This window comes from Klebsiella sp. 7-CIP_Kleb. (genome assembly GCF_050378655.1).
In the GTDB taxonomy this organism is placed as follows: Bacteria; Pseudomonadota; Gammaproteobacteria; order Enterobacterales; family Enterobacteriaceae; genus Klebsiella; species Klebsiella quasipneumoniae.
Genome location: NZ_JBNRLJ010000006.1, coordinates 1 through 55,860, shown reverse-complemented (window position 1 = coordinate 55,860; position 55,860 = coordinate 1). Strand labels below are relative to the sequence as shown.

The 55,860-nt window shown below is 57.7% G+C and carries 55 protein-coding genes and 1 pseudogene (1 of these 56 only partly in view); 35 read left to right on the top strand and 21 right to left on the bottom strand.

Going from position 1 to position 55,860, the window contains the following annotated elements; genetic code table 11:
* The 4 genes from feoB to greB all read right to left on the bottom strand — a co-directional run.
* Positions 1-1,359, bottom strand: the 5' portion of a protein-coding gene (gene feoB, locus ACQUTI_RS19270) for a Fe(2+) transporter permease subunit FeoB (RefSeq protein ID WP_023319253.1). Its footprint begins 960 nt before the window's first position; only the first 1,359 of its 2,319 coding nucleotides appear in the window; the start codon lies at positions 1,357-1,359; the stop codon falls past the left edge of the window.
* A gap of 28 nt (positions 1,360-1,387) precedes the next feature.
* Positions 1,388-1,615 carry a ferrous iron transporter A gene (gene feoA / locus ACQUTI_RS19265; protein WP_004202154.1) on the bottom strand — a complete coding sequence of 76 codons (228 nt, stop codon included), beginning with the start codon at positions 1,613-1,615 and terminating at the stop codon, positions 1,388-1,390.
* A 412-nt stretch (positions 1,616-2,027) separates the two neighbouring features.
* Positions 2,028-4,358 (bottom strand): Tex family protein, encoded by a 2,331-nt coding sequence (locus ACQUTI_RS19260; RefSeq protein WP_043522596.1) that lies wholly within the window; start codon positions 4,356-4,358, stop codon positions 2,028-2,030.
* Between the two features lie 100 nt (positions 4,359-4,458).
* A complete protein-coding gene (gene greB, locus ACQUTI_RS19255; protein WP_002920503.1) occupies positions 4,459-4,932 on the bottom strand; it encodes a transcription elongation factor GreB in 474 nt (157 codons plus the stop codon).
* Between the two features lie 227 nt (positions 4,933-5,159).
* Here greB and ompR point away from each other — a divergent pair, with 227 nt between their 5' ends.
* Both ompR and envZ read left to right on the top strand, forming a co-directional pair.
* Entirely contained in the window at positions 5,160-5,879 is a 720-nt protein-coding gene (gene ompR / locus ACQUTI_RS19250; protein WP_001157751.1) for a two-component system response regulator OmpR, read from the top strand.
* Positions 5,876-7,231, top strand: a complete 1,356-nt coding sequence (gene envZ / locus ACQUTI_RS19245) for a two-component system sensor histidine kinase EnvZ (RefSeq protein ID WP_004202158.1) — start codon at positions 5,876-5,878, stop codon at positions 7,229-7,231. The genes ompR and envZ overlap by 4 nt, the downstream gene beginning before the upstream one ends.
* A 77-nt stretch (positions 7,232-7,308) precedes the next feature.
* Here envZ and pckA read toward each other — a convergent pair whose 3' ends face one another.
* The 5 genes from pckA to ACQUTI_RS19220 all read right to left on the bottom strand — a co-directional run bounded on the left by pckA (position 7,309) and on the right by ACQUTI_RS19220 (position 13,465).
* Positions 7,309-8,931: a phosphoenolpyruvate carboxykinase (ATP) gene (gene pckA, locus ACQUTI_RS19240; protein WP_004202159.1), complete on the bottom strand. Its 1,623-nt coding sequence runs from the start codon at positions 8,929-8,931 to the stop codon at positions 7,309-7,311.
* 359 nt (positions 8,932-9,290) lie between these two features.
* Positions 9,291-10,175, bottom strand: a complete 885-nt coding sequence (gene hslO / locus ACQUTI_RS19235) for an Hsp33 family molecular chaperone HslO (protein ID WP_017899960.1) — start codon at positions 10,173-10,175, stop codon at positions 9,291-9,293.
* A gap of 18 nt (positions 10,176-10,193) precedes the next feature.
* Positions 10,194-10,595, bottom strand: a complete 402-nt coding sequence (hslR, locus tag ACQUTI_RS19230; RefSeq protein ID WP_017899959.1) for a ribosome-associated heat shock protein Hsp15 — start codon at positions 10,593-10,595, stop codon at positions 10,194-10,196.
* The gene (gene yrfG / locus ACQUTI_RS19225; RefSeq protein ID WP_004202162.1) at positions 10,592-11,275 is read right to left on the bottom strand and encodes a GMP/IMP nucleotidase; all 684 of its coding nucleotides are present in this window, start codon (positions 11,273-11,275) and stop codon (positions 10,592-10,594) included. The genes hslR and yrfG overlap by 4 nt, the downstream gene beginning before the upstream one ends.
* Positions 11,276-11,335: 60 nt before the next feature.
* On the bottom strand, positions 11,336-13,465 hold the full coding sequence (locus ACQUTI_RS19220) for an intracellular growth attenuator family protein (RefSeq protein ID WP_122542162.1): 2,130 nt from the start codon (positions 13,463-13,465) through the stop codon (positions 11,336-11,338).
* Between the two features lie 320 nt (positions 13,466-13,785).
* Here ACQUTI_RS19220 and nudE point away from each other — a divergent pair, with 320 nt between their 5' ends.
* On the top strand, positions 13,786-14,346 hold the full coding sequence (gene nudE / locus ACQUTI_RS19215) for an ADP compounds hydrolase NudE (RefSeq protein WP_004202164.1): 561 nt from the start codon (positions 13,786-13,788) through the stop codon (positions 14,344-14,346).
* 53 nt (positions 14,347-14,399) lie between these two features.
* On the opposite strand, the gene mrcA is transcribed toward nudE, so the two are convergent.
* Positions 14,400-16,958, bottom strand: a complete 2,559-nt coding sequence (gene mrcA / locus ACQUTI_RS19210) for a peptidoglycan glycosyltransferase/peptidoglycan DD-transpeptidase MrcA (RefSeq protein ID WP_023319249.1) — start codon at positions 16,956-16,958, stop codon at positions 14,400-14,402.
* A gap of 118 nt (positions 16,959-17,076) precedes the next feature.
* Here mrcA and ACQUTI_RS19205 point away from each other — a divergent pair.
* The 12 genes and pseudogenes from ACQUTI_RS19205 (at position 17,077) to trpS (ending at position 27,031) form a co-directional block, all read left to right on the top strand.
* Positions 17,077-17,878: pseudogene (locus ACQUTI_RS19205) on the top strand (pilus assembly protein).
* Positions 17,862-18,395 (top strand): PilN domain-containing protein, encoded by a 534-nt coding sequence (locus ACQUTI_RS19200; RefSeq protein WP_049004049.1) that lies wholly within the window; start codon positions 17,862-17,864, stop codon positions 18,393-18,395. Before ACQUTI_RS19205 ends, ACQUTI_RS19200 begins: the two are co-directional and overlap by 17 nt.
* Entirely contained in the window at positions 18,385-18,813 is a 429-nt protein-coding gene (locus ACQUTI_RS19195) for a hypothetical protein (protein ID WP_049116364.1), read from the top strand. Before ACQUTI_RS19200 ends, ACQUTI_RS19195 begins: the two co-directional genes overlap by 11 nt.
* Positions 18,803-19,180 (top strand): HofP DNA utilization family protein, encoded by a 378-nt coding sequence (locus ACQUTI_RS19190; RefSeq protein ID WP_186602613.1) that lies wholly within the window; start codon positions 18,803-18,805, stop codon positions 19,178-19,180. Before ACQUTI_RS19195 ends, ACQUTI_RS19190 begins: the two co-directional genes overlap by 11 nt.
* A complete protein-coding gene (gene hofQ / locus ACQUTI_RS19185) occupies positions 19,119-20,357 on the top strand; it encodes a DNA uptake porin HofQ (RefSeq protein WP_048325904.1) in 1,239 nt (412 codons plus the stop codon). Before ACQUTI_RS19190 ends, hofQ begins: the two co-directional genes overlap by 62 nt.
* Before the next feature lie 270 nt (positions 20,358-20,627).
* The gene (aroK, locus tag ACQUTI_RS19180) at positions 20,628-21,149 is read left to right on the top strand and encodes a shikimate kinase AroK (protein WP_002920267.1); all 522 of its coding nucleotides are present in this window, start codon (positions 20,628-20,630) and stop codon (positions 21,147-21,149) included.
* A gap of 55 nt (positions 21,150-21,204) precedes the next feature.
* On the top strand, positions 21,205-22,299 hold the full coding sequence (gene aroB, locus ACQUTI_RS19175; protein WP_428923341.1) for a 3-dehydroquinate synthase: 1,095 nt from the start codon (positions 21,205-21,207) through the stop codon (positions 22,297-22,299).
* Positions 22,300-22,383: 84 nt separating this feature from the next.
* Positions 22,384-23,679, top strand: coding sequence for a cell division protein DamX (gene damX / locus ACQUTI_RS19170; RefSeq protein WP_004202177.1), 1,296 nt, complete (start codon positions 22,384-22,386; stop codon positions 23,677-23,679).
* A gap of 78 nt (positions 23,680-23,757) precedes the next feature.
* Positions 23,758-24,585 carry an adenine-specific DNA-methyltransferase gene (gene dam / locus ACQUTI_RS19165; protein WP_004202178.1) on the top strand — a complete coding sequence of 276 codons (828 nt, stop codon included), beginning with the start codon at positions 23,758-23,760 and terminating at the stop codon, positions 24,583-24,585.
* 17 nt (positions 24,586-24,602) lie between these two features.
* Positions 24,603-25,280: a ribulose-phosphate 3-epimerase gene (gene rpe / locus ACQUTI_RS19160; RefSeq protein WP_004202179.1), complete on the top strand. Its 678-nt coding sequence runs from the start codon at positions 24,603-24,605 to the stop codon at positions 25,278-25,280.
* Positions 25,273-26,034 (top strand): phosphoglycolate phosphatase, encoded by a 762-nt coding sequence (gene gph / locus ACQUTI_RS19155; RefSeq protein ID WP_004202180.1) that lies wholly within the window; start codon positions 25,273-25,275, stop codon positions 26,032-26,034. The genes rpe and gph overlap by 8 nt, the downstream gene beginning before the upstream one ends.
* Positions 26,027-27,031 (top strand): tryptophan--tRNA ligase, encoded by a 1,005-nt coding sequence (gene trpS, locus ACQUTI_RS19150; RefSeq protein ID WP_002920253.1) that lies wholly within the window; start codon positions 26,027-26,029, stop codon positions 27,029-27,031. The genes gph and trpS overlap by 8 nt, the downstream gene beginning before the upstream one ends.
* Before the next feature lie 74 nt (positions 27,032-27,105).
* Here the strand turns inward: trpS and cysG are convergent, their stop codons facing one another.
* The 3 genes from cysG to nirB all read right to left on the bottom strand — a co-directional run bounded on the left by cysG (position 27,106) and on the right by nirB (position 31,499).
* Positions 27,106-28,479 (bottom strand): siroheme synthase CysG, encoded by a 1,374-nt coding sequence (gene cysG / locus ACQUTI_RS19145; protein WP_004202185.1) that lies wholly within the window; start codon positions 28,477-28,479, stop codon positions 27,106-27,108.
* 153 nt (positions 28,480-28,632) lie between these two features.
* Positions 28,633-28,959, bottom strand: coding sequence for a nitrite reductase small subunit NirD (nirD, locus tag ACQUTI_RS19140; RefSeq protein ID WP_004202186.1), 327 nt, complete (start codon positions 28,957-28,959; stop codon positions 28,633-28,635).
* Positions 28,956-31,499 (bottom strand): nitrite reductase large subunit NirB, encoded by a 2,544-nt coding sequence (nirB, locus tag ACQUTI_RS19135; protein WP_017899950.1) that lies wholly within the window; start codon positions 31,497-31,499, stop codon positions 28,956-28,958. The genes nirD and nirB overlap by 4 nt, the downstream gene beginning before the upstream one ends.
* 238 nt (positions 31,500-31,737) lie before the next feature.
* Between nirB and ACQUTI_RS19130 the strand changes: the two genes are divergently transcribed.
* Entirely contained in the window at positions 31,738-33,060 is a 1,323-nt protein-coding gene (locus ACQUTI_RS19130) for a cytosine deaminase (protein WP_240709000.1), read from the top strand.
* Here ACQUTI_RS19130 and tsgA read toward each other — a convergent pair.
* Positions 33,057-34,244 carry an MFS transporter TsgA gene (tsgA, locus tag ACQUTI_RS19125; protein ID WP_004202192.1) on the bottom strand — a complete coding sequence of 396 codons (1,188 nt, stop codon included), beginning with the start codon at positions 34,242-34,244 and terminating at the stop codon, positions 33,057-33,059. The two genes, ACQUTI_RS19130 and tsgA, sit on opposite strands and share 4 nt — an antisense overlap.
* Positions 34,245-34,520: 276 nt before the next feature.
* Between tsgA and ppiA the strand changes: the two genes are divergently transcribed.
* The 5 genes from ppiA (at position 34,521) to argD (ending at position 37,859) form a co-directional block, all read left to right on the top strand.
* A complete protein-coding gene (gene ppiA, locus ACQUTI_RS19120; RefSeq protein WP_002920238.1) occupies positions 34,521-35,090 on the top strand; it encodes a peptidylprolyl isomerase A in 570 nt (189 codons plus the stop codon).
* A gap of 104 nt (positions 35,091-35,194) precedes the next feature.
* Entirely contained in the window at positions 35,195-35,362 is a 168-nt protein-coding gene (locus tag ACQUTI_RS19115; protein WP_004202194.1) for a YhfG family protein, read from the top strand.
* The gene (locus tag ACQUTI_RS19110) at positions 35,352-35,954 is read left to right on the top strand and encodes a putative adenosine monophosphate-protein transferase Fic (RefSeq protein WP_043522618.1); all 603 of its coding nucleotides are present in this window, start codon (positions 35,352-35,354) and stop codon (positions 35,952-35,954) included. Before ACQUTI_RS19115 ends, ACQUTI_RS19110 begins: the two co-directional genes overlap by 11 nt.
* A 31-nt stretch (positions 35,955-35,985) precedes the next feature.
* Complete coding sequence (gene pabA / locus ACQUTI_RS19105; RefSeq protein ID WP_065878821.1) at positions 35,986-36,549, top strand: aminodeoxychorismate synthase component 2; 564 nt, start codon at positions 35,986-35,988, stop codon at positions 36,547-36,549.
* Positions 36,550-36,638: 89 nt separating this feature from the next.
* Positions 36,639-37,859 carry a bifunctional acetylornithine/succinyldiaminopimelate transaminase gene (gene argD, locus ACQUTI_RS19100; protein ID WP_004202198.1) on the top strand — a complete coding sequence of 407 codons (1,221 nt, stop codon included), beginning with the start codon at positions 36,639-36,641 and terminating at the stop codon, positions 37,857-37,859.
* Here argD and ACQUTI_RS19095 read toward each other — a convergent pair.
* Together ACQUTI_RS19095 and crp are read right to left on the bottom strand one after the other, a co-directional pair.
* Positions 37,849-39,927, bottom strand: coding sequence for a YccS/YhfK family putative transporter (locus ACQUTI_RS19095; RefSeq protein ID WP_004202199.1), 2,079 nt, complete (start codon positions 39,925-39,927; stop codon positions 37,849-37,851). The two genes, argD and ACQUTI_RS19095, sit on opposite strands and share 11 nt — an antisense overlap.
* Positions 39,928-39,978: 51 nt before the next feature.
* Positions 39,979-40,611: a cAMP-activated global transcriptional regulator CRP gene (crp, locus tag ACQUTI_RS19090; RefSeq protein ID WP_000242758.1), complete on the bottom strand. Its 633-nt coding sequence runs from the start codon at positions 40,609-40,611 to the stop codon at positions 39,979-39,981.
* A 306-nt stretch (positions 40,612-40,917) separates the two neighbouring features.
* Here crp and ACQUTI_RS19085 point away from each other — a divergent pair, with 306 nt between their 5' ends.
* Positions 40,918-41,322 (top strand): OsmC family protein, encoded by a 405-nt coding sequence (locus ACQUTI_RS19085; RefSeq protein WP_004202200.1) that lies wholly within the window; start codon positions 40,918-40,920, stop codon positions 41,320-41,322.
* Positions 41,323-41,377: 55 nt separating this feature from the next.
* Here the strand turns inward: ACQUTI_RS19085 and ACQUTI_RS19080 are convergent, their stop codons facing one another.
* The 4 genes from ACQUTI_RS19080 to ACQUTI_RS19065 all read right to left on the bottom strand — a co-directional run bounded on the left by ACQUTI_RS19080 (position 41,378) and on the right by ACQUTI_RS19065 (position 45,628).
* Complete coding sequence (locus tag ACQUTI_RS19080) at positions 41,378-42,247, bottom strand: phosphoribulokinase (protein WP_004202201.1); 870 nt, start codon at positions 42,245-42,247, stop codon at positions 41,378-41,380.
* Positions 42,248-42,283: 36 nt separating this feature from the next.
* Positions 42,284-42,502, bottom strand: coding sequence for a YheU family protein (locus ACQUTI_RS19075; RefSeq protein ID WP_002920151.1), 219 nt, complete (start codon positions 42,500-42,502; stop codon positions 42,284-42,286).
* On the bottom strand, positions 42,499-43,497 hold the full coding sequence (locus ACQUTI_RS19070; protein ID WP_072140368.1) for a hydrolase: 999 nt from the start codon (positions 43,495-43,497) through the stop codon (positions 42,499-42,501). The genes ACQUTI_RS19075 and ACQUTI_RS19070 overlap by 4 nt, the downstream gene beginning before the upstream one ends.
* A 226-nt stretch (positions 43,498-43,723) precedes the next feature.
* Entirely contained in the window at positions 43,724-45,628 is a 1,905-nt protein-coding gene (locus tag ACQUTI_RS19065; RefSeq protein ID WP_017899944.1) for an ABC transporter ATP-binding protein, read from the bottom strand.
* 173 nt (positions 45,629-45,801) lie between these two features.
* Here ACQUTI_RS19065 and kefG point away from each other — a divergent pair, with 173 nt between their 5' ends.
* The 4 genes from kefG (at position 45,802) to slyD (ending at position 49,056) form a co-directional block, all read left to right on the top strand.
* Complete coding sequence (gene kefG, locus ACQUTI_RS19060; RefSeq protein ID WP_004202208.1) at positions 45,802-46,365, top strand: glutathione-regulated potassium-efflux system ancillary protein KefG; 564 nt, start codon at positions 45,802-45,804, stop codon at positions 46,363-46,365.
* Entirely contained in the window at positions 46,352-48,157 is a 1,806-nt protein-coding gene (gene kefB, locus ACQUTI_RS19055) for a glutathione-regulated potassium-efflux system protein KefB (protein ID WP_004202210.1), read from the top strand. Before kefG ends, kefB begins: the two co-directional genes overlap by 14 nt.
* An 11-nt stretch (positions 48,158-48,168) precedes the next feature.
* The gene (locus tag ACQUTI_RS19050) at positions 48,169-48,369 is read left to right on the top strand and encodes a YheV family putative zinc ribbon protein (RefSeq protein ID WP_002920143.1); all 201 of its coding nucleotides are present in this window, start codon (positions 48,169-48,171) and stop codon (positions 48,367-48,369) included.
* Between the two features lie 93 nt (positions 48,370-48,462).
* The gene (slyD, locus tag ACQUTI_RS19045; protein WP_004202213.1) at positions 48,463-49,056 is read left to right on the top strand and encodes a peptidylprolyl isomerase; all 594 of its coding nucleotides are present in this window, start codon (positions 48,463-48,465) and stop codon (positions 49,054-49,056) included.
* 57 nt (positions 49,057-49,113) lie between these two features.
* Here slyD and ACQUTI_RS19040 read toward each other — a convergent pair whose 3' ends face one another.
* Positions 49,114-49,332, bottom strand: coding sequence for a protein SlyX (locus ACQUTI_RS19040; protein WP_002920136.1), 219 nt, complete (start codon positions 49,330-49,332; stop codon positions 49,114-49,116).
* 222 nt (positions 49,333-49,554) lie between these two features.
* Here ACQUTI_RS19040 and fkpA point away from each other — a divergent pair, with 222 nt between their 5' ends.
* The 9 genes from fkpA to ACQUTI_RS18995 all read left to right on the top strand — a co-directional run.
* A complete protein-coding gene (fkpA, locus tag ACQUTI_RS19035; protein ID WP_004202215.1) occupies positions 49,555-50,385 on the top strand; it encodes an FKBP-type peptidyl-prolyl cis-trans isomerase in 831 nt (276 codons plus the stop codon).
* Positions 50,386-50,553: 168 nt separating this feature from the next.
* A complete protein-coding gene (locus ACQUTI_RS19030) occupies positions 50,554-51,276 on the top strand; it encodes a helix-turn-helix transcriptional regulator (protein ID WP_002920130.1) in 723 nt (240 codons plus the stop codon).
* Positions 51,276-51,662 carry a sulfurtransferase complex subunit TusD gene (gene tusD / locus ACQUTI_RS19025; RefSeq protein ID WP_004202218.1) on the top strand — a complete coding sequence of 129 codons (387 nt, stop codon included), beginning with the start codon at positions 51,276-51,278 and terminating at the stop codon, positions 51,660-51,662. The genes ACQUTI_RS19030 and tusD overlap by 1 nt, the downstream gene beginning before the upstream one ends.
* Positions 51,662-52,021 carry a sulfurtransferase complex subunit TusC gene (tusC, locus tag ACQUTI_RS19020; RefSeq protein ID WP_004202220.1) on the top strand — a complete coding sequence of 120 codons (360 nt, stop codon included), beginning with the start codon at positions 51,662-51,664 and terminating at the stop codon, positions 52,019-52,021. Before tusD ends, tusC begins: the two co-directional genes overlap by 1 nt.
* Positions 52,022-52,028: 7 nt before the next feature.
* Positions 52,029-52,316 carry a sulfurtransferase complex subunit TusB gene (tusB, locus tag ACQUTI_RS19015; RefSeq protein WP_004202221.1) on the top strand — a complete coding sequence of 96 codons (288 nt, stop codon included), beginning with the start codon at positions 52,029-52,031 and terminating at the stop codon, positions 52,314-52,316.
* A gap of 124 nt (positions 52,317-52,440) precedes the next feature.
* Positions 52,441-52,815, top strand: coding sequence for a 30S ribosomal protein S12 (gene rpsL, locus ACQUTI_RS19010; RefSeq protein ID WP_002920115.1), 375 nt, complete (start codon positions 52,441-52,443; stop codon positions 52,813-52,815).
* 96 nt (positions 52,816-52,911) lie between these two features.
* Positions 52,912-53,382 carry a 30S ribosomal protein S7 gene (gene rpsG / locus ACQUTI_RS19005; protein WP_002920113.1) on the top strand — a complete coding sequence of 157 codons (471 nt, stop codon included), beginning with the start codon at positions 52,912-52,914 and terminating at the stop codon, positions 53,380-53,382.
* Between the two features lie 96 nt (positions 53,383-53,478).
* Positions 53,479-55,593: an elongation factor G gene (gene fusA / locus ACQUTI_RS19000; protein ID WP_004202222.1), complete on the top strand. Its 2,115-nt coding sequence runs from the start codon at positions 53,479-53,481 to the stop codon at positions 55,591-55,593.
* Between the two features lie 69 nt (positions 55,594-55,662).
* A partial coding sequence (locus tag ACQUTI_RS18995) for a GTP-binding protein (RefSeq protein ID WP_032440645.1) occupies positions 55,663-55,860 on the top strand: 198 nt, incomplete at its 3' end.

Below are 55,860 nucleotides of genomic sequence, written 5' to 3'. Positions count from 1 at the left end.
CAGCGCGCCGTTCTGACCAAAGAACGCGGCCGCGAAAACGGCGAAGATCGCCAGCCGCGCGCCGCAGGACATAAACGGCGCCATCATAATGGTCATCAGACGTTCGCGCGGGGCGTCGAGGGTGCGGGCGCCCATCACCGACGGCACGTTACAGCCGAAACCGACAATCAACGGGACAAAGGATTTTCCCGGCAGGCCGAGGGCTTGCATCAGGCGGTCCATGACAAAGGCGGCGCGCGCCATGTAGCCGGAGTCCTCAAGGAAAGAGAGGAACAGATACATCATGCCGATCTGCGGCACCAGCGGCAGCACGGTGTTGATACCGCCGCCGATCCCCTGGGCGAGGAACACGGTCAGCCAGTCCGGGAAGTGCAGGGTGTAGCCCAGCCATTGAATACCGTGAATAAAGACCGCGACCGAGCCGGCGTCAAAAATCGGCTGCAGCGCGCCGCCGATGTTGATCGCCAGCAGGAACATCAGATACATGACAAAGAGAAAAATCGGCAACCCGAGGAAGCGGTTGAGGATCACCTTGTCCATCGCCGCGGTAAAGCGGCTTGGCTCGGCGGTCAGGGTGTTACTGACGGCGTCGCAAATGGCGGCGATGGTCTGATAGCGCGCGTCAGCGATATGCAGCGCCGGGTCGTCGATCTCGTCGCTAAGATTCGCCAGGGCGATATCCAGTTTATCGGCGGCGTCGCCGGCATAGGCCCGGCTGTAGATGTCGCCCTCCAGCATCTGCAGACCGAGCCAGCGCCGTTGCTTGACCGGGATCTGCGCTGACATCTGCTGCGCCAGCAGGTCAGCTTCGCGCAGCAGCGGCTGCGGATAATGGACCAGCTCAATATCGCTGTTCGCCTGATGACGGTCGAGGGCAATCTTCAGCGCTTCGATCCCGCGTCCGCGGGTCGAAACCAGCGGAATGACCGGGCAGCCGAGGCGCGCGGCGAGGGCATCGATATCGATACGCACCTGCTGCTTTTCGGCAATATCCAGCATGTTCAGCGCCACGACGCAGGGGATCCCCAGCTCAAGCAGCTGCAGCGTCAAATAGAGGTTTCGCTCGAGGTTGGAGGCGTCGACCACGTTAATCAGCATGTCGGCCTCGCCGCTGAGGATGTAGTGGCAGGCGATCTGCTCGTCCAGCGAGGTCTGCGAAGAGATGGTGGTCAGAGAGTAGGTCCCGGGGAGGTCAACCAGCGTGACCTGGTGGTCAGTGGTGGCGAACACGCCCTCTTTACGCTCAACGGTGACCCCGGCCCAGTTGCCCACGCGCTGGCGGGCGCCGGTCAGTTGATTAAATAAAGTGGTCTTGCCGGAATTAGGATTACCAATTAAACCAACGGTTAATTTTTTCATATTTCAGACTCTTGTGCCGGGCCAGCCGTTATTGTGCAACCGCTTCCAGTTCGATTAAGGCGAGATCTTTTTTGCGTAATACCAAACTGACGCGTCGGGTTTCAATATGAACAGGATCGCCGAGCGGCGCCACGCGCACCACATGAAAAGAGGATCCGGGCAGCATGCCGAGGGAGAGCAATTTCTGACGGTATGCTGGGCTAATATCGCGGGAGAATCCAATGATTTTCCACGCACTATCAGGTGTGAATTGCATAGGGCCTACTTGTCTATCGCTAACCGAAGATGAATTGACCGGGCGTCGGGATGTCACCGCGCCGGATACCATAGCCAACGAAAAAAGAAAAAATCATTCTGAAAGTGATGATAATGAGAATGGTTTTTATCATCAATACATATGATGCGATCAACGCTATTTTTAAAGCGGAAATCACTTTTTTATTGATGTGCCGCAAAATCTGTCTGTGATCGAAAATGCACGAAATATTATTTCAGCGATCTAATGTTTAATTAAGGTTTCTTAAGTTAACGAAATGAAAATATTAATTTCGCTGTCTTCAGGCGTGGAATAAAAACAGGTTATCAGAAACAACTGAACCTGTTTTGCGCGTGATGGCGATGGCCTGGTCATGAAAAGAAAACTGCCCCTGAAAAGGGGCAGGGTGGGATTAGCGTTTTTTACCCATCGCCGCCGCGAGGGCATCCATCATCGCGCTGTTGCCGGCAGGCTGCGCGTCGCGACCGCGAGGTTTGGCGGCTTTCGCGGCCGGGCGGTTGCCCTGCGGGCGATCCTGACCGCCGCCGCGGCGGGCGTTGCTGTCGCCCGGCTGCTCGTCGAGACGCATGGTCAGGGCGATACGCTTACGCGGCAGATCGACTTCCATGACCTTGACCTTCACGATGTCGCCCGCTTTCACCACGGTGTGCGGATCTTCAACAAACTTGTCAGAAAGCGACGAAATGTGGACCAGTCCGTCCTGATGGACGCCGATATCGACAAATGCGCCGAAGTTGGTGACGTTGGTGACGGCCCCTTCCAGAATCATCCCCGGCAGCAGATCGTTCATGGTCTCTACGCCGTCTGCGAACTTCGCTGTCTTAAACTCCGGACGCGGGTCGCGGCCCGGTTTTTCCAGCTCTTTGATGATGTCGGTCACGGTCGGTACGCCGAACTTCTCATCGGTGAAATCCACGGCCTTCAGGTGGCGCAGCGCACTGCTATTGCCCATCAGATCTTTCAGCGCCTGCTGGGTAGCGGCCAGAATGCGTTCGACCACCGGGTAGGCTTCCGGGTGAACGGTGGAGGCATCCAGCGGGTTGTCGCCGTGGTTGATACGCAGGAAGCCGGCGCACTGTTCAAAGGCTTTCGGCCCCAGGCGGCTGACCTTCAGCAGCTGCTGGCGGTTCTGGAACTGGCCGTTCTCGTCGCGCCAGGCGACGATGTTCTGCGCCATCATGCGGGTCAGGCCGGCCACGCGGGTCAGCAGCGGCACGGAGGCGGTGTTCAGGTCAACGCCAACGGCGTTCACGCAGTCTTCCACCACCGCGTCCAGCTTACGCGCCAGCTGGGTCTGGCTGACATCGTGCTGATACTGGCCGACGCCAATGGATTTCGGGTCGATTTTCACCAGCTCGGCCAGGGGATCCTGCAGACGGCGGGCAATGGAGACCGCGCCGCGCAGCGACACGTCGAGGTCAGGGAACTCCTGCGCCGCCAGCTCGGAGGCGGAGTAAACGGAAGCCCCGGCTTCGCTGACGATCACCTTCTGGGCGGTGACCTTCGGGAACTGTTTCTGCACGTCGAGGAAGAAACGCTCGGTTTCACGCGAGGCGGTGCCGTTGCCGATCGCCACCAGCTCGACGTTGTGCTTCTCGCACAGCGCCGCCACGACAACCGCCGCTTTAGCCGCCTGGCCGGTGTGGGGGTAGATGGTATCGGTGGCCACCAGTTTGCCGGTACCGTCAACCACGGCCACTTTCACCCCGGTGCGCAGGCCCGGGTCAAGGCCCATGGTAGCGCGCAGCCCGGCGGGCGCAGCCATCAGCAGGTCGTGCAGGTTGCGGGCGAAGACGTTAATAGCTTCGTCTTCGGCGCGCTCGCGCACGGTACCCATCAGCTCGGTTTCGAGATGCATCAGGACTTTGATCCGCCAGGTCCAACTGACGACGCCTTTACGCCAGCTGTCCGCCGGGGCGTTATTCAGGCGCAGGCCCAGATGGTCGATAATAATCTGCTCGCAGTGGCTCTCTTTCGGCGGCTCGTCAAACTGCGGGTCAGCGTTTAAAGAGAGCTGCAGGACGCCTTCGTTGCGACCGCGGAACATCGCCAGCGCGCGATGCGACGGCACGGTGGCGATCGGTTCATGGTGATCGAAGTAGTCGCGGAATTTGGCGCCTTCCTCTTCTTTGCCGCTGACGACGGTGGAGACCAGGTGGGCGTTTTTCCACAGATAGTCACGGACCTTCGCCAGCAGCGCGGCGTCTTCGGCAAAACGCTCCATCAGGATATAGCGCGCGCCATCCAGCGCCGCTTTGCTGTCGGCCACGCCTTTATCGGCATCAATATATTTTGCGGCTTCCGTTTCCGGATCGTGGGACGGTTCGTTCCACAGCAGGTCAGCCAGCGGCTCCAGCCCCGCTTCGATAGCGATTTGCCCGCGGGTGCGGCGCTTCGGTTTATACGGCAGGTAGAGATCTTCCAGTTCAGTTTTGCTGAGCGTGGTGTTGATGGCTTTTTCCAGCGCGTCGGTCAGTTTGCCCTGTTCAGCGATGGATTTGAGGATCGCCTGACGACGGTCTTCCAGTTCGCGCAGATAGCCGAGGCGGGTTTCCAGATTACGCAGCTGCGTGTCATCCAGACCGCCGGTGACTTCTTTACGATAACGTGCAATAAACGGCACGGTGTTCCCTTCATCAAGCAGGCGAACGGCAGCTTCTACCTGTTCGGCTCTGGCCTGAAGTTCACCCGCAATAATGCGGCAGAGCGAATCATTCATCATGGCTTTTAATTCATCTTTAGGGTCAAAAATCAGGGACTAGTTATACGGACTGACGGCTGAAAATGCCAGTCGCGCCGGGCGTCTCTCGGAAAGTTCTTGTCTATTTAACGTATTCGATCTCGTTGACATACCAGCTGGCTTCGCCCGCCGGCGTGTTGACGATGGCCAGATCGCCAACCTCTTTTTTTAACAGTGCGCGCGCCATCGGCGAGTCGATGGAGATATAGTCTTTGCGGCCAAAAATTTCATCGTAACCGACGATGCGAAAGCGCTTGATATCGCCTTCATCGTTTTCAATCTCTACCCAGGCGCCGAAGAAGACTTTGCCCTCCTGCTGTGGGGAGTAATCGACGATCTTTAACTGTTCCAGACATTTGGTCAGATAGCGGACCCGGCGATCGATCTCGCGCAGGCGCTTTTTGTTGTACTGGTAATCCGCGTTCTCGCTGCGGTCGCCGAGGCTGGCGGCCCAGGTCACCTTTTTGGTCACTTCCGGGCGCTCCTGGCGCCACAGGTAGTCCATCTCCTGCTTCAGTTTTTCATATCCCTCGCGGGTGATCAGCGGCGTTTTCATCGTGAGTTCAACCTTCTGACAGTCTGTCGTTGCGCACAATTTGTAGCGCGTAATAATACCGACAGGATAAATACTGTGTCTTATGATTAAATGTATACTTAACCTGCTGTTAAATATGCTTTGTAACAATTTAGCCTGGAATATATACCAGATTTAGCTGGTGAGCGCGCCGGGCTTTTTTGAGAATACGCACTGACTATTGCAGTGAACCTTTGGGAGTACAAACAATGCAAGAGAATTATAAGATTCTGGTTGTGGATGACGACATGCGCCTGCGTGCGCTGCTCGAACGTTATCTGACCGAGCAGGGCTTCCAGGTTCGTAGCGTGGCGAACGCCGAACAGATGGATCGTCTGTTAACCCGCGAATCCTTCCACCTGATGGTGCTGGATCTGATGCTGCCTGGGGAAGATGGTCTCTCGATTTGCCGCCGTCTGCGCAGCCAGAGCAACCCGATGCCGATCATTATGGTGACGGCGAAAGGCGAAGAGGTTGATCGTATCGTGGGCCTGGAGATCGGGGCCGACGACTACATTCCGAAGCCGTTCAACCCGCGTGAACTGCTGGCCCGCATCCGGGCGGTGCTGCGCCGTCAGGCGAACGAGCTGCCGGGCGCGCCGTCGCAGGAAGAGGCGGTTATCGCCTTTGGTAAATTCAAACTGAACCTGGGCACCCGCGAGATGTTCCGTGAAGACGAGCCGATGCCGTTGACCAGCGGCGAGTTTGCGGTCCTGAAGGCGCTGGTAAGCCATCCTCGTGAGCCGCTGTCGCGCGATAAGTTAATGAACCTCGCTCGCGGCCGCGAATACTCTGCGATGGAGCGTTCCATCGACGTACAGATCTCCCGCCTGCGCCGCATGGTGGAAGAGGACCCGGCGCATCCGCGCTATATCCAGACCGTCTGGGGTCTGGGCTACGTCTTCGTCCCGGACGGTTCTAAGGCATGAAACGCGTGCGCTTTTCGCCGCGCAGCTCCTTTGCTCGCACGCTGCTCCTGATCGTCACCTTGCTGTTCGTCAGCCTGGTGACGACCTATCTGGTAGTACTGAATTTCGCGATCCTGCCAAGTCTCCAGCAGTTTAATAAAGTATTGGCCTACGAAGTGCGTATGCTGATGACTGATAAGCTGCAGCTGGAGGATGGCACCCAGCTGGTGGTGCCCCCGGCGTTTCGCCGTGAAATTTATCGCGAGCTGGGGATTTCGCTCTATTCCAATGAAGCGGCGGAAGACGCAGGCCTGCGCTGGGCGCAGCATTATGAATTCTTGAGCCAGCAGATGGCTCATCAGCTTGGCGGCCCCACTGAGGTGCGGGTGGAGGTCAATAAAAGCTCCCCCGTGGTGTGGCTGAAGACCTGGCTGTCGCCCAATATTTGGGTGCGGGTGCCGCTGACCGAGATCCATCAGGGCGACTTCTCGCCGCTGTTCCGCTATACCCTGGCGATCATGCTGCTGGCGATAGGCGGCGCCTGGCTGTTTATCCGTATTCAGAACCGCCCGCTGGTGGATCTGGAGCATGCGGCGCTGCAGGTCGGGCGCGGCATTATTCCGCCGCCGCTGCGCGAGTATGGCGCCTCCGAAGTGCGTTCGGTGACGCGCGCCTTCAACCACATGGCCGCGGGCGTGAAGCAGCTGGCCGACGACCGTACGCTGCTGATGGCCGGGGTCAGCCATGATTTACGGACTCCGCTGACCCGCATTCGTCTGGCCACCGAGATGATGGGCGAGCAGGACGGCTATCTCGCGGAGTCGATCAATAAAGATATCGAAGAGTGCAACGCCATCATCGAGCAGTTTATCGACTATCTGCGCACCGGGCAGGAGATGCCGATGGAGCTGGCGGATCTGAATGCGGTGCTGGGGGAAGTAATCGCTGCGGAGAGCGGCTATGAGCGGGAGATCGCCACCGCCCTGCAGGCCGGCGAAATTCCGGTACGCATGCATCCTCTGTCTATCAAGCGCGCGCTGGCGAATATGGTGGTCAACGCGGCCCGCTATGGCAATGGCTGGATCAAGGTCAGCAGCGGCAGCGAAGCGAGCCGGGCCTGGTTCCAGGTAGAAGATGACGGACCTGGGATTAAACCTGAGCAGCGAGAGCACCTGTTTCAGCCGTTTGTACGCGGCGACAGCGCCCGCAGCACCAGCGGCACCGGGCTGGGGTTGGCGATTGTTCAGCGTATTATCGATAATCACAACGGGCGGCTGGAGATTGGCTCCAGCGAACGCGGTGGGTTATTGATCCGCGCCTGGCTGCCGGTGCACCGGGTACTGGCGCCGATGAAACCGGCCAAAGAGAGCTGATCGCGCCCGCGGTTGGTTGGTCAGAACGTTGCACAATAAAAAGCCGGGCAAGCCCGGCTTTTTCATCTTTGCGCCCGTTAGCGCTGCGGCCCTGCCGCCACCAGCGCGGCGCCCGCTGGCGTATCGGTATACTTCTCAAAGTTCTCAATAAACAGCTTCGCCAGCTGATCGGCTTTTTCCTGCCACTGCTCCGGGGAACCATAGGTGCTGCGCGGATCGAGGATCTGGGGATCCACGCCCGGGAGGGCCGTCGGGATCTGCAGGTTAAACATCGGCAGGGTAAAGGTCTCCGCGTTGTCCAGCGAGCCATTGAGGATGGCGTCGATGATGGCGCGGGTATCTTTAATCGAGATGCGCTTGCCGGTGCCGTTCCAGCCGGTATTGACCAGATAAGCCTGCGCGCCGGCCGCCTGCATGCGTTTGACCAGCACTTCGGCGTACTGTGTCGGGTGCAACGACAGGAAGGCGGCGCCGAAGCAGGCGGAAAAAGTTGGCGTGGGTTCGGTCACGCCGCGCTCGGTGCCGGCCAGTTTGGCGGTAAACCCGGACAGGAAATGGTACTGCGTCTGATCGGCGGTCAGGCGGGAGACCGGCGGCAGTACGCCGAACGCATCGGCCGTCAGGAAGATCACTTTGGTGGCGTGGCCCGCTTTGGAGACCGGTTTGACGATATTATCGATATGGTCGATGGGGTAGGAGACGCGGGTGTTTTCGGTCTTTGAGCCGTCATCGAAATCGATTGTCCCGTCGGCGCGCACCACCACGTTTTCCAGCAGGGCGTTGCGGCGAATGGCGTGATAGATATCCGGCTCGGCCGCTTCAGAGAGCTTGATGGTCTTGGCGTAGCAGCCCCCTTCGAAGTTAAACACCCCGTCGTCATCCCAGCCATGTTCGTCATCGCCAATCAGGCGGCGTTTCGGGTCGGTGGAGAGGGTGGTTTTGCCGGTGCCTGAGAGGCCGAAGAAAATGGCGACATCGCCTTTCTCGCCCACGTTGGCAGAACAGTGCATGGAGGCGATGCCCTTCAGCGGCAGCAGGTAGTTCATGATCGAGAACATCCCTTTCTTCATCTCGCCGCCGTACCAGGTGCCGCCGATCAACTGAATGCGCTCGGTGAGGTTGAAAGCGATGAAGTTTTCCGAGTTCAGGCCCTGCTCTTTCCACTGCGGGTTGGTGCACTTCGCGCCGTTCATCACGATGAAGTCGGGCGTGAATTCCGCCAGCTCTTCGTCGCTCGGGCGGATGAACATGTTTTTAACGAAGTGCGCCTGCCAGGCCACTTCGGTAATGAAACGTACGCTGAGACGGGTATCGGCGTTAGCGCCGCAGAAGGCGTCGACGATAAACAGGCGTTTACCGGACAGCTGCTGTGTTACCAGCCCTTTCAGATGCTGCCAGGTTTCCTGCGAAAGCGGCTTGTTGTCGTTTTTACCCTTGCCTTTATCGGACCACCAGACGGTATCGCGGGTGGTGTCGTCGCGCACGAGGTACTTATCTTTCGGAGAACGACCGGTAAAAATGCCCGTGTCGACGGCGATAGCACCGAGACTGGTTAATACGCCACGTTCGTAGCCTTCCAGGTTGGGGTCGAGCTCTTCCTGAAACAACATGTCGTAGCTGGGATTGTGGACGATATCCTGAACGTCATTGATACCATAAGCCTTGAGATCCTGCGGGGTTAAACCATGATTAACGCGCATGTCACTGCTCCTTAGCCAAGATGTACTGCTGTAAATTGTAGGGTTTATTACCGGGTATTGACCGCGACCAGGCTCATAGATTTACGTATCTCGACATTCTTCAGAATGACGAAAAAAACGGTGACTCCTGTCACGAAGTGAAGTGGATTATCTCAGGAAATGGCTGGATGGTGGGGTTAGATGTTTCTCAATGGTTAAAAAGTAATTAAAAAAACTACTGAAATGTGAATGTAATCGCTTTCCTGGAATAAAATTACGTAACTCTTTCAGCGAAAATCGATTCAACTCGTGAATAAATAAAAGTCAGACACCGGGCGACAAACCACATCGCCGCCCGGTGCCTGCAAAAGAGGTGAGGATTAATGGACCTGCGGATCGGCCGGAGAGGCGTTATTACGGATCTCGGCGATGTCCATGGCGTTGAAGATATAGTGGTTACCGCAGTAGTCGCAGTGCATATCAATCTCGCCTTCGTCGGCAAGGATGCTATCTATCTCTTCGTCCGGCAGGGTTTTCAGCGCGCCGGCGCAGCGTTCGCGGGAGCAGGTGCACTTGAACTCCACGCTCTGCGGATCGTAGACCGTGACTTCTTCTTCATGGTACAGACGCCACAGCACATCGTTCGCCGGCAGGGTGAACAGCTCTTCCGCCTTGATGGTCTCGGTGAGCGTCGCCAGGTGCTCAAAGTCGGCAGTCTGGGCATCCTGCGCCGGCATCACCTGCAGCAGCATCCCGCCCGCCATCGGCTGACCTTCATGTTCGCCGGTGCGGATAATAAGGCGCGTCGGCAGCTGCTCTGAACGCTGGAAGTAATCTTCCAGGCAGGCGGCCAGCGTATCGCCTTCCAGACCGACCACGCCCTGATAACGCTCACCCTCTTCCGGGGAGATGGTGATGACCAGATAGCCGTTGCCGACCATCGCTTTCAGATCCGCATCGTCCGCAATCTCGCCCTGCACGCGCGCGACGCCGCGCAGCTGCTGCTGGTTATTGCCATTGATGACCGCCAGCTGTAAAGGCCCATCGCCCTGCAGCTGCACGGTGATGTCGCCGGCAAATTTCAGCGTCGCAGTCAGCAGACTGGTGGCGACCAGCAGCTCCGCCAGCACCGTTTTCACCGGCTGGGGATAAGTGTGATTCGCCAGAATCTGTTCCAGGGTTTCCGACACCGTCACCAGCTCACCGCGCACGGCATAGTTTTCAAACAGATAACGATGTAATTGATCGTGTTGAGTCATAATCATCTCTCTTTCTGGCGCGAGTTACTCACTCTCGCCGTGTTTAAATCTCATCAGGTCGCGGCGCTCTTTCTTGTCCGGACGTCTGTCAGGGTGCGGCATGGTCAGGGCGTTCATTTTGCGCGCCAGGGCCATTTTTTCACGCTTCTCGATACTCTCAGCCGTCTCTTCATACAGGGTGACGGCTTCGCTTGCCGGGCGGCGCTGTTCGGTGATACCGACGATGCGCACCGTCCGCTCGTCGTTGCCCTGACGCAGCGTTAGCATGGCGTCCAGTTCGACGATTTTCCCGGGCTTGCTGCGTTGTCCGTTGTAATGCACCTTGCCGCCTTCAATCATCTCTCGCGCCAGCGCGCGGGTCTTGTAAAAGCGGGCGGCCCAAAGCCATTTGTCCAGTCTGACGGTTTCGGTAGGCTTCTCTTTCATCGCCTCTCCTTCGGGGTAAGCGAAGGGATCAGTCGTCGGTAATCATTCAGCCCCGGATGGCGCAGATACTGCTTTTCCGCCAGCCCGGAGTCGGGATTGGTAATGCCCAGGCAGTAACGAATGCCAAACTCCCTCGCGGCATCCAGAATTGCCTCGCTGTCGTCGACAAACAGCGTTTTATGCGCCTCAAGGCCGGTTTCCTCCGCCACGGCGCGCCACAGACGCTGATCCTCTTTCGGATAACCAAATGTGTGGGTGGAAAGTAATAAATCAAGGTGCGCATCCAGGCCGGTGTGTTTGAGTTTCACCGCCAGATTGTGGGGATGGGCATTGGTCAACAGAATACGTCGCTTACCGCTGGCCTTGAGCGCATCAAGGAACGGCACGGTATCCTCACGCAGCGTGGCGCGCGGACCCTGTTCGCTGGTCATCGCACAAATATCCAAACCCAGGCGCTCGCTCCAGTAATCCAGACAGTACCAGTTTAGCGTATGCTGCACGGCGTGATACTCCTGGTGCATGGCCTCTTTCGCCTGTTGCAGATTGAGGCCGCGGGCGGCCCCCCAGGTTTCCGGCACCAGCGTTTGCCAGAAATAGTTGTCGAAAGCCAGATCCAGGAGCGTGCCGTCCATATCCAGCAGAACGGTATCGACCTCCTGCCAGGCGATATCAAAATGCATGATGACTCTCCAGCGAGCGGGAAATGGGCGACAGGGTATCACACCCTGTCGCCGGGAAAATTAATCTTGCGGGTCAGACGAGGGGAGCAGCACCGGGTTCAGGCAGCTTTCGTAATATTTCTGAATCTCTTCCATACGCTGGCGATGGCGTTGATAACGACGCAGCGCCTGCACCCCGTGGTAAGCCATGCATCCCACCATCGACAGCAGCAGCAGGGTGATGCCCAGATAGCGCCACAGGCCGCTGCGGTCAGGAATGCGGTGCAGGTTGATATGCTGAGTGCCGTTGGCGTCAGTAAACAGATTGGTGACTATCCCTTCGGCATGGAAGGGGGTATGCATCAGCATACCGGCCAGCCGCCGCAGTTCCCCCCACTGCTCATGCGCCGGGTAATCATACAGACTCACCGCCGGCCACGGCTGATTGACCAGCACGCTGCCCTCGTCGCTGGCGATGAGGAAGCCGCCCGGGGCCGGGCTGTTGAGCGCCTGCGCCGCCCGCGAGGTTTCACGCATGACAAAGGGGGCGGTTGAGGTGGTCACCAGATTCTCCAGCGACTCGGCGCTGACTGGCCGCAGCAGCACGTTCACGCCATCCAGTTTCCCGGCGGACGCACGCTTAGTTAACGTCTCCCAGTTACGGGTATTGCCGAGATTAACCAGCGCATTCTTCAGCCGCAGGCAATCATCGGCAGCGGAACAGAGATCGTTGGTTTTCTGAACGATATCGCCGAAATCATCCAGTAGCACCATGCCAGATTTCTGAATGGCGGAGCGCAGCGCCGGGCTGACGCGGGAGTCGTCGTCGGTTTCCGGGTGCAGCTGACGCTGGACGGACTGCATCAGAGCGGTCGCTTTGCTGACAATGTCAGACTCCGGCAGCGGCAGAGGAGGGGCATCGTTCCACACAATCTGCGAACAATCGAAAGGCAGGAACGGCGAATCCTCTTTGGCCGTCCAGCTGCCCGGCGTGCGGATGTTGCACATCCCGGTGCCGGTCAGGCGCAACGTATCGCCAATGCGCACATGGGCCTTTTCCAGCTGGCTGACGGTCGTGGCTTCAATGGTCTGCGCCCCCTTCAGCCACGACAGGGTGAACTTAAACGGCATATTCAGCGGTACGCTGGCCCATAGCATGATTACCATCACCAGGGAGCCGGCGGCGATAATCGCGCTGCGCAGCCAGTACTGCAGCGGGAAGTTTTTCACTTCATCATGAAGCGACAAGTAGCGTCCCTGACGGGCTACATGGCGGTTGAGATAGATATCAATATCGGTCTGCTGTCCGAGGTCCTGGGCGATCCAGGGCTGCCAGTGGCGCGGATAGATGAGATCGATAATGCCCAGCGAGATATTATTGATATGCTCCTGATCGTTTTCGCCAAACAGCCCCCAGCGCTTAGGGACGCCGCGCAGGCAATGGATTTCGCGCAGCGAGGCGCGGCGCGGCGGGGCATAGACCCCCAATAGGCCGGCGGCGAGCAGCAGCAAACCGGCAGCCACCAGCCATGGGGTAAAGACGGCAGGCCCAATCAGACTGAAATAAAAGAACAGGAAAGAGGCGACGATCAGGATCGCTTCGCGCAGACCATCCGGGCGGTTCAGGGCGTGTTCTTCCGGGCTTTCCCGACGGATCTGCCGCAACTCTACCTGTTCGCTCTCTTCGCCGCGAATTGAGGCCTGGGTGGCCGAGGCGCGTTCCAGCGCGTAGCTTTGCGCTTCCTGACGATAGTCGCTCAGGGTATGGCCGTTAAGGGTGATAACCAGCGGCAGGCTGTCGGTGGGGATCAGCTCGACGCTGTTTTCATCGTTGATATGCTGTTCCCAGAACGGCGGCAGATGTACCTCCACCGAATCGAGAAAATAGCGCCATTTATTCGGCGCGTCGGTAGTGATCCCGTAGCGGGTGATGGCTCGCGTCACCCCATAGACGGTATCGCTCTGTTCGTTTAGCGCCAGAGCGACGGGCGCGCTGGTGGCGCCGGACGCGGGAACCTGCTGGGCGCGGCTCAGTTCGGCAAGATACTTTTCGATGGCCTGGCGCTCATCGGCCGCGATCGGCCGCGTGGTGGCATCGCTAAAGGCGTGCAGTAGAGGGAGCCGGCGGCGTCTGGCGTGCGTGCGATACCACCATCCAATGAGCAATACGCAGATTAGCAGAGCTGTAAGGAATATCAGAAAGGTGCCCATGCCCATCCCATCATAGTTATATTTTTCTTACGAAATCGTCGGTGAACGTGAAGACTAACGTCAAGCTGCAGTGTTAGCGGCGCACCTGCTTGCAGGGTAGTAAATATGTCATGCAGCAGCGTATTAGCTTACCAAAAACGTTAAAGGCCAGAAATCGGTAAATTCTCAAAGAGAATTCAAGCTATTGACTTTTTTATCTTTATTACTTTCCCCTTTGCAGGGAAAAGGTTACAACTCTGTAAATAAGTAGCGATTTGGATTGCCGAAAGCGTGTTGCGTATCGCACAATGACTGCTTAATCACAGCATAGACCGATGACAATGAGCAAATCATTACAAAAACCCACCATTCTCAATGTTGAAACTGTCGCCCGTTCGCGCCTCTTTAATGTCGAAAGCGTCGATCTGGAATTCAGCAACGGTGTGCGTCGCGTTTATGAACGTATGCGGCCTTCCACCCGCGAAGCGGTGATGATTGTGCCGATTGTTGATGATCATATTATTTTGATTCGCGAGTATGCCGTCGGGACGGAATCCTACGAACTGGGCTTCTCCAAAGGGCTGATTGATCCGGGTGAAACCGTGGATGAAGCGGCCAATCGCGAGCTGAAAGAAGAGGTTGGCTTCGGCGCCAATAAGCTGACGTTTCTGAAGAAGCTCAGTATGGCTCCCTCTTACTTCTCCAGCAAAATGAACATCCTGGTGGCGGAAGATCTCTATCCGGAGTCGCTGCCGGGCGATGAGCCCGAGCCGCTGCCGCAGGTGCGCTGGCCGCTGGCGCAGTTGATGTCGCTGCTGGATGAAGAAGATTTTAACGAGGCCCGCAACGTTAGTGCGCTGTTTTTAGTGCGGGAATGGTTGCAGGCCCAGGGCCGACTCTGAACGAGCGTTTACGCTAAGCAGCAATAAAAAAGCGCCCGCAGGCGCTTTTTTTGTCAGAACAGCTCGTGGGTTTCACCGCCGCCGTCAGTCAGGGTGGTGCCCACCTCATGGACCGCCTGCTGCGTGGGCTGGGTACCCTCAATAAAGTATTCCGCCCGGCTGTTGCCACCGTTCGCCAGCTGACCGGTGCTGCGATCGATATTCACCGTGACGATTCCCGGCGGCGGCGTTAATGGCTCTTCCGGAACGCCTTCCAGCACGCTCTTCATAAAGCTGTCCCAGGCCGGCTGGGCGCTTTTGGCGCCGCCTTCGTAGCCGGAGATCTGATCTTTAATCGCCCCCGATGCGGTGGTCCGGCCAAGATCGCGACGATGATCGTCAAAGCCGATCCAAACCGAGGTCACCACGCCCGGTCCGTAGCCTGAGAACCAGGCGTCCTTCGAGCTGTTGGTGGTCCCGGTTTTGCCGCCGATGTCATGCCGCTGCAGGTCACGTCCGGCGCGCCAGCCGGTTCCCATCCAGCCCGGTTCGCCAAAGATGTTGCTGTTCAGCGCGCTCTTGATCAGGAAGGCCAGCGGGGTGTTGATCACATGCGGCGCGTATTCCTGGGCGCCGCTCTGCGCCACCAGTGACTGATTGGCCTGCTCCAGCTGCGGCTGCGGCGGCACGGTGCCATTCTGCGGTTCCGTCGAGGTGGCGACATCTTCCACATCTTTGTTTTCCAGCACGTTGGATTTTGGCGTATCGCCGTAAATCACCGGTAAATCACACTGCGGGCAGGCGATTTTCGGACGCTCTTCGAAGAGGACCCCGCCCTGATCGTTCTCAATCTTACTGATAAAGAACGGGTTCACCAGGAAGCCGCCGTTGGCCATCACCGAATAACCGCGGGCGACCTGCAGAGGCGTAAAGGAGGCGGAGCCCAGCGCCAGTGATTCGGTGTGGACAATGTTTTGCGCCGGGAAGCCAAAGCGCTGCAAATACTCGGCGGCATAGTCAACGCCCATGGCGCGCATGGCGCGCACCATGACCACGTTTTTCGACTGCCCCAGGCCCTGGCGTAAACGAATCGGACCAGCATACTGCGGCGGCGAGTTTTTCGGCCGCCAGTCGGAACCGGCTCCGGCGTCCCAGCGCGAGATTGGCACATCGTTGAGCATGCTTGCCAGAGTTAAGCCTTTATCCATCGCAGCCGTGTAGAGGAATGGCTTGATGTTGGAGCCGACCTGGCGCAGCGCCTGAGTGGCGCGGTTGAACTTGCTCTGGTTAAAGTCAAACCCACCGACAAGGGCGATAATCGCGCCGTTTTGCGGGTTAATGGAGACCAATGCCGAGTTGACGTCCGGGACCTGCGACAGCCACCAGCTGTCTCCCACTTTGCGAACCCAGATCTGCTGCCCGGCCTGCACGACGTCGTTGACTTTACGCGGGGTCGCCCCCTGCTGCGTATCGGAGATAAAGCGGCGAGCCCAGCGCACGCCGTCCATCGTCAGCGAAACGGAGTCGCCGTTAGCCAACAGCGCGACGGCCTCCTGGGCATTCGCGGAGGTGACCACCGCAGGAGAAAGCGGGCCAAAGCCAGGCTGGCGCTTCAGGGCGTCAACGATCTTTTTCGCCTCCCACGGCGTTTCGCCGACCTTCCACAGCACGCTGGCCGGGCCGCGGTAGCCGTGACGCATATCGTAATCCAGCACGTTATTGCGGACCGCCTGCTGGGCCGCCTGCTGGTTTTTGCGGGTAATCGTGGTGTACACCCGGTAGCCATCTTCGTAGGCCTGCTCGCCGTAGCGATTCACCATCTCCTGGCGCACCATTTCGCTCAGATAGGGCGCGGAGAAGGCGATTTTTGGCGCGTGGTAGCTGGCGTCGATGGGTTCGCTGCGCGCCTCATCGTATTGCGCCTGGGTGATGTACCCCTCGCTCAGCATACGCGACAGCACCACGTTGCGCCGGGCTGTGGCGCGATCCATCGAATAGAGCGGGTTAAAAGTGGACGGGGCTTTCGGCAGACCGGCAATCACCGCCATTTCGCTGAGGGTCAGCTGGTCGATAGGTTTGCCAAAATAGACCTGCGCCGCGGCGCCGACGCCATAGGCGCGGTAGCCGAGGTAAATCTTGTTCAGGTACAGCTCAAGGATTTCATCTTTGTTCAGCAGCTGCTCGATGCGGATAGCCAGAAAGGCCTCTTTAATCTTACGCATCAACGTCTTCTCGGGGCTGAGGAAGAAGTTACGCGCTAACTGCTGGGTGATGGTGCTGGCGCCCTGCGAGGCGTGGCCTGAAAACATCGCCACGCTGGCGGCGCGGAAAATACCCACCGGATCGACGCCGTGATGCTCATAGAAACGACTGTCTTCGGTAGCGATAAACGCTTTCACCAGCTCGGGGGGAATTTGCTGCAACGTGACAGGGATACGGCGCTTTTCGCCGTACTGCGCAATAAGCTCACCGTCGGCGCTATAGACCTGCATCGGGATCTGCAAACGCACATCCTTCAGGGTTGCGACGTCGGGGAGTTGCGGCTCTATGTATTTGTAGAGGCCAAAAATCGAGCCTGCTCCCAGCAGTACGCAACAGACTGCAAGGATCAATAGATACTTTACGAACTTCACCGGTGTTTTCCCATTTAGTTTTATTTGGGCAGTTTATAAACAAACGCGCGGTAGTATAAAGGCAAGCCAGGTGCATTGATATAGCCGGACAGTTTTGCCGGATAAGGAGATCGTAAGCATGGCTTTCAGAAACTGGCGGATCGGAATGCATATCCAACAAGATAGCATTGCCATTGTCGCGCTACTGTTTGAGCGCTCACACTGGGCGCTGCGCCGCTGGTGGCGCATTCCGCTGCCGCCAGGCCTGGTGCGGCAGGGGATGGTGGCGGACGTCAGCGCCCTCGGCTCACGGCTGGCAGCCTGGCGGCGGGAGCTACCGGTACAGCATCAGATCAATATCGCCTTTCCCGCGGCTCGCACGCTGCAAAAACGCGTGCCTTATCCCCAGTTCGCCCTGCGAGAGCGGGAACAGGCGACGTGGATAGCCAGCGCCATGACCCAGCAGCTGGCGATGCCCGCCTCCTCTCTCTGTATTGATTATGCGCCCACCTCGCGAAATGACGGCTGGCAGGTTACGGCGGCGCAGCGGCTGGATATCAATGTTCTGCGGGAGCTGGCAGGGCGGTTGCGGCTGCGGGTAGCTGCCATCGTACCGGATGCCAGCGCGCTCGGCGCTTTTTTCCCCTGGGTGACGGCAGCAGAGCAAGGCCTGGCGTGGCGGGATGAAAAGCACTGGCTATGGGCGACCCATGAGGCCTGGGGCTGTGACGCCTGCGATGCGATAGGGTCCTTGAGCCAGCTGGCGGGGCAGCTTCAGGTTCCTCTGCGCTTGTGCGCTGACGCGGGCGACGAGGCCAGTCGTTTTGATGTCTGGCAGGTGGTTCACCGCCGGCAGCCTCCGCTGCCAGCCGATGGCGATCGCTACGCCATTGCCCTTGGGCTGGCGCTGGGGGGGCGGGCGCCATGACGCATGTCGTTAATCTTCTCCCCTGGCGTGACCTGCGTCGCCGCCAGCGCCTGCGCTACACCCTGTTGTTAGCCATCGGTATCGTGCTGCTGGCGGGGATGATCCTGCTGGTGGGGCGAACGGCTGGTCTACAGCGCGACGCCCTGGCGAGGCTCCACGCGACGGCCGACGCAGCGCTGCTCGCCTCGCTCAAACAACGTGAACAGGCGATGCGCGAAGCGTGGCAGCAGCATCAACGCCAGCGCCAGCAGCTCCAGCGCAGATCGACGATCGCTGCCTGGCAACCCCGACTAATGGCGCTCGCGGCGGACCTGCCCGCTCAGGCATGGCTGACGCGGCTGGAGTACCAGGGGGCGCGCCTGACGCTGGATGGCCTGGCCCTCAATTTGCAGGCGCTGGCCGGAGTGGAGGCTTCTCTGGCCAGCGTCACGGGATTCGCACCGGCTAAAGCCGGCGGAACGCAGCGCGACGCCGAGGGGCGCTGGCGGTTCAGTTTCACCCTGTCGGGAGCGCGCGCCGATGAGGATTAATACCCTGCGCACCCGGGCGGGGCTGCTGATCCTGCTCGCGATGGGGCTGACGGGGGGCGGCGTGGCGCTTTGGCGCGATGCCCGGCCGCCGCTGGCGGCGCTGTCCCGCGATGGCGCTCTGCAAACGCAGTGGCGGCGGATCATGGCGCTGCGCATCCCTGACGGTGAAAGATCCGGGGAGCGCATCGACAAGCAGCCGTTCTCGCCCATAGCCATTCCGCTCGCCGGGGCGAAGCTAATCGCCTGGCATCCGCAGGGGAGCGGCGGCGAGATGGAGCTGGCTCTCTCCTGGCCGACGGTACCCGCTCTGTTTTCATGGCTGGCGCGCAGCGGGATGAACCCGCGTTCGTTCTCGCTGGAGCGCGAGGGGCAGGCGCTGCGCATGCGGCTGCAGCTGGAGGCGGAAGATGGTTGGTAAATGCTGGGTTTTGCTGTGGTTGCCGCTGTCGCTGCTGGCGGCCGAGCGCGATCCTTTTCAGCCGGTTGAGGATCCCTGCCGCGCGGCGCAGCTGTCGCAATGGCGTTATGGCGGCGCGGCCGGCAATGGTGCAGGCTGGATGGGTTTTTTGCAGGACGGAAGCGGCACGTGGCGACGGGTGCGCCTGGATGAGCAATTGCCCACGGGCTGGCGGGTGAACCGGCTGACGGACAGTGAACTGGACATCGTCACGCCTCCGGGATGTGAACCGCCAGCGTGGCGCTGGCAACGTAAAGGAAAACAAGATGATGCGATGGATAAGCCTGCTTTTGCTGCTACCGCTGGCGGTGGTCGCCGCGCGAAATGATAAGCCGGTTTCGCTGGTCGTTGACGACGCGCCAGTGGCCCAGGTGCTGCAAGCCCTGGCCGAAATGAACCAGAAGAATCTCGTTGTCGCACCGGACGTCAGCGGCACGCTCTCCCTGCGCCTGCAGAAGGTTCCCTGGACCCAGGCGCTGCGGGCAGTGGCGGATAGCGCAGGCCTCTCTTTGCAACAGCAGGGGAAGGTCATCTACGCACATACGCAGGCCTGGCAAAAGGCCAACCTGGCGCAGCGCGAAGCGGAACAGGCGAAACGTCTGCAGAATCTGCCGCTGCGGGCGGAGAGCGTGACCCTGCACTATGCCGATGCCGAGGAGCTGGCTAAAAGCGGCGGTAAGTTGCTTAGCGCCCGGGGAAACCTGATGGCGGACAAGCGGACCAATCGGCTGCTGATCCGCGATGATGACCGCCATCTACCGGCGCTGAAGGCCTGGGCGCAGGAGATGGATCTGCCGGTCGGACAGGTGGAGCTGGCTGCCCATATTGTGTCAATGAGCGAAACCAGCCTGCGTGAACTGGGGGTGAAATGGCGGCTGGCGGAGGCTGAAAGCACGCCGGGATCCGGGCGCATCACCACCCTAAGCAGCGATCTGTCAGTCAACGACGCCAGCACCCGCGCAGGCTTTAACATCGGCAAAATTAACGGGCGCTTGCTTGAGCTGGAGCTTTCCGCGCTGGAGCGCAAGCAGCAGGTCGAGATTATCGCCAGTCCTCGTTTGCTCGCCTCTCATATGCAGCCCGCCAGCATCAAGCAGGGGAGCGAGATCCCCTATCAGGTCTCCAGCGGTGAAAGCGGCGCCACGTCGGTGGAGTTTAAAGAGGCGGTGCTGGGCATGGAGGTGACGCCGACGGTGCTGCAGCAGGGGAGAGTGCGGTTGAAGCTGCGAATAAGCGAGAACACGCCAGGCCAGGTGCTGAAGCAGGATAACGGCGAGGCGCTGGCCATTGATAAACAGGAGATCGAGACCCTGGTGGAAGTCCGCAGCGGCGAGACCCTGGCGTTGGGCGGCATCTTTTCGCAGAAAAACAAAACCGCCCGCGACAGCGTCCCGCTGCTTGGCGATATCCCGGTGCTGGGGCGTCTGTTTCGCCGCGACGGGAAAGATAATGAACGCCGTGAACTGGTTGTCTTTATTACGCCACGGATTCTGGCAGTACGTTAAGCAGGTTTTTCATGCTAAACACGTTTCAGGTGTTTGACGTGAGGACGGATTTAGCATACAAGGGGTACCGATTTGAGAGTCGGGTACGACATCAATCCTCCCTTTATTGTCCGGCGATTTTATTCAGTTGCCAAACCAGCCGGAGTATTGAGATAATTTTTAGTCTGACTCTCGCTCTATTGCATATGAGGTTTCAGTTCATGCCCTGCGGCGCTGGGTGTCTGCGAAGCGGGTTTATCATTAACGAATAGTCTTAGTAGTACCGAAAAAATGGCAGAGAAACGCAATATCTTTCTGGTTGGGCCTATGGGTGCCGGCAAAAGCACTATTGGGCGCCAGTTAGCCCAACAGCTCAACATGGAATTTTACGATTCCGATCAAGAGATTGAGAAACGCACTGGCGCTGATGTGGGCTGGGTCTTCGATGTTGAAGGCGAAGAAGGCTTCCGCGACCGTGAAGAAAAAATTATCAATGAGTTGACGGAAAAACAGGGAATTGTGCTGGCGACTGGCGGCGGCTCTGTAAAATCCCGTGAAACGCGTAACCGTCTCTCCGCCCGCGGCGTGGTGGTCTACCTGGAAACAACGATCGAGAAGCAGTTGGCCCGTACGCAGCGCGATAAAAAGCGTCCTTTGCTACAAGTCGATGCGCCGCCTCGTGAAGTACTGGAAGCGCTGGCTGACGAGCGTAACCCGCTGTATGAAGAGATCGCCGATGTGACTATCCGCACAGACGATCAGAGTGCGAAAGTCGTCGCGAACCAGATTATTCATATGCTGGAAAGCAACTGATTCTGGCTTAATAAAAGTGCGTCAGAGTAAAAGTCACTGAGGTGGATGTCGCGTTATGGAGAGGCTTACTGTTACCCTCGGGGAACGTAGTTACCCGATTACCATCGCGGCTGGTTTGTTCAACGATCCAGCTTCCTTCCTGCCACTTAAGTCGGGCGACCAGGCTATGCTGGTCACCAACGAAACGCTGGCGCCGCTTTATCTGGATACCGTCCGCTCTGCGCTTGAGCAGGCAGGGGTCAACGTTGACAGCGTAGTCCTGCCCGACGGCGAGCAGTATAAAAGCCTGGCGGTGATGGATACCGTATTTACCGCGCTGTTGCAAAAACCCCATGGCCGCGACACCACGCTGGTGGCGCTCGGCGGCGGTGTTATCGGTGATTTAACCGGTTTCGCCGCGGCAAGCTATCAGCGCGGCGTGCGTTTTATCCAGGTCCCTACCACCCTGCTGTCGCAGGTCGACTCGTCGGTCGGCGGCAAAACCGCAGTGAACCACCCTCTCGGCAAAAACATGATTGGCGCCTTCTGGCAGCCGGTTTCCGTGGTGGTTGATCTTAACTGTCTGAAGACGCTGCCGAAGCGCGAACTCGCTTCCGGACTGGCTGAGGTCATTAAGTATGGGGTGATCCTCGACGGCGCCTTCTTCAGCTGGCTGGAAAACAACATTGATGCCTTGCTGGCGTTGGATGAAAAGGCCATGGCGTACTGCATTCGCCGTTGCTGTGAGCTGAAAGCGGAAGTTGTGGCTGCCGACGAGCGTGAAACCGGGTTACGTGCTTTACTCAATCTTGGACATACCTTCGGCCATGCTATCGAAGCGGAAATGGGCTACGGTAACTGGCTGCACGGCGAAGCGGTGGCGGCAGGTATGGTGATGGCGGCGCATACGTCCGAACGGCTGGGGCAGTTCCGCGAGCAGGATACTCAGCGCCTTATCGATCTGCTCAAGTGTGCAGGCTTACCGGTACGCGGCCCGCAGGAAATGCGTGCGCAGGCGTATTTGCCCCATATGATGCGCGATAAGAAAGTACTGGCTGGCGAAATGCGGCTGGTGCTCCCGCTCGCAATAGGAAGCAGCGAGCTGCGCGGCGGAGTGCCGCACGATGTGGTTCTTGGCGCGATTGCTGACACTCAGCAGGCGCAACAATAAGAAGGTCTGGCCGCGTTCGCGCGGCGTTATCATTTCGGGTGATGTGCAATAATCGTGAGCATAAGCCTTTTAGTGGGGTGTTAAATGGATGATTTCAAACCAGAAGACGATATGAAAGCCGATCGCAACGATCGTCGTGCTGGTCGTTCCCGTCAGTCTTCCGAGCGTGATGCCGATCCGCAGATCAATTTTGACGATGTCGATCTTGATGCCGATGAAGGCCGTCCGACGCGCGCCGGCAAGGCCCGTCGTGAGCGTGAAGAGGAAGAATTCGAAGAAGAACTGGATGCGGAAGATGAGGAGATGCTCGAAGAGCAGCCTGTAGAGCGTCGTCCGCGTAAGCGTAAAAAAGCGCCGGCGAAACCCGCTTCCCGCCAGTACATCATGATGGGCGTGGGCATTCTGGTACTGTTGCTGTTAATCGTGGGTATCGGTTCCGCGCTGAAATCGCCATCTTCTTCCAGCCAGCAGACCGCTTCCGGCGAGAAGAGCATTAATCTGTCTGACGACCAGTCCACCAGCACGCCAGCTGCCGGCCAGGATCAGACTGCCGCCAATACCACCACCCAGCAGGACGTCACGGTACCGCCTATTGCCGCGAACCCGACCCAGGGCCAGGCCGCGGCAGAGCCGCAGGGCCAGCAGCGCGTTGAAGTTCAGGGCGATCTGAATAATGCGTTGACCCAGCAGCAGGGCCAGCTGGACGGCGCCGTAGCTAACTCGACGCTGCCAACTGAACCGGCAACCGTCGCGCCGATCCGTAATGGCGCCAGTGGCACCGCGGCGCCGCGCCAGACGACCGAACGTCAGACGGCGGCAACGCCGCGTCCTGCTGAGCGTAAGCACACCGTCATCGAAGCGAAGCCGCAGCCGAAACCACAGGCGGTGGCAAAAGCGCCGGTAGAAACGAAGCCGGTTCAGCCGAAGCATGTTGAAAGCGCGGCGACCACTGCCCCGGCGAAAACGACCGTCGCGGAAAGCAAACCGGTAGCCACCGCGCAGAGTAAACCTGCAGCACCAGCAACCACCACCACTGCTGCGCCAGCCGCAACGGCGGCCGCGGCAGCGCCGGCGGCGAAGAGCGGTAAAACGGCAGGCGACGTCAGCTCGATGAAATCTGCGCCGTCGGGTAACTATACCCTGCAGCTCAGCAGCTCCTCTAACTATGAAAACCTGAACAACTGGGCGAAGAAAGAGAAGCTGGACAGATATGTTGTCTATGAAACGTCACGTAACGGCCAACCGTGGTACGTGCTGGTGAGCGGTATCTATTCATCGAAAGATGAAGCGAAACGCGCGGTCACCTCGCTGCCGCCGGACGTGCAGGCGAAAAATCCATGGGCAAAACCACTGCATCAGGTTCAGGCTGATCTGAAATAATGCCGTGGGGTAGTCTTAAGCGCAGGATGCTGTCGGAGCTTTCTCCACAGCCGGAGAACGTGTAATTAGTTAGGCAGCATGAAAAAGAATCGCGCTTTTCTAAAGTGGGCAGGGGGGAAGTACCCCCTGCTTGACGATATTAAAAAGCATTTGCCGGAAGGTGAGTGCTTAATCGAGCCCTTTGTGGGCGCCGGGTCGGTATTTCTCAATACCGACTTTTCTCGTTATATCCTCGCGGATATCAACAGTGATTTAATCGGCCTGTACAACATCGTCAAATTGCGCACCGACGAGTACGTCGCTGCCGCCCGCGAGATGTTTACCCCGGAAAATAACGTCGCTGAGCGCTACTACCAGTACCGTGATGAGTTCAATCAGAGCCAGGACCCGCTGCGTCGCGCGGTGCTGTTCCTGTATCTGAACCGTCACGGTTACAACGGCCTGTGTCGCTACAATTTGCGCGGCGAGTTCAATGTGCCGTTTGGCCGCTATAAGAAGCCCTATTTCCCCGAGGCTGAGCTCTATCATTTTGCCGACAAGGCGCAAAACGCTGAGTTTTACTGCGAATCTTATGAAGAGTGCATGCAGCGTGCGGATAGCCGCACGGTGGTGTATTGCGATCCGCCCTATGCGCCGTTGACGGCGACGGCGAACTTTACCGCCTACCACACCAACAGCTTCAACCTGGAGCAACAGGTGCTGCTGGCGCAAAAGGCGGAATCGCTGATGAAGAAACGGATCCCGGTGCTGATTTCCAACCACCGCACGCCGTTGACGCAGGAGTGGTATAAAAACGCGGCAGAAACGCATATTGTGAAGGTTCGGCGCAGCATCAGCAGCAACGGTGGTACGCGTAAAAAGGTGGACGAGCTCTTAGCGCTCTACCGTCCGCCTAAGACCAAATAAATTTCAAGGAGATGCGGATGAAGCAGTATTTGATTGCCCCTTCGATTCTGTCGGCTGATTTTGCCCGTCTGGGTGAGGATACCGCGAAGGCGCTGGCGGCGGGTGCGGATGTCGTGCACTTCGACGTCATGGACAACCACTACGTGCCGAACCTGACGATTGGCCCGATGGTGCTGAAGTCGCTGCGTAACTACGGTATTACCGCGCCGATCGACGTCCACCTGATGGTGAAGCCGGTCGACCGCATCATTCCTGATTTTGCCGAAGCTGGCGCCAGCATCATCACCTTCCACCCGGAAGCCTCCGAACACGTCGACCGCAGCCTGCAGCTTATCAAAGAGCATGGCTGTAAAGCGGGCCTGGTGTTTAACCCCGCGACGCCGCTGAGCTATCTCGATTATGTGATGGATAAACTGGACGTCATCCTGCTGATGTCGGTTAACCCGGGCTTTGGCGGCCAGTCCTTTATTCCCCAGACGCTGGATAAACTACGTGAAGTGCGCCAGCGCATCGATGCGTCCGGCTACGACATCCGTCTGGAAGTGGATGGCGGGGTGAAAGCGAGCAATATCGGCGAAATCGCCGCGGCGGGCGCGGATATGTTCGTTGCCGGTTCGGCGATCTTCGGCCAGCCGGACTACAAGAAAGTGATTGATCAAATGCGTAGTGAATTAGCGAAGGTGAGTCATGGATAAATTACAGGCGATCCGCGGCATCGCGTTTGATCTCGACGGCACGCTGGTGGACAGCGCGCCGGGTCTGACCGCCGCCGTTGATAACGCCCTCTACGCCCTGGAACTGCCGGTGGCGGGAGAAGAGCGCGTCGTAACCTGGATCGGCAACGGCGCCGATGTCCTGATGGAGCGGGCGCTGAGCTGGGCTCGCCAGGAGCGTGCCACGTTACGTGCGGCGATGGGCAAGCCTTCCGTCGACGATCATGATATTCCGCAAGACGAACAGCTGCGCATTTTGCGTAAACTGTTTGACCGCTATTACGCCGAAGCGGCGGAAGAGGGCAGTTTCCTGTTTCCGGCAGTGGCCGATACGCTCGGCGCGCTGCAGGGCAAAGGTCTGCCGCTGGCGTTGGTGACCAATAAGCCGACGCCGTTCGTCGCCCCGCTGCTGGACGCGCTCGATATTGCGAAATATTTTACCGTGGTGATCGGCGGCGATGACGTCCAGAACAAAAAGCCGCATCCGGAACCGCTGCTGCTGGTAGCGCAAAAGCTCGGCCTGACGCCGGAGGCGCTGCTGTTCGTCGGCGATTCACGTAATGATATTCAGGCGGCCAAAGCGGCTGGCTGCTGCTCGGTTGGCCTGACCTACGGTTATAACTATGGCGAACCGCTTGCGCTGAGCGAGCCGGACTATCTCTTCGACCAGTTTAATGAACTCTTACCCGCTCTCGGGTTACCGCACAGTGAAACTCAGGAATTGAAACATGACTAAGCCCATCGTTTTTAGTGGCGCACAGCCCTCAGGTGAACTGACCATTGGCAACTACATGGGTGCGCTGCGTCAGTGGGTAAACATGCAGGACGATTACCACTGCATCTATTGCATCGTGGATCAGCACGCCATCACCGTGCGCCAGGATCCGCAGCAGCTGCGTAAGGCGACGCTGGACACCCTGGCGCTGTATCTGGCCTGCGGCATCGACCCGCAGAAAAGCACTATCTTCGTTCAGTCGCACGTGCCGGAACACGCCCAGTTAGGCTGGGCGTTGAACTGCTACACCTATTTCGGCGAACTGAGCCGCATGACCCAGTTTAAAGACAAGTCCGCGCGCTACGCGGAGAACATCAACGCCGGTCTGTTTGATTATCCGGTACTGATGGCCGCTGACATCCTGCTGTACCAGACCAACCAGGTTCCGGTGGGCGAAGATCAGAAACAGCACCTTGAACTGAGTCGCGATATCGCCCAGCGTTTTAACGCCATCTACGGCGATATTTTTAAAGTGCCTGAGCCGTTTATCCCTAAATCCGGCGCGCGCGTGATGTCGCTGCTGGAGCCGACGAAAAAGATGTCCAAGTCCGACGACAACCGCAACAACGTCATCGGCCTGCTGGAAGACCCGAAATCGGTGGTCAAGAAGATCAAACGTGCGGTCACCGATTCCGACGAGCCGCCGGTGGTGCGCTACGACCTGAAAGAGAAAGCGGGCGTCTCCAACCTGCTGGATATCCTCTCCGCGGTCACCGGGAAAACCATTCCTGAGCTGGAGCAGCACTTCGAAGGCAAAATGTATGGCCACCTGAAAGGCGAAGTCGCCGAAGCGGTATCGGGCATGCTGATTGACCTGCAGGAGCGCTATCACCGTTTCCGTAACGACGAAGCGTTTCTCAACCAGGTGATGAAAGACGGCGCAGAAAAGGCCAGCGCGCGGGCTTCTCAAACCCTGAAAGCGGTATACGAAGCGATTGGCTTTGTCGCCAAGCCGTAAGCGACGCAACAGCTAAACAGGGCGGGATTATCCCGCCCTTTTTTATGCCTGTCGTTCACGCCGCGAGGCGAAGGTTAGTGGTTCGAGAACCAGTTCAGTTTATCCCGCAGGCCGACCACGCGGCCGACAATGATCAGCGCCGGGCTGGCCATCTGCTGCGCCAGAATATCCAGCTGTCCTAAGGTGCCGCTGACCACTTTTTGCGTCACGGCGGTGCCGTTCTCGACGATGGCGGCAGGCATATCTTCCGCCATGCCGTGGGCGATAAGCTTCTCGCGGATCGCCGGCGCCTGGTTCAGACCCATGTAGAACACCAGAGTCTGCTTCTCCACCGCCAGGTTCGCCCAGTCCAGCTCGCCGCCGGTTTTCAGATGGCCGGTGACCAGGCGCACGCCCTGGGCGAAATCGCGATGGGTCAACGGGATCCCCGAGTAGGCGGAGCAGCCGGAGGCGGCGGTGATGCCTGGCACAACCGAGAAGGGGATCCCCGCCTCGCAGAGGGTCTCCAGCTCCTCTCCGCCGCGGCCAAAGATAAAGGGATCGCCGCCTTTCAGCCGGACCACGCGTCTTCCTTTTTGCGCTTCGCGCAGCAGGATCTGGTTGATCTCCTCCTGAGGCACGCAGTGATAGCCTGAGCGCTTGCCAACGAACACCCGGTCGGCATCGCGGCGCACCAGATTCATGATGTCGTCGGAGACCAGTCGGTCATAGACCACCACGTCGGCCTGCTGGATCTGCTGCAGGCCTTTGAGCGTGAGCAGCCCGGCGTCACCGGGGCCGGCGCCAACCAGGACGACCTCGCCGCGATGCTCTAACGGCTCGGTCAGCAGTTGCTCGGTGGTATCCGCCACCGCCTGCCGATCGTCATTGGCCAGCGACTGCGCCAGGCGGTCGTTAACGAACAGCTTCTCCCAGAACCGTCGGCGTTCGCCTACGGTGGCAAACTGCTGCTTGACGCGAGCGCGCAGATGGCCGGCGTAGCGGGCCAGCTGACCAAGATGCAGGGGTAAGATTGACTCCAGCTTCTCGCGCAGCAGGCGCGCCAGCACCGGTGATGTCCCGCCCGAGGAGACGGCGACCATCAGCGGCGAGCGGTCGATGATCGACGGCATGATAAAGCTGGCCTGGCGCGGGGCATCCACCACGTTACAGAAAATACGCCGTGCTTCGGCCGCGTCGCTGACCTGCTGGTTCACTGTTTCATTATCGGTAGCGGCGATGGCCAGCCAGCAGTTGTCCAGCAGCGAGGGGATAAACTCCCCCTGCACCAGGGTCAGCATCTGTGAATCGGCCCACACCTGAAACTGAGGGGTAAAGTCGAGCGCATTGACCGTGACGTTTGCGCCAGCATCCAGCAGCAGACGGGCCTTGCGTTCGGCGACATCCCCGCCGCCAACCAGTAAACAATCTCGCTGGCGTAACTGGCAGAATATGGGTAAGTGATCCACAGAATAACCTCATAAAAATAAGGGATAGAAAGTGAGTGGTCGTAGAATAGCAGCAAAGGTAATACAAAACATGCGACATATCCCGCACTCATGCGCTGTCGGTCAGAAGTGTTACTTATATCTCCCCCCGTGACCGGGGGGAGGAAGCGGGACTCACGCTTTAAGCTGAACGTGGCCGTCTTTTACCCGGGCGTCGAAACGGGCGATAGAGTGGCTGGCATCTTCCATACACAGGCCGTCGCTCAGGCGGAAGCGCTGTTTTTTCAGCGGGCTGGCAACCCACAGGGCGCCGTCATGCTCGGCGATAATTCCGCGAGACAGTACGCTGGCGTTAAAGAACGGATCAATGTTGCTGATGGCGAACACCCTGTCGTCATGATAGGGACGGAAGATCGCCACCTGCTGCTGACCGAGCAGGGCGCAGACGCCGGTGGCGGGCAGGATGTCGTCAATTTTGCAGATGTTTACCCACTGGCTCATGCTTTTTCCTCCACCAGAGTAACCGGGATACGCTCATACGGCGTGGCCGGGCGATGCTGGTCACGTTCCGGCACCACCTGAACGTTCGGGTCGCGCTGGTCGCTGTTGATAAAGTGTTTGAAGCGAGTCTGCGCCGCCGGGTTATTGACGGTCTCGGTCCACTCGCAGGCGAAGGCGGCGCGCAGGCGAGCCAGCTCCTCTTCCAGATGGTCGTTCAGACCGAGCTTGTCATCGATGATCACGCTGCGCAGATAGTCGATCCCGCCTTCCATGTTGTCCAGCCACGGCGCGGTGCGGGTCAGCTTATCGGCGGTGCGGATGTAGAACATCATAAAGCGGTCGAGATACGTAATCAGCGTCTCGCGATCGAGGTCCGCGGCCAGCAGATCGGCGTGGCGCGGCTTCATCCCCCCGTTACCGCATACGTACAGGTTCCAGCCTTTCTCGGTGGCGATGATCCCGACGTCTTTGCCCTGGGCTTCCGCGCATTCGCGGGTACAGCCGGAGACGCCGAACTTCATTTTGTGCGGGGTGCGGATGCCTTTGTAGCGGTTTTCCAGTTCGACGCCGAAGCCGACGCTGTCGCCGACCCCGTAGCGGCACCAGGTGCTGCCGACGCAGGTTTTCGCCATCCGCAGCGCTTTAGCGTAGGCGTGGCCGGTTTCGAAGCCCGCTTCAATCAGCTGCCGCCAGATCTCCGGCAGGTCGTCTTTCTGCGCGCCAAACAGGCCGATGCGCTGGGAGCCGGTGATTTTGGTGTACAGATTGAATTCACGAGCGATACGGCCCACGGCGACCAGCCCTTCCGGGGTGATTTCGCCGCCCGCGGAGCGCGGAATGACCGAGTAGGTGCCATCTTTCTGGATGTTGGCGAGGAAGTTGTCGTTGGTGTCCTGCAGCGGCGTGTGCTGAGGCTTGAGGATGTACTCATTCCAGCAGGAGGCCAGCAGGGAGCCGACGGTCGGTTTACAAACTTCACAGCCGTAGCCCTGGCCGTGTTTGGCCAGCAGTTCGTCGAAGGTTTTGATGCCTTCCACGCGGATCAGGTGGAACAGCTCCTGGCGGGAGTAAGCGAAGTGTTCGCACAGGTTGTTGTTGACCTCGATGCCCTGTTTCGCCAGCTCGGCGTTGAGCACCTGGGTGACCAGCGGGATACAGCCGCCGCAGCCGGTACCGGCCTTGGTTTCCGCTTTCAGCGCCGCGACGGTATGGCAGCCTTTGTTAATGGCGGCGATCAGGTCGCCTTTGCTGACGTCAAAGCAGGAGCAGATTTGCGCGCTGTCCGGCAGTTTATCGACGCCGATCGACGGTTTGCCGCTGCCGGCGTGGGCCGGGAGGATCAGCGAATCCGGATTCTCCGGCAGCTCAATGGCGTTGAGCACCAGCTGCAGCAGGTTACCGTAGTCGCTGGTGTCGCCGACCAGCACCGCGCCGAGCAGGGTTTTGTTGTCGGCGCTGACGATCAGACGCTTATAGACTTCTTTGCTTTCGTCAAGATAGACGTAGCTGCGGGCGCCCGGCGTGCGGCCGTGGGCATCGCCGATGCCGCCCACGTCCACGCCCAGCAGCTTCAGCTTGGCGCTGAGGTCGGCGCCGGTGAAGCTGTTTTCACTGCCGAGGAGGTGATCGACGGCCACCTGGGCCATTTTATAACCCGGCGCGACGAGGCCATACACGCGGTTGTTCCAGCTGGCGCATTCGCCGATAGCATAGATATCCGGGTCGGAGGTCTGGCAGCTATCGTTGACCATGATGCCGCCGCGCTGGGCAACCGCCAGCCCGCACTGGGTGGCCAGTTTATCGCGCGGGCGGATCCCGGTAGAGAAGACGATGAAATCGACCTGCAGCTCGCTACCGTCGGCGAAGCGCATGGTTTTGCGCGCCTCGATGCCCTGCTGAACGATCTCTTTGGTGTTTTTACTGGTGTGAACTTTCACGCCCATGCTTTCAATTTTGCGCCGCAGCTGCTCGCCGCCCATCTGGTCGAGCTGCTCGGCCATCAGCATCGGCGCGAACTCGATAACATGGGTTTCCACGCCGAGGTTTTTCAGCGCGCCTGCGGCTTCGAGGCCGAGCAGACCGCCGCCGACCACCGCGCCGCGTTTACTGCGACGGGCGCAGGATTCAATGGCGTTGAGATCTTCAATGGTGCGATAGACGAAGCAATCCTGGGTTTCCGCGCCTTTAATCGGCGGGATCCAGGGGTATGAGCCGGTCGCCATGATCAGCTTGTCGTAGAACACCGTGCGCCCGGCGCTGGAGTGGATCACCTTCTCCTGGCGGTTGATGGTGATGGCCCTTTCGCCGACCAGCACCTTGACGCCGTGTTTCTCATAGAAACCTTCGCGGACCAGCGACAGCTCTTCTGCGGTATGGTGGGAGAAATAAGACGACAGGTGGACACGGTCGTAGGCGATACGCGGCTCTTCACAGAACACGGTAATGTCGAATTGTCCGGCAGGCGCCTTATCAAGAAGCTCTTCGATAAAGCGATGGCCAACCATGCCGTTACCGATAATAGCGATTCTGACTTTGCTCATTTTTGCCTCGATTTCTTTTCTATTACCGCCTACCTTAACGATTCAGCCATCAGGCTTATTGATGCAAATCAATGACAACTTCACCTACCACTTAATGGGTATATAATTGATTTGTCTGTATTTTTCTAAGTTGTGGAAAACGCTGGCTTTTCCTTTTTGCTGATTTTGTGTACAAGAATTGGGTGGGTCGCGATTGGGGTTGAGTAGAAAACAAGCCGTATTGAATGGAGAGGTTGATATGACAGCAGCGCCGCTTTGGTTGATTCAGAACGTACGCCTGGCAGACCGCGACGGCCTGTGGCAGATAGCGATAGATAAGGGGCGCTTTGGCGAGATCACGCCGATGGGGGAGGCGCGGGACGAAAGCTACGAAGTGTTGAACGCTCGCGGCGGGCTGGCGATCCCGCCTTTTATTGAGCCGCATATCCATCTGGATACCACCCAGACGGCCGGCGAGCCAAACTGGAACCAGTCCGGCACTCTGTTTGAGGGGATTGAGCGCTGGGCGGAGCGGAAAGCGCTGCTCAGCCATGAAGACGTTAAAGCCCGGGCGTGGAAAACTCTCAAGTGGCAGATCGCCAATGGCGTGCAGTTTGTCCGTACCCATGTCGATGTCTCCGATCCGACGTTGACGGCGCTGAAGGCGATGCTGGAGGTCAAACAGGAGGTGGCGCCATGGGTCGAGCTGCAGATTGTCGCTTTTCCGCAGGAGGGGATCCTCTCTTACCCCAACGGCGAGGCGCTGCTGGAAGAGGCCCTGAAGCTGGGGGCGGATGTCGTCGGGGCGATCCCGCACTTTGAGTTCACCCGTGAATATGGGGTGGAATCGCTGCATATCGCTTTCCGGCTGGCGCGGAAATATGACCGCCCGCTGGATATTCACTGCGATGAAATTGACGACGAACAGTCGCGCTTTGTGGAAACCGTTGCCGCGCTGGCGTTAAAAGCGGGAATAGGTCCGCGGGTGACGGCCAGCCATACCACCGCCATGCACTCCTATAATGGCGCTTATACCTCGCGCTTGTTCCGCCTGCTTAAGCTCTCCGGCATCAATTTTGTCGCCAATCCGCTGGTCAATATTCATCTACAGGGCCGGTTTGACGACTACCCGAAGCGACGAGGCATTACCCGGGTGAAGGAGCTGATGGCGGCGGGGATCAACGTTTGCTTTGGTCATGATGATGTCTTTGACCCGTGGTACCCGCTGGGGACCGGTAATATGCTGCAGGTCCTGCATATGGGGCTCCACGTTTGCCAGCTGATGGGCTACCAGCAAATTAACGACGGCCTGCAGCTTGTCACCGACAACAGCGCCCGCACGTTTGGCCTGACGGATTACGGCATCGTCAGCGGCAATCCGGCTAACCTGATCATTCTGCCGGCGGAGAATGGCTTTGAGGCGGTACGCTGCCAGGTGCCGGTGCGCTGGTCAATTCGCGAGGGAAGGGTGATTGCGACCACCCAACTGGCGCAAACCTGGATCCAGACCGACCGCGGTGGCAAGGAGCTTTCTTTTATGAGAAACAGCCCCCTTGCGGACGCAAAGGGGCCGAAGGCTTAGTGAGACGCCGCCTGAGCGTTGTTCTGGCGGTGACGGGAGACGAAGCCGAGGATAAAGCACATCACGAACACCACGGCGTAGAGGCCGTTAGCGGTGTGCAGCGCGGCCAGCGGACCGCTGGCTGCCACAATCGGGCCGGTGACCACGAAAGTCAGCATGGTGCCGATGGTGCCGCAGGTGAGGATAAAGTTCACCAGCTTTGGTGAAGCGACTTTAGTTTGCTGCGAACCGAGCGTGATGATCGAGGTGTAGATGGCGCTGGAGAAGAAGCCCAGGGTCAGAATAAACCACGGCATATGCTCCGGCGAACCATTGATAAACAGGTACATCAGCACCGTCGCGAGGCCGGCGAGGACGGTTAAGATGCGCTGCAGGTCGAAGAAGCGCAGGATAAAGCTGAATGACCACATGCCGATCATGTAGGACATCCAGAAATCGCTCACCAGCTTACCGGCATCGCCGAGGCTCATGCCAAGGCTCTTGGCATATTCCGGTACCCAGGAGATAAAGCCCAGCTGACCGAGGATATAGCACAGCGCCGCGACGGAGAGGAACAGCACGCCGATGCCCCACTTCTCTTTCACCACCGGCTGGCTGTTTTCGCTCTGCGCTTTTTTGCCGAGTACCGGGAAGTCACAGCCGAATGTCAGGACGAAAATAGCGACATACACCAGACCGATACAGGCGTAGACCCAGTACCACTCGATGCTGCGCGCCAGCAGGACCGCAGCGACCATCGGGAAAATCATTCCCGCCATGCTAAAGAAGGAGTCGGTAAACAGCAGACGCGCCCCGCGCTGACGGCCTTCATACATATGGGTGATCAGGAAGGTCCCGATCGACATGGTGATCCCGCTCACCAGGCCGAGAACGAACATTGATGCGGAGAACAGCGCCAGGCTGTGGCTGAGCATCAGGCCGGCCACCGCCAGCACCATCAAAATAAAGCCAAAACGCAGCTGAGTTTTCAGCGGCACGATCTCCATCAGCCAGGCATTGAGGAAGATGGAGATCAGAATACCGGCGTTCAGAAAGGTAAAGGTGTTGCTCATACTGGAAACGGGCAGATGGAAATAATCCGCAATGTTACCCATCACCATCCCGGTGACGATCACCAACGCGCCGGTCAGGGCGTAGGAGAAGAAGCTGATCCATGTGAGCTTAATACGGTTGCTGTTAGTCATGACTGGCCTGTGAATAGAAAGGTAAAGCGCGTTGACGCCGCGCCGGGCGGACAGATTTTAGTCGTTCAGGTGATGTAATTAAATGTTTATTGTGAAATACGTTATCTTTTGCATGTTTTAATGTGACTTGAATCACGTTTTTTCGACGCCAGGGAGAACGTTTGCGCGGTTACAATTATTACAGCTAAGTAAAATTTGGTAAAAGGCTGGCCCAGGATGCAAAGGCTCTTTAGAATCAAGGCACTCGCTTTTATTCTGCTCCGTTAAGGATTTTCCATGCTCAAATCAACACTGGCGGCGATGGCTGCCGTTTTCGCCATTTCAGCGTTCTCCCCGGCCATGGCGGCAAAGGGCGATCCGCATGTGCTGCTGACCACCTCGGCAGGTAACATTGAGCTTGAGTTAAACAGCCAGAAAGCCCCGATTTCCGTGGATAACTTCCTGAAGTACGTTAACAGCGGCTTCTACAACAACACTACCTTCCATCGCGTGATCCCGGGATTCATGGTGCAGGGCGGCGGCTTCAACGAGCAGATGCAGCAGAAACAGCCTAACCCGCCGATCAAAAATGAAGCAGACAACGGCCTGCGCAACACCCGCGGCACCATCGCCATGGCGCGTACCGCCGATCAGGATAGCGCCACCAGCCAGTTCTTCATCAACGTGGCGGATAACGCCTTCCTCGACCATGGCCAGCGCGACTTTGGCTATGCGGTGTTTGGCAAGGTAGTGAAAGGCATGGACGTTGCGGATAAGATCTCCCAGGTTCAGACCCATAACGTCGGCCCATACCAGAATGTGCCGACTAAACCGGTTGTTATCCTCTCTGCGAAAGTGCTGCCCTAATCTTCCCACGGCGCGGTAGTCTATCGCCGCGCCGGTTGCCTCCCGGCATAACCTGTAATTGCTGCTTATACTTGTGGCACACAGGGGACGATAAGGGGGCGACGATGCGTCCACTCACCGATAAGCAAAAATCCCGACTCTGGGAACAGACACGTAATAGCAATTTTCAGGCCAGCCGTCGCCTCGAAGGCGTATCGGTGCCACTGGTTACGCTGACTGCCGAGGAGGCGCAGGCGCGCCTCGCGACGCTGCGGAGGGAGTATGAGCGATAAATTTGGCGATGAACGCGATCCTTACCTCTATCCGGCCCTGAACGTCCTGCGCAACCGCCTCGGCATCCGCCAGGCCAACACTCTGCAGCAGGCTGCCCTGGAGATGACATCGCTGCGGGCGGCTACCCTGCCGCTGGGTCCGCGGGTGCGCGGCTTACCCTATCTGTGCGCTATTCATCATCAGCTGTATCAGGATCTGTTTGACTGGGCGGGTAGGCTGCGTGAAGTGAACCTCTACCTGGGCGATACGCCGTTCTGTCACTTTGCCCGCATCGAAGAGGAAGGGAACGCCCTGATGCAGGCCCTGGAGCAGGAGGATTATCTCTGCGGCCTGCCGCGGGATACCTTTATCGAACGCCTGAGCTGGTTCTATGGTGAAATTAATGTGCTGCACCCTTTTCGTCTCGGCAATGGCCTAACCCAGCGCATTTTCTTTGAACAGCTGGCGATACATGCCGGCTACCTTCTTGACTGGCGTGACGTCGATCCTGCCGCCTGGAGTAACGCCTGCCAGCAGGGCGCGATGGGCGATCCGGACCCGCTGGCGGCGATCTTTCGCAAAGTGGTAAGCGAAGCGCGGGAATCTGAGTAGAATAGCCCGGTTTGATTGTTCCGGAGCCGCTATGATCCTGCTTATCGATAACTATGACTCTTTCACCTGGAATCTGTATCAGTACTTTTGCGAACTGGGGGCGGAAGTGCTGGTCAAGCGCAACGATGCGTTGACGCTGGAGGAGATAGCGTCGCTGGCGCCGGAGAAGATGGTGATTTCGCCCGGTCCCTGTACGCCGGATGAAGCGGGGATTTCCCTCTCAGTAATCCGTCACTATGCAGGGAAAACGCCGCTGCTGGGCGTCTGCCTCGGGCATCAGGCGATAGCCCAGGCGTTTGGCGCGACCATTGTGCGGGCGGCGCAGGTGATGCATGGAAAAACTTCGCTTATCGAGCATAACGGCGAAGGGGTGTTTCAGGAGCTGAATAATCCTCTGACGGTGACCCGCTATCATTCGCTGGTGATTGACCCGCCGACGCTGCCACCTGAGTTTATCGTCACCGCCCGCAGCGCCAGCGGTGAGATTATGGGGATCCGTCATCGCGACTGGGATCTCGAGGGCGTGCAGTTCCATCCGGAAAGCATCCTTAGCGAACAGGGCCATCAATTGCTGGCGAACTTTATTAAGCGGTGATTTCGGTTGCCATTGACTGACTTTTTATGCATATTTTGTGATTATATTATCATAATCATATCTGCATAACGAAGAGGGATGGGCAAGACATGGCAACTGAACAACCGGCAATCACCCGCGCCACATTCGATGAAGTTATTTTGCCAATTTATGCACCGGCAGAATTCATCCCGGTAAAGGGGAAAGGCAGCCGCGTCTGGGATCAGCAGGGCAAAGAGTATATTGATTTCGCCGGCGGTATCGCGGTGACGGCGCTGGGCCATTGCCACCCGGCGCTGGTGGCGGCGCTTCACGAGCAGGGCGAAACGCTGTGGCATACCAGCAACGTCTTTACCAATGAGCCAGCGCTGCGCCTGGGACGTAAGCTTGTCGATGCCACCTTCGCCGAGCGAGTGGTGTTTATGAACTCCGGTACCGAAGCCAATGAAACAGCCTTTAAGCTGGCGCGTCACTATGCGGTGACCCGCCATAGCCCATATAAAACCAAAATCATCGCCTTCCATAATGCCTTTCATGGCCGCTCTCTGTTTACCGTCTCGGTCGGTGGGCAGCCGAAGTACTCCGATGGTTTCGGCCCTAAACCGGCGGATATTGTCCATGTTCCCTTCAACGACCTGCAGGCGGTAAAAGCGGTGATGGATGACCACACCTGCGCGGTGGTGGTGGAGCCGATTCAGGGCGAGGGCGGCGTGACGGCAGCAACGCCGGCGTTCCTGCAGGGGCTGCGCGAACTGTGCGATCAGCACCAGGCGCTGTTAGTCTTTGATGAAGTGCAGTGTGGTATGGGGCGTACCGGATCGCTGTTCGCCTATATGCACTATGGCGTAACCCCGGATATTCTCACCAGCGCGAAAGCGCTAGGCGGCGGTTTCCCGGTCAGCGCCATGTTGACCACCCACGAGATCGCCAGCGCCTTCCATGCCGGTTCCCATGGGTCAACCTATGGCGGCAACCCGCTGGCCTGCGCGGTCGCCAACGCCGCTTTCGATCTGATCAATACTCCGGCGGTGCTGGATGGCGTGAACGCGAAACGCGAACTGTTCGTCAAACACCTGCAGCAGCTGGATGCCGAGTTTGATCTGTTCAGTGATATTCGCGGGATGGGCCTGCTGATTGGCGCCGAACTTAAGCCGCAGCACAAGGGCCGCGCGCGCGATTTTCTCTATGCCGCTGCGGAAGCCGGCGTCATGGTGCTTAACGCCGGGCCGGACGTGATGCGTTTTGTTCCCTCGCTGATCATCGAAGAGCAGGATATCGCCGAGGGGATGGCACGCTTTGCCCAGGCCGTGGCAAAGGTGATTAACGGCTGATCTTCCGTAGCCAGATGCCATGATGCGGCCGCTGACGCCATGCTACAGACGAGATAGTGTGCATGGTGTTCAGATGGCCCAGAATGCGTTGCAGATGCTGCTCCAGGGTGCTTAACGGACCGATCGGCACCTCGCTTTCCGGTGACTCCATAATATTGACATCCCCTGTGCTGCCGGGGCCATCGCTGTCCAGCCGCTGCTGACAGCGCTGCAGGGCAATCTCACAGGATTCGAGATAGCGCTGGGCAAGATCCGGGGTGAGCATCGTATGCTCCCGGGCCAGGGTGGTCATGGCGTTGATATGTTCGACGATAAACTGGCTGTGCGTCACCCATAGCTTCATATCTTCCAGGTAGTGGGTATTGAACCCCGGCTCCTGCATCGCCTGATTCAGGGAGTTGTAGAGCGCGTTGTGCGCCTGATTAACGCGCATACGTTGATAGGCCAGCGCGGGCGCTTTGGGATCGGGGCTGAGGATCAGGCGAATCGCCTGCTGGTCGGCCTCCAGCGCATCGTGGGCGTTTTTTTTCAGCAGGCCGCTCTGCCACTGCGGCCACAGCCAGACCATCCCGCCGAAGGCGATCAGGCAGCCGATCAGCGTGTCGATCAGCCGGGCGATAATAAACTGTTCGCCGTTGAGCGTCAGCAGCTGCAGGGTATATACCGCCGTCACCGTAAAGCCCACCATCGCCCAGCCATAGTGTTTGCGGATAATCAGATAGCTGAGCAGTGTGATCAGCAGCATCCCGCTCAGGGTGTAGCTCTCCGGAACGTGAAAGTGCAAGGTCAGCCCGGCGATGATCAGGCCGGCGAGCGTCCCCGCCGCCCGGTGGACAATACGAACCCGCGTGGCGCCATAGCCATTCTGGGTAACAAAGAGCACCGTCATCAGGATCCAGTAGGGCTTCGGCAAATGCAGGGCGTTGCCCATCAGGCTGGCGATGCTCAGCATCACGCTGATGCGGGCGGCATTGCGCAGCGCGGGCGATTTCAGCGAAAGATAGTTTTTTAGCGCGGGAAACAGCGGTAAACGACGCTCTTTGTCAGCCATCAGATCCCGGGCATACAGCGGGCGCTGGGTATGCAGCACCCGGGCGATGCGGCTGAAGTGCCAGGCGCAGAAGTGGCCGACCGGGTTGTCCGGATGCTGGCGGGCGATCTTTTCCAGGGCGCCGATCTGTTTATCCATCTGGAAGCGCTGCGGAAAGCGATGATAGAGCATGTCATCCGCCAGCACCCGCAGACGGGCGGCGACGGTCTGCGCGTTCCAGCGGATCACCGCTTCGGCATGGCTGCGTTCTACCAGTTTTTGCACCTCTTCCGGCTGATGCAGGCTGACCGAAATATGCTCCTGTAGATCCAGCCCCATCTGGAACGCCCGCAGAAGACGTTTGTGGTCGTTACGTTGGTTGGCGGCCAGCATATGCATCTGCTGATAGCACTGGGTGATTAAATCGACCACCTTCTGCTGGCGGATGAGCAGCGGCGGCAGGGCGGTCGAGGGATCGGTATGCTGGGTCAACAGGCTATATTTGGCTTCGCAATAATTGGCCAGTTCCCGGTAGAGCAGACTGAGCGACTCCCGCAGCGGCTGTTCACGCCACAGCCAGAACCAGAACCAGTTAAACACGCCGTACCATAGCGTGCCGAAGACGTAGATCAGCAGCGGCTCCCAGATGGGCATATTGCCCGCCAGGCTGAGAGTAAAAATGGCGGCGATCAGCGACGCGGGCAGCAGGCGCGCGTGCAGCGAACTGATCTCCGCGGTGACGCCGAGCAATAGCGCCAGGCCGCTGAGAATAAGCGGCAGGGGAATCGCCTGGGCGAGCAGCAGCTGCACCACCAGGCTGCATCCGGCAAACAGACAGCCGCCGATAATCAGACGTTTAAAAAAGCGCTTATGCGGGGTGTCGAGGCCGGCGATGTTGCAGCAGGCGGGGACTAAGGAGAACAGGAGCCCCTGCTGGAGATGGCCGAGCAGAAGACCGATGGCCACAGGCAGACACAGCACCAGCGTTTGCCGCAGTGCATAGTTAACTTCCGGGTGGTAAATCAGCCTGCGCCACATGAGGGAAAAACAAAAACGGCGTACTGCAGGAGCAATACGCCGCTTAGCAACTTAACGGGTACCGTAGACGACGATAGTTTTACCGTGGGCGGAAATCAGGTTCTGATCTTCCAGCATTTTCAAAATACGGCCAACGGTTTCACGAGAGCAGCCGACGATCTGACCAATTTCCTGACGGGTAATTTTAATTTGCATACCGTCCGGGTGGGTCATGGCATCGGGTTGCTTCGCCAGGTTCAGCAGCGTCTGGGCGATACGGCCCGTCACGTCGAGGAAGGCGAGGTTGCCCACTTTCTCAGACGTCACCTGCAGACGGCGAGCCATTTGCGAAGAGAGACGCATCAGAATGTCCGGGTTCACCTGGATCAGCTGACGGAATTTCTTATAAGAGATTTCGGCCACTTCACATGCGGTTTTCGCCCGTACCCAGGCGCTACGCTCCTGACCCTCTTCAAACAGGCCTAATTCACCGATGAAATCGCCCTGGTTGAGGTAGGAGAGGATCATCTCTTTACCTTCTTCATCCTTGATGAGTACAGCCACGGAGCCTTTAACGATGTAGTACAGCGTTTCTGCTTTCTCACCCTGGTGGATCAGCGTGCTCTTTGATGGGTACTTATGAATGTGGCAATGAGACAAGAACCATTCAAGGGTAGGGTCTGTTTGCGGTTTGCCAAGCACCATGCGCGGTTATCCTCTGTTATAAGCTATCTCCGGGCGCCGACACTACACGGCGTCCGGGCATGCAATCGTATTGTTTCCCTATACCTGGGAAGCTGGCTGATGATTTTTCGACAGCCCGTAATGTGAACTCCTCTGCATACATGCAGTACATCAATGTATTACTGTAGCATCCAGACTGTTTTAGCATAGCTTTCGCCGCATGTCTCCTGGTGTCTCGCTTCAGCATGACGCAGGTCGCCTTCCGTTGCGAGAATTGTTATGTGCGCGTAATCTGACAAGAATATTGCGATACTGGAGTTAAATTTTATGCAAGCGCGTGTGAAATGGGTTGAAGGGTTAACCTTTATCGGGGAGTCCGCGTCAGGACACCAGATTCTGATGGATGGCAACTCCGGGGATAAGGCGCCCAGTCCGATGGAAATGGTGCTGATGGCGGCGGGCGGTTGCAGTGCGATCGATGTGGTCTCCATTTTGCAAAAAGGTCGCCATGAGGTGACTAACTGCGAAGTGAAGCTGACCTCTGAACGCCGGGAAGAGGCGCCGCGCCTGTTCACGCATATTAATCTGCACTTTATCGTCACCGGTAAGGCGCTGAAAGATGCCGCGGTCTCCCGTGCGGTGGATCTGTCGGCAGAGAAATACTGCTCGGTGGCGCTGATGCTGGAAAAAGCGGTGAAGATCACCCATTCCTATGAAGTGATCGAGGCGTAGTCTTCGCCTGCTGTTGTGAATTTTCTTAACCCCGGCCTGGCCGGGGTTTCTTCTGTTAGCCGATCTTGCGGCCTTCCATCAGGCGTTCGACCAGCGGCGCCATAATAAGCTCCATCGCCAGCCCCATTTTACCGCCCGGCACCACCAGAGTGTTCATGTGCGAGATAAACGAGCCCTGTAGCATCGCCAGCAGCCAGGGGAAGTCGATGTTCTGCAGATTGCGGAAATGGATCACCACAAAGCTCTCGTCCAGAGAGGGGATCGCTTTCGCGGCAAACGGGTTGGAGGTGTCCACCGTCGGCACGCGCTGAAAGTTGATGTGGGTGCGGGAAAACTGCGGGGTGATGAAGTTGATGTAATCTTCCATCGATCGGACGACGGAGTCCATCACCGCCTCCCGGGAGTGGCCGCGCTCGCTGGTGTCGCGAATGAGTTTCTGTATCCACTCGAGATTAACGATAGGCACGACCCCGACCAGCAGGTCGACATGGCTGGCGACATCATGCTGCGGCGTGACAACCCCGCCGTGCAGCCCCTCATAGAACAGCACGTCCGTCGGCTCCGGCAGCGGCTGCCACGGGGTGAAGGTTCCCGGCACCTGATTCCACGGCACGGCTTCGTCATAGGTGTGGAGGTATTTACGCGACTGACCTTTGCCATGGCGGCCATAGTCGACAAAGGTCTGTTCCAGCAGACCGAAGTCGTTCGCCTCCGGGCCAAAGTAGCTGATATGTTTGCCCTGATCCCGCGCTTTGCGGATCGCCATGTCCATTTCCGGGCGGGTGTAGCGATGAAAGCTGTCGCCTTCCACCTCCGCAGCGTGCAGATTTAGCTGCGCGAAGATTTTGCGAAAGGCGAGGCTGGTGGTGGTAGTGCCCGCGCCGCTGGAGCCTGTGACGGCGATCACCGGATGTTTGGCAGACATAACAACTCCCTGGTTAAACGATGTAGTGGCGTCGCCTTAGCCGTTAAACAGGGCGCGCGGCATAATATTGACCGTCTCATGCAGTTCCGACCACACGAGGACTGCCTCTCCGCGTTTCAGCTGCTGTTTTACATCGGCGACTTTATCGGCAAGTGAACGTTCATGTTCACCATAATCGGTGCCTTCACGTAACACAAAGCTTTCAATCAGGTTATCCAGCGTTTCGGGATCCAGATCCTGCCAGGGAATAATCATACGGGAACCTCCAGCCAGCGGTTTAACCAGTCGGGAATGCGTCTTTCCAGCCACATCTCCGGTTTACGCAGGGTGCCGCCGACGAAGCCAACGTGGCCGCCTTGTTCAGTCAATTGATACTCGACGTTCGCCGGCAGTTGTTCCTGCGGGGGAATGGAATGGTGGTCCATAAACGGATCGTCTTTCGCGTGAATGATGAGCGTCGGCTTAGTGATATCGCTGAGCCGCGGCATGGCGCTGCATTGCCGGTAGTAATCCAGCGCATCGGCAAAGCCATGGATTTTGGCGGTGATCATATCGTCAAATTCCCGGATGCGGCGCATCCCTTTGAGCTGACGTAAATCGACGGGCAGCGAGCCAGGATACGCTTTCAGCTTGCGTGAGGCGTTGGCTTTTAACAGATTGAGCAGGTAGCGCTGATAAACCCGCGAGAAGCCCTTATCCATATGATAGCTGCAGGCTTCCAGCATGAAAGGCGCGGAGACGATCACCGCCGCATCCAGCGGGCAGCGGTCGCCTTCTTCTGCCAGCAGGCAGCCCAGCATATTGCCGCCCAGCGAATAGCCGACGGCGGCGGTCGGCGCGGGGCCAAACTCGCGCTGCAGCCAGTGCAGAAACCAGGTGCCATCTTCCGTTTCGCCGGAGTGATAGATGCGGTGATTGCGGTTAGGTTCGCCGCTGCAGCCGCGAAAATGCATGACTACGCCAAGCCAGCCGCGCTGCATCGCCGCGTGGATCAGTCCATGGGCATACGGGCTGTGCAGACTCCCTTCCAGACCATGAAAGACGACGAGGCGCGGCTTGTGGCACGCCTGGTGCGGGTCTTCGCTCCAGGCGAGATCGACAAAATCGCCGTCTGGCAGCTCAAGGCGCTGCCAGTGCGGGGTAAAGCGCAATTTACGGCGGATCAGCCGCGGCAGCATGGTTTGCAGATGACGATTGCCCACGCCGCGCATGGGATGGAACTCACGCGAATCGTTTTCGGGGGGCGTCATGTCTGTGGGGATGATTTCAACCATAGCACCAGAATAATTAATAAACGTGATGATGACTATACCGCGCAGGGCGCGCAGGAGTTAGCCAATATGTGGTCTTGTGGCCAGTGAAGCCAGGTTACACCACAACAAACCATTGATGTCACTGATGGCCAGACCGCGAGGGCGGGCAGAAATACACTCTGCCCGCGCCATAGTAGGCGCAGGCAGAATGATGACGCGGCGATTAGCCTTCCTGAAGCATGCGCTCCAGCTGCTCCTGTGCCTCCAGCCAGGCCATTTCGCACTCCTCCAACCCGGATTTCGCGCTGGCCTGCTGCTGCAGGCATTCAGTTAGTTCTGCTTTACGCGAGGCGTCGTAGAGTTCGCTGTCGCCAAGTTTCTCTTCTGCACTGGCCAGCTGCGCGTTGAGCTTATCCATCTCTTTTTCCAGACGGGCGATCTCTTTGCGCAGCGGTTGGGTCTGGCTGCGTAGCTCCGCTTCCCGACGCTTCTGGTCTTTGCGCGCTTGCGCGCTGTTGCCGCTCTCTTTTGGCGCGTCGCCGCTCTGGGACTCCTGTTTTTGCGAGTCGCTGAGCCACTGCTGATAATCTTCCAGATCGCCGTCGAACGGTTCGACTTTGCCATCGTGGACAAGGTACAGATCGTCGGTGGTGGAGCGGATCAGGTGGCGATCGTGCGATACGACCACCAGCGCCCCTTCAAAGTCGATCAGCGCTTCGGTTAAAGCCTGACGCATATCGAGGTCGAGATGGTTGGTCGGTTCGTCGAGCAGCAGCAGGTTAGGGCGCTGCCAGACGATCAGGGCCAGCACCAGACGCGCCTTTTCTCCACCGGAGAAGCGGCGGGTCTCTTCGCTGACCTTATCGCCCTGGAAACCAAAGCCGCCCAGATAATCGCGCAGCTTCTGCTCCAGCTCCTGCGGCGCCAGGCGCGCCAGGTGCTGCAGCGGCGACTCATCGGCGCGCAGAAACTCCAGCTGATGCTGGGCGAAGTAGCCGAGCTTGATGCCTTTGGCGAGGCCGATCTCCCCGCTTACGGGCTGGAGTTCGCCAGCCAGGAGCTTAATCAGCGTCGATTTCCCGGCGCCGTTGCGGCCCAGCAGGCCGATACGCGACCCCGGCACCAGATTGAGCTTGATGGAGTCGAGGATAATACGCTCGCCATAGCCGGCGCTGACTTTCTCCATCTTCAGCAGCGGGTTAGGCAGGCTCTCCGGCTGGCGGAAGCTGAAGTGGAACGGGTTATCCACGTGCGCCGGGGCGATGAGCTCCATCCGCTCCAGCATTTTAATACGGCTCTGCGCCTGCTTGGCTTTGGTGGCTTTGGCGCGGAAGCGATCGATATAGCTTTGCAGATGCGCGACACGCTGCTGCTGGCTTTCGTACATCGCCTGCTGCTGAGCGAGCCGGGTGGCGCGCTGCACTTCAAACGAACTGTAGTTGCCGGTGTACTCAAACATCGTCTGCTGTTCGATGTGGATAATTTTGTCGACGATAGGATCGAGGAAATCGCGATCGTGGGAGATCAGGATCAGCGTCCCCGTGTAGCCCTTCAGCCACTTCTCCAGCCAGATCACCGCATCAAGGTCGAGGTGGTTAGTCGGTTCATCGAGCAGCAGCAGATCGGAGCGGCAGATCAGCGCCTGCGCGAGGTTAAGGCGCATACGCCAGCCGCCGGAAAAATCGCTGACCGGCCGCTCAAGCTGTTCATTGCTAAAACCCAGGCCGTGCAGCAGGCTGGCGGCGCGGGAGCGGATGGTCCAGGCGTCGATGGCGTCCAGCTTGCCGTGGACGGTGGCGATGGCATGGCCGTCGTTGCGCTCGTTAGCCTGCTGGAGCGCGGCTTCCAGCTGGCGATATTCACGATCGCCGTCAATGACATAATCGATTGCCGGCTGCGGCAGGGCCGGGGTTTCCTGATTCACCCAGGCCAGCTGCCAGTTGCCGGGAAAGGTCATACTGCCGCCGTCAGCGCTTATCTCGTTTTTCAAAAGCGATAGCAGCGTCGATTTCCCGCAGCCGTTTTTCCCCACCAGACCGACCTTCTGGCCAGGGTTGATGGTAGCGGTGGCGTTGTCCAGCAGTACGCGTACGCCGCGACGAATTTGTAACGAGGAGAAAACAATCATAAGGCGCCGTATGTTCAGACTATGTTAATTTGTCATTATGATAATGTAGTTTGGAAGCGAATCGCTTCACCGGGCCGCCATGGTAGCCCAAAACGAAGACGATACACAAAGTCATTCTGGCTGTGTCAAAAAGCCGGGGCTGTGCAGGCCGCCAGAAGACCTACGGGAGGGGAATGATGTCTCAGACAGCGAAAGTGTTGCTGCTGTATGCCCACCCAGAATCTCAGGATTCCGTGGCCAACCGGGTTTTATTACAACCCGCCTTACAGTTGCCGAACGTCACCGTGCACGATCTCTACGCGCACTATCCGGATTTTTTTATCGATATTGCTCACGAACAGGACCTGCTGCGCCAGCATGAGGTGATTGTTTTCCAGCATCCTTTATATACCTGGAGCTGTCCTGCGCTGCTCAAAGAATGGCTGGATCGTGTCTTAAGCCGCGGCTTCGCCAGCGGCGCCGGAGGGAACGAACTGGCGGGAAAGTACTGGCGCAGCGTGATCACCACCGGCGAACCAGAGAGCGCTTACCGTCGCGATGCAAATCGCTATCCGATGAACGATATTCTGCGTCCTTTTGAACTGACCGCCGGTATGTGCCGTATGCACTGGATGAGCCCCATCATTGTCTACTGGGCCCGGCGGCAGCAGCCAGAGGAGCTGCGCAGCCGCGCCCTGGCCTATCGGGACTGGCTGGCCAACCCCCTTGCCGCCGGAGGTGTCCATGGCGGGATTTGATCTGCTGCTGGCGGGGGTGCTGTTTTTGTTCGCGGCCGTCATCGCCGTCCCTCTGGCTTCAAGACTGGGGATTGGCGCGGTGCTGGGCTATCTGCTGGCCGGGATCGCCATTGGTCCGTGGGGGCTCGGATTTATCAGCGATGTGGATGAAATTCTCCATTTCTCTGAACTCGGCGTGGTGTTTCTGATGTTTATCATCGGCCTGGAGCTCAATCCCGCCAAGCTATGGCGGCTGCGAAGCTCCATCTTCGGCGTTGGCGCGGCGCAAGTGATGCTCAGCGCGGCGATCCTCGGCGGTCTGTTGATGACGACAGGGTTTTCATGGCAGGCGGCGGTGGTCGGCGGGATTGGCCTGGCGATGTCCTCTACCGCGATGGCACTGCAGCTGATGCGCGAGAAGGGAATGAGCCGCAGCGAATCAGGGCAGTTAGGCTTTTCGGTCCTGCTGTTTCAGGATCTGGCGGTGATCCCGGCGCTGGCGCTGGTGCCTCTGCTGGCTGGTTCCGCGGATGAGCATGTGAACTGGCTGACAGTCGGCATGAAGGTCCTGGCGTTTGCCGGGATGCTGATTGGCGGACGCTATCTGCTGCGGCCGGTGTTCCGCTTTATCGCCAGCTCCGGGGTCAGGGAAGTGTTCACTGCCGCCACGCTGCTGCTGGTCCTCGGATCCGCCCTGTTTATGGAGGCGCTGGGGCTGTCGATGGCGCTGGGTACCTTTATCGCCGGCGTGCTGCTGGCGGAAAGCGAGTATCGCCATGAACTGGAGATCGCCATCGATCCGTTCAAGGGGCTGCTGCTTGGGCTGTTCTTTATCTCCGTCGGTATGGCGCTGAACCTTGGCGTGCTGTACACCCATCTGCTGTGGGTGGCGGTGAGCGTGGCGGTGCTGGTGGCGGTAAAAATGCTGGTGCTTTATCTGCTGGCCCGTCTCTATGGCCTGCGGAGTTCCGAACGTATGCAGTTTGCGGGCGTATTAAGCCAGGGCGGCGAGTTCGCGTTTGTCCTCTTTTCGCTGCCCGCCTCGCAGCGGTTGTTCCAGCACGACCAGATGGCGCTGCTGCTGGTGGCCGTCACCTTGTCGATGATGACCACGCCGCTGCTGATGAAAGGGATCGATAAGATACTGTCGCGACGCCTGAATCCAGCGGAGGATACCGATGAAGCGCCGTGGGTAGAGGACGATAAACCGCAGGTGATTATTGTTGGCTTTGGCCGTTTCGGCCAGGTCATCGGTCGCCTGCTGATGGCTAATAAGATGCGTATTACGGTGCTGGAGCGAGACATCAGCGCGGTAAATCTGATGCGCAACTATGGCTATAAAGTCTATTTTGGTGACGCTACCCAGCTGGAGCTGCTGCGCTCGGCAGGGGCGGAGGAGGCGCAGTCGATCGTCATTACCTGTAATGAGCCGGAAGACACCATGCGGCTGGTGGAGATGTGTCAACAACACTTTCCACATCTGCACATCCTGGCCCGCGCTCGCGGGCGCGTCGAGGCGCATGAGCTGCTGCAGGCCGGCGTGACGCAGTTTTCTCGTGAGACTTTCTCCAGTGCGCTTGAGCTGGGGCGTAAAGCCCTCATTACCCTGGGGATGCATCCTCACCAGGCCCAGCGCGCGCAGCTGCACTTCCGACGCCTCGATATGCGAATGCTGCGTGAGTTAATGCCGGTGCATACTGATACGGTACAGATATCACGCGTGCGGGAAGCCCGGCGCGAACTGGAAGAGATTTTTCAGCGCGAAATGCAGAAAGAGAGCCGGCAGCTGGACGGCTGGGACGAGTTTGAATAAAGGTAAATCATATGGCAGTGCGTAAACGTTTTATTGCCGGGGCGAAATGTCCGGCGTGCCAGGCGCAGGATTCACTGGCGATGTGGCGTGAGAATAATGTCGATGTTGTTGAATGCGTTAAGTGCGGTCATCAGATGCGTGAGGCGGATAAAGAGGCCCGTGAGCATGTACGCAAAGAGGAGCAGGTGATTGGCATTTTTCATCCCGACTAGCGTTATCCGTCGGCTTTTTTTAAGCTAAAGGGTACACGGCAGCAGAATTCCGCTACAATCTGCGCCACTATTCTTCCCATCTCAGGAGATATCATGAAAGTAGCAAAAGACCTGGTGGTCAGCCTGGCCTATCAGGTACGTACAGAAGACGGTGTGTTGGTTGATGAGTCTCCGGTAAGCGCGCCGCTGGATTACCTGCACGGTCACGGCTCCCTGATTTCCGGCCTGGAAAACGCGCTGGATGGCCACGAAGTGGGCGACAAATTTGACGTAGCCGTCGGCGCTAACGACGCTTACGGTCAGTATGACGAAAACCTGGTGCAGCGTGTACCGAAAGACGTCTTCATGGGCGTTGATGAACTGCAGGTTGGCATGCGCTTCCTGGCGGAAACCGATCAGGGTCCGGTACCAGTAGAAATCACTGAAGTTGAAGACGACCACGTTGTGGTTGATGGCAACCACATGCTGGCAGGCCAGAACCTGAAGTTCAATGTGGAAGTTGTCGCCATCCGCGAAGCGACCGCTGAAGAGCTGGAGCACGGTCACGTGCACGGCGCGCATGGTCACGATCACGACCACGATCATGGTCACGATGGCTGCTGCGGCGGTCACGGTCACGACCACGATCATGGCCACGACCATGGTAAAGGCGGCTGCGGCGGCCACGGTGGCTGCGGCTGCCACTAATCTTTGCGCCTCGGCACGAAGACGACAAAAAGCGGGGAAACCCGCTTTTTTTACGCCTCAATAGTGCGGCGGTGGCGTCTCTTCGGCCTGGGAGGCGATATGGGAGGGTTGGGTCGCCTTCAGCTTCTCGATCATCAGACGCATATGCTCCCGCATCTTCGCCATCTCGATCTCGTGGGCGGTCACGGTTTTGTTGAGGTCTTCGATGGTGATTTCCTGAAACGCCAGCCGGCTTTCCAGCTCCGCAAGGCGCGTTTCTAATGTGCTATCGTGCATGGGTAACCTCTTTAGTCTGATCCTGCGGGCGGATTCTACTTAAGTTTCCCCCGGCGCGCAGCATCGCTGCGTCCTACAGGAAACTTATTCATACAAAAATAGTCCTAAAAGAGGCGATATTCAGGAACGTCCGTATGTAGATTTTAACGGCGACGTTCTATAGTACGTTTTTTGCTTTTTACGATAACCCTGGGGTGAGAGGCCCCGGCCCTGGAGAAATGGATGAAATCACTGTTTAAAGTAACGCTGCTGGCGACCACAATGGCCGTCGCCCTGAATGCACCGCTGACCTTTGCTGCAGATACCGCGGCGAAAGCAGCCCCGGCGGCTGAGAGTAAATCGGCATTTAAAAATGACGATCAGAAATCAGCCTATGCGCTGGGCGCGTCCCTGGGGCGTTACATGGAAAACTCCCTGAAAGAACAAGAAAAACTGGGCATTAAGCTGGATAAAGCCCAGCTGATCGCCGGCGTACAGGACGCGTTTGCCGATAAGAGCAAACTGTCCGACCAGGAGATCGAACAGACTCTGCAGGCCTTTGAAACGCGCGTGAAGACCGCAGCTCAGCAGAAAATGGAAAAAGACGCTACTGAGAACGAAACCAAAGGTAAAGCTTTCCGTGACAGCTTTGCCAAAGAGAAGGGCGTGAAAACGTCGAAGACTGGCCTGCTGTATAAAGTCGAGAAAGAAGGCACTGGCGATGCGCCTAAAGACAGCGACACCGTGGTGGTTAACTACAAAGGTACGCTGATCGACGGCAAAGAGTTTGATAACTCTTATACCCGCGGCGAGCCGCTCTCTTTCCGTCTCGACGGGGTGATCCCGGGCTGGACTGAAGGCCTGAAGAACATCAAGAAAGGCGGCAAAATCAAGCTGGTCATTCCGCCAGATCTGGCCTACGGCAAAACCGGCGTCCCGGGGATCCCGGCCAACTCCACGCTGGTCTTTGATGTAGAGCTGCTGGATATCAAACCGGCGCCGAAAGCAGATGCTCAGCCGGAAGCCGCTGGCGATGCGAAAGCCGCAGACGCGAAAGCTGACGCTAAGAAGTAATCGGGTTCAGGCCGCCGTCTCGTTAGAGGCGGCGGCTTTTTTATTGCGCGCAGATATAATTAAAACTGGAAAGATCCTCAGGCGCTGTATTACTTTAGATAGCTTAATAATGATGATGAGCCTGCCCTGACAATAACGACAGGCTCCTGAAAAGGAGTGCTTTTTTTCATGTCCAGGTCGCTTTTAACCAACGAAACCAGCGAGCTTGACCTGCTGGATCAACGTCCCTTTGACCAGACCGATTTCGATATTCTTAAATCTTATGAAGCGGTGGTGGACGGGTTGGCGATGCTCATCGGTTCGCACTGTGAAATCGTGCTGCATTCTTTGCAGGATCTGAAATGCTCTGCCATCCGTATCGCCAATGGTGAACATACCGGCCGCCAAATCGGTTCACCGATTACCGATCTTGCGCTGCGCATGCTGCACGATATGACGGGCGCCGATAGCAGCGTTTCCAAATGCTACTTTACCCGCGCCAAAAGCGGCGTCCTGATGAAGTCGGTGACGATTGCCATCCGCAACCGCGATCACCGGGTGATTGGTCTGTTGTGCATCAACATGAATCTGGATGTGCCGTTTTCGCAGATCATGAGCACCTTTATTCCACCAGAAACGCCTGAGGTTAACTCGCCGGTGAACTTTGCTTCCTCGGTTGACGATCTGGTCGCCCAGACTCTGGAATTCACCATCGAAGAGGTGAATGCCGATCGCAGCGTGTCGAACAATGCTAAAAACCGTCAAATCGTGCTGAATCTCTACGAGAAAGGGATCTTCGATATTAAAGACGCCATTAACCAGGTGGCCGATCGTCTGAATATCTCCAAGCACACCGTCTACCTCTATATTCGCCAGTTCAAAAGCGGTGATTTCCAGGGGCTGGATAAGTAATGCGTTTTGCCCTCACGGTGACCGGACCTGCCTATGGCACGCAGCAGGCGAGCAGCGCCTGGCAATTTGCTCAGGCCGTGCTGCAGGAAGGCCATGAGCTGGCGTGCGTTTTTTTCTATCGCGAAGGCGTGCTTAACGCTAACCAGTTGACGGCGCCCGCCAGCGATGAGTTCGATCTGGTGCGCGGGTGGCAATCCCTCCACAATGAGCACGGCGTCGCGCTGCATATCTGCGTGGCGGCCGCCCTGCGTCGTGGCGTAACGGACGAACGCGAAGCGCAACAGCTCGCTCTGCCTGGCCATAATCTGCAGCCGGGTTTTACGTTAAGCGGACTTGGCGCGCTGGCGGAAGCGGCGCTCACTTGCGATCGGATGGTACAGTTCTGATGAAACGTGTGGCTTTCGTTTTTTCTTCCGCACCGCACGGCAGCGCCGCCGGCAGGGAAGGCCTCGATGCCTTATTAGCCACCTCCGCCCTCACCGACGAGATTGGCGTGTTTTTCGTAGGCGACGGCGTGTTTCAGCTGTTGCCCGCCCAGCGGCCTGGTGCTGTGCTGGCCCGCGACTACATCGCCACCTTTAAACTGCTGTCGCTATACGATATCGACCAGTGCTGGCTGTGCGCCGAGTCGGCGCGAGAGCGCGGCCTGGATCCCGCGACCCCGTGGGTGGTGGATGCCGAATGCCTGGCGCCGGATGCCCTGCGCGCCCGTCTGCATGAATTTGATGTGATTTTGCGTTTCTGAGGCCCCCATGCTCCATACGCTCAGTGTTTCTCCCTGGCATGCCGATATCGCAGCAATGCTTCGCTTGATGGAGCAAGGTGACGATCTGTTACTGCTGTCTGATGGCGTCGCGGCGGCTATCGCCGGCGGCCGCTTCCTTGAGATCCTGCAATCCGCCCCCATAACCCTTTACGTGCTGCAAGACGACGTTGACGCCCGCGGGCTAACTGGTCAAATTGCGGACAGTGTCGGCAGGGTTAGCTATACTGATTTCGTCAGACTCACAGTCAAACATGCCGGTCAGTTGGCCTGGTGATGGCGGGATCGTTGTATATTTCTTGACACCTTTTCGGCACCGCCCTAAAATTCTGCGTCCTCATAATATATGAGGCGATTTATTACGTGTTTACGAAGCAAAAGCTAAAACCAGGAGCTATTTAATGGCAACAATTAACCAGCTGGTACGCAAACCACGCGCGCGCAAAGTTGCAAAGAGCAACGTGCCAGCGCTGGAAGCCTGCCCGCAGAAACGTGGCGTATGTACTCGCGTATATACCACCACTCCTAAGAAACCGAACTCCGCACTGCGTAAAGTTTGCCGTGTGCGTCTGACTAACGGTTTCGAAGTCACCTCCTACATCGGTGGTGAAGGTCACAACCTGCAGGAGCACTCCGTGATCCTGATCCGTGGCGGTCGTGTTAAAGACCTTCCGGGTGTTCGTTACCACACCGTTCGTGGTGCGCTTGACTGCTCCGGCGTTAAAGACCGTAAGCAGGCTCGCTCCAAGTACGGCGTGAAGCGTCCTAAGGCTTAATGGTTCTCCGTTAAGTAAGGCCAAACTGATTTATCTTAATGTCATACTAAACTCTTAGAGTTTTGGACAATCCTGAATTAACAACGGAGTATTTCCATGCCACGTCGTCGCGTCATTGGTCAGCGTAAAATTCTGCCGGATCCGAAGTTCGGATCAGAACTGCTGGCTAAATTTGTCAATATCCTGATGGTAGATGGTAAAAAATCTACTGCAGAAACTATCGTATACAGCGCGCTGGAGACCCTGGCTCAGCGTTCTGGTAAATCTGAACTGGAAGCCTTCGAAGTTGCGCTCGAAAACGTGCGCCCGACTGTCGAAGTTAAGTCCCGCCGCGTAGGTGGTTCTACTTATCAGGTTCCAGTTGAAGTTCGTCCGGTCCGTCGTAATGCCCTGGCAATGCGTTGGATCGTTGAAGCTGCTCGTAAACGCGGTGATAAATCCATGGCTCTGCGCCTGGCGAACGAACTCACTGATGCTGCAGACAACAAAGGTACTGCAGTTAAGAAACGTGAAGACGTTCACCGTATGGCCGAAGCCAACAAGGCGTTCGCTCACTACCGTTGGTAATCCCTTCGGAGTCATAGTCACCAGGCGGGCGCTTCAGATGAGTCGCCCGCTCTGGATAACTTAACTGAACGCCTAAAGAAATAAACGAGGAATCAAATGGCTCGTACAACACCCATCGCACGCTACCGTAACATCGGTATCAGTGCGCACATCGACGCCGGTAAAACCACTACTACCGAACGTATTCTGTTCTACACCGGTGTAAACCACAAAATCGGTGAAGTTCATGACGGCGCCGCTACCATGGACTGGATGGAGCAGGAGCAGGAACGTGGTATCACCATCACTTCCGCTGCGACTACTGCATTCTGGTCTGGTATGGCTAAGCAGTATGAACCGCACCGTGTAAACATCATCGACACCCCGGGGCACGTTGACTTCACTATCGAAGTAGAACGTTCCATGCGTGTTCTTGATGGTGCGGTAATGGTTTACTGCGCAGTTGGTGGTGTTCAGCCGCAGTCTGAAACCGTATGGCGTCAGGCAAACAAATATAAAGTTCCGCGCATCGCGTTCGTTAACAAAATGGACCGCATGGGCGCTAACTTCCTGAAAGTTGTTGGTCAGATCAAAACCCGTCTGGGCGCGAACCCGGTTCCGCTGCAGCTGGCAATTGGTGCTGAAGAAGGTTTCACCGGCGTTGTTGACCTGGTGAAAATGAAAGCCATCAACTGGAACGATGCAGACCAGGGCGTAACCTTCGAATACGAAGATATCCCGGCTGACATGCAGGACCTGGCTGACGAATGGCACCAGAACCTGATCGAGTCCGCAGCTGAAGCTTCTGAAGAGCTGATGGAAAAATACCTGGGTGGTGAAGAACTGACTGAAGAAGAGATCAAAAAAGCTCTGCGTCAGCGCGTTCTGAACAACGAAATCATCCTGGTAACCTGTGGTTCTGCGTTCAAGAACAAAGGTGTTCAGGCGATGCTGGATGCGGTAGTTGACTACCTGCCATCCCCGGTTGACGTTCCGGCGATCAACGGCATCCTGGACGACGGTAAAGATACTCCGGCTGAGCGTCACGCAAGCGACGACGAGCCGTTCTCTGCACTGGCGTTCAAAATCGCTACCGACCCGTTCGTGGGCAACCTGACCTTCTTCCGCGTGTACTCCGGTGTGGTTAACTCTGGTGATACCGTACTGAACTCCGTGAAAGCTGCACGTGAGCGTTTCGGTCGTATCGTACAGATGCACGCTAACAAACGTGAAGAGATCAAAGAAGTTCGCGCGGGCGACATCGCTGCTGCAATCGGTCTGAAAGACGTAACTACTGGTGACACCCTGTGTGACCCGGATGCGCCGATCATTCTGGAGCGTATGGAATTCCCTGAGCCGGTAATCTCCATCGCCGTTGAGCCGAAAACCAAAGCTGACCAGGAAAAAATGGGTCTGGCTCTGGGTCGTCTGGCTAAAGAAGACCCGTCTTTCCGCGTATGGACTGACGAAGAGTCTAACCAGACCATTATCGCCGGTATGGGTGAGCTGCACCTCGACATCATCGTTGACCGTATGAAGCGTGAATTCAACGTTGAAGCGAACGTCGGTAAACCTCAGGTTGCTTACCGTGAAGCGATTCGCGCGAAAGTTACCGATATCGAAGGTAAACACGCCAAGCAGTCTGGTGGTCGTGGTCAGTACGGTCACGTTGTGATCGACATGTACCCGCTGGAGCCGGGCTCTAACCCGAAAGGTTACGAGTTCATCAACGACATCAAAGGTGGTGTAATTCCTGGCGAATACATCCCGGCCGTTGATAAAGGCATCCAGGAGCAGCTGAAAGCTGGTCCGCTGGCAGGTTACCCGGTAGTTGATATGGGTATCCGTCTGCACTTCGGTTCTTACCACGACGTTGACTCCTCTGAGCTGGCGTTTAAACTGGCTGCGTCTATTGCCTTTAAAGAAGGCTTTAAGAAAGCAAAACCAGTTCTGCTTGAGCCGATCATGAAGGTTGAAGTAGAAACTCCGGAAGAGAACACTGGTGACGTTATCGGTGACTTGAGCCGTCGTCGCGGTATGCTGCGCGGTCAGGAATCCGAAGTAACCGGCGTTAAGATCCACGCTGAAGTACCGCTGTCCGAAATGTTCGGTTATGCAACTCAGCTGCGTTCTCTGACCAAAGGTCGTGCATCATACACCATGGAATTCCTGAAGTATGATGATGCGCCGAACAACGTTGCTCAGGCCGTTATTGAAGCCCGTGGTAAATAATCCACAGGATTAAAACCTAAGTCCCGTGCTCTCTCCGAAGGGGAGAGCACTATAGTAAGGAATATAGCCGTGTCTAAAGAAAAATTTGAACGTACAAAACCGCACGTCAACGTTGGTACTATCGGCCACGTTGACCATGGTAAAACTACCCTGACTGCTGCCATCACTACCGTTCTGGCTAAAACCTACGGTGGTTCCGCTCGCGCATTCGACCAGATCGATAACGCGCCGGAAGAAAAAGCTCGTGGTATCACCATCAACACCTCT

Bases quoted from the DNA above. Each gene is read 5' to 3' on its own strand.
- ACQUTI_RS19110 (WP_043522618.1), top strand. From the start codon at position 35,352: ATGAGCGATAAATTTGGCGATGAACGCGATCCTTACCTCTATCCGGCC.
- rpe (WP_004202179.1), top strand. From the start codon at position 24,603: ATGAAGCAGTATTTGATTGCCCCTTCGATTCTGTCGGCTGATTTTGCC.
- ppiA (WP_002920238.1), top strand. From the start codon at position 34,521: ATGCTCAAATCAACACTGGCGGCGATGGCTGCCGTTTTCGCCATTTCA.
- ACQUTI_RS19195 (WP_049116364.1), top strand. From the start codon at position 18,385: ATGAGGATTAATACCCTGCGCACCCGGGCGGGGCTGCTGATCCTGCTC.
- rpsL (WP_002920115.1), top strand. From the start codon at position 52,441: ATGGCAACAATTAACCAGCTGGTACGCAAACCACGCGCGCGCAAAGTT.
- fusA (WP_004202222.1), top strand. From the start codon at position 53,479: ATGGCTCGTACAACACCCATCGCACGCTACCGTAACATCGGTATCAGT.
- tsgA (WP_004202192.1), bottom strand. From the start codon at position 34,244: ATGACTAACAGCAACCGTATTAAGCTCACATGGATCAGCTTCTTCTCC.
- dam (WP_004202178.1), top strand. From the start codon at position 23,758: ATGAAAAAGAATCGCGCTTTTCTAAAGTGGGCAGGGGGGAAGTACCCC.
- tusD (WP_004202218.1), top strand. From the start codon at position 51,276: ATGCGTTTTGCCCTCACGGTGACCGGACCTGCCTATGGCACGCAGCAG.
- hslO (WP_017899960.1), bottom strand. From the start codon at position 10,175: ATGATTATGACTCAACACGATCAATTACATCGTTATCTGTTTGAAAAC.
- ACQUTI_RS19040 (WP_002920136.1), bottom strand. From the start codon at position 49,332: ATGCACGATAGCACATTAGAAACGCGCCTTGCGGAGCTGGAAAGCCGG.
- pabA (WP_065878821.1), top strand. From the start codon at position 35,986: ATGATCCTGCTTATCGATAACTATGACTCTTTCACCTGGAATCTGTAT.
- tusC (WP_004202220.1), top strand. From the start codon at position 51,662: ATGAAACGTGTGGCTTTCGTTTTTTCTTCCGCACCGCACGGCAGCGCC.
- ACQUTI_RS19050 (WP_002920143.1), top strand. From the start codon at position 48,169: ATGGCAGTGCGTAAACGTTTTATTGCCGGGGCGAAATGTCCGGCGTGC.
- rpsG (WP_002920113.1), top strand. From the start codon at position 52,912: ATGCCACGTCGTCGCGTCATTGGTCAGCGTAAAATTCTGCCGGATCCG.
- aroB (WP_428923341.1), top strand. From the start codon at position 21,205: ATGGAGAGGCTTACTGTTACCCTCGGGGAACGTAGTTACCCGATTACC.
- ACQUTI_RS19200 (WP_049004049.1), top strand. From the start codon at position 17,862: ATGACGCATGTCGTTAATCTTCTCCCCTGGCGTGACCTGCGTCGCCGC.
- yrfG (WP_004202162.1), bottom strand. From the start codon at position 11,275: ATGCATTTTGATATCGCCTGGCAGGAGGTCGATACCGTTCTGCTGGAT.
- argD (WP_004202198.1), top strand. From the start codon at position 36,639: ATGGCAACTGAACAACCGGCAATCACCCGCGCCACATTCGATGAAGTT.
- ACQUTI_RS19115 (WP_004202194.1), top strand. From the start codon at position 35,195: ATGCGTCCACTCACCGATAAGCAAAAATCCCGACTCTGGGAACAGACA.
- envZ (WP_004202158.1), top strand. From the start codon at position 5,876: ATGAAACGCGTGCGCTTTTCGCCGCGCAGCTCCTTTGCTCGCACGCTG.
- fkpA (WP_004202215.1), top strand. From the start codon at position 49,555: ATGAAATCACTGTTTAAAGTAACGCTGCTGGCGACCACAATGGCCGTC.
- ACQUTI_RS19130 (WP_240709000.1), top strand. From the start codon at position 31,738: ATGACAGCAGCGCCGCTTTGGTTGATTCAGAACGTACGCCTGGCAGAC.
- kefB (WP_004202210.1), top strand. From the start codon at position 46,352: ATGGCGGGATTTGATCTGCTGCTGGCGGGGGTGCTGTTTTTGTTCGCG.
- hslR (WP_017899959.1), bottom strand. From the start codon at position 10,595: ATGAAAGAGAAGCCTACCGAAACCGTCAGACTGGACAAATGGCTTTGG.
- ACQUTI_RS19095 (WP_004202199.1), bottom strand. From the start codon at position 39,927: ATGTGGCGCAGGCTGATTTACCACCCGGAAGTTAACTATGCACTGCGG.
- pckA (WP_004202159.1), bottom strand. From the start codon at position 8,931: ATGCGCGTTAATCATGGTTTAACCCCGCAGGATCTCAAGGCTTATGGT.
- ompR (WP_001157751.1), top strand. From the start codon at position 5,160: ATGCAAGAGAATTATAAGATTCTGGTTGTGGATGACGACATGCGCCTG.
- ACQUTI_RS19065 (WP_017899944.1), bottom strand. From the start codon at position 45,628: ATGATTGTTTTCTCCTCGTTACAAATTCGTCGCGGCGTACGCGTACTG.
- tusB (WP_004202221.1), top strand. From the start codon at position 52,029: ATGCTCCATACGCTCAGTGTTTCTCCCTGGCATGCCGATATCGCAGCA.
- ACQUTI_RS19220 (WP_122542162.1), bottom strand. From the start codon at position 13,465: ATGGGCACCTTTCTGATATTCCTTACAGCTCTGCTAATCTGCGTATTG.
- nudE (WP_004202164.1), top strand. From the start codon at position 13,786: ATGAGCAAATCATTACAAAAACCCACCATTCTCAATGTTGAAACTGTC.
- gph (WP_004202180.1), top strand. From the start codon at position 25,273: ATGGATAAATTACAGGCGATCCGCGGCATCGCGTTTGATCTCGACGGC.
- ACQUTI_RS19075 (WP_002920151.1), bottom strand. From the start codon at position 42,502: ATGATTATTCCCTGGCAGGATCTGGATCCCGAAACGCTGGATAACCTG.
- ACQUTI_RS19030 (WP_002920130.1), top strand. From the start codon at position 50,554: ATGTCCAGGTCGCTTTTAACCAACGAAACCAGCGAGCTTGACCTGCTG.
- greB (WP_002920503.1), bottom strand. From the start codon at position 4,932: ATGAAAACGCCGCTGATCACCCGCGAGGGATATGAAAAACTGAAGCAG.
- ACQUTI_RS19085 (WP_004202200.1), top strand. From the start codon at position 40,918: ATGCAAGCGCGTGTGAAATGGGTTGAAGGGTTAACCTTTATCGGGGAG.
- kefG (WP_004202208.1), top strand. From the start codon at position 45,802: ATGATGTCTCAGACAGCGAAAGTGTTGCTGCTGTATGCCCACCCAGAA.
- slyD (WP_004202213.1), top strand. From the start codon at position 48,463: ATGAAAGTAGCAAAAGACCTGGTGGTCAGCCTGGCCTATCAGGTACGT.
- ACQUTI_RS19080 (WP_004202201.1), bottom strand. From the start codon at position 42,247: ATGTCTGCCAAACATCCGGTGATCGCCGTCACAGGCTCCAGCGGCGCG.
- ACQUTI_RS19070 (WP_072140368.1), bottom strand. From the start codon at position 43,497: ATGACGCCCCCCGAAAACGATTCGCGTGAGTTCCATCCCATGCGCGGC.
- crp (WP_000242758.1), bottom strand. From the start codon at position 40,611: ATGGTGCTTGGCAAACCGCAAACAGACCCTACCCTTGAATGGTTCTTG.
- nirD (WP_004202186.1), bottom strand. From the start codon at position 28,959: ATGAGCCAGTGGGTAAACATCTGCAAAATTGACGACATCCTGCCCGCC.
- trpS (WP_002920253.1), top strand. From the start codon at position 26,027: ATGACTAAGCCCATCGTTTTTAGTGGCGCACAGCCCTCAGGTGAACTG.
- aroK (WP_002920267.1), top strand. From the start codon at position 20,628: ATGGCAGAGAAACGCAATATCTTTCTGGTTGGGCCTATGGGTGCCGGC.
- damX (WP_004202177.1), top strand. From the start codon at position 22,384: ATGGATGATTTCAAACCAGAAGACGATATGAAAGCCGATCGCAACGAT.
- ACQUTI_RS19260 (WP_043522596.1), bottom strand. From the start codon at position 4,358: ATGATGAATGATTCGCTCTGCCGCATTATTGCGGGTGAACTTCAGGCC.
- nirB (WP_017899950.1), bottom strand. From the start codon at position 31,499: ATGAGCAAAGTCAGAATCGCTATTATCGGTAACGGCATGGTTGGCCAT.
- feoA (WP_004202154.1), bottom strand. From the start codon at position 1,615: ATGCAATTCACACCTGATAGTGCGTGGAAAATCATTGGATTCTCCCGC.
- ACQUTI_RS19190 (WP_186602613.1), top strand. From the start codon at position 18,803: ATGGTTGGTAAATGCTGGGTTTTGCTGTGGTTGCCGCTGTCGCTGCTG.
- hofQ (WP_048325904.1), top strand. From the start codon at position 19,119: ATGATGCGATGGATAAGCCTGCTTTTGCTGCTACCGCTGGCGGTGGTC.